The 57,671-nt window shown below is 42.2% G+C and carries 49 protein-coding genes (2 of these 49 cut by a window edge); 37 read left to right on the top strand and 12 right to left on the bottom strand.

From position 1 onward, the window contains the following. Positions 1–1,076, top strand: partial view of a DUF4139 domain-containing protein gene (locus PY092_RS14600; RefSeq protein ID WP_275616541.1) — the 3' portion only. Its footprint begins 964 nt before the window's first position; only the last 1,076 of its 2,040 coding nucleotides appear in the window; its start codon lies off the left edge, out of view; the stop codon is at positions 1,074–1,076. Between the two features lie 54 nt (positions 1,077–1,130). Here PY092_RS14600 and PY092_RS14595 read toward each other — a convergent pair whose 3' ends face one another. Next, on the bottom strand, positions 1,131–2,456 hold the full coding sequence (locus tag PY092_RS14595) for a dicarboxylate/amino acid:cation symporter (RefSeq protein ID WP_275616540.1): 1,326 nt from the start codon (positions 2,454–2,456) through the stop codon (positions 1,131–1,133). A gap of 58 nt (positions 2,457–2,514) precedes the next feature. Continuing rightward, positions 2,515–3,579, bottom strand: a complete 1,065-nt coding sequence (gene aroC / locus PY092_RS14590; RefSeq protein ID WP_275616539.1) for a chorismate synthase — start codon at positions 3,577–3,579, stop codon at positions 2,515–2,517. 194 nt (positions 3,580–3,773) lie between these two features. Here aroC and PY092_RS14585 point away from each other — a divergent pair, with 194 nt between their 5' ends. Beyond that, on the top strand, positions 3,774–4,694 hold the full coding sequence (locus tag PY092_RS14585; RefSeq protein ID WP_275616538.1) for a UDP-2,3-diacylglucosamine diphosphatase: 921 nt from the start codon (positions 3,774–3,776) through the stop codon (positions 4,692–4,694). Here the strand turns inward: PY092_RS14585 and PY092_RS14580 are convergent. Beyond that, a complete protein-coding gene (locus tag PY092_RS14580) occupies positions 4,665–7,580 on the bottom strand; it encodes an FAD-binding and (Fe-S)-binding domain-containing protein (RefSeq protein WP_275616537.1) in 2,916 nt (971 codons plus the stop codon). The two genes, PY092_RS14585 and PY092_RS14580, sit on opposite strands and share 30 nt — an antisense overlap. Before the next feature lie 88 nt (positions 7,581–7,668). Between PY092_RS14580 and PY092_RS14575 the strand changes: the two genes are divergently transcribed. After that, positions 7,669–8,166: a hypothetical protein gene (locus PY092_RS14575; protein WP_275616536.1), complete on the top strand. Its 498-nt coding sequence runs from the start codon at positions 7,669–7,671 to the stop codon at positions 8,164–8,166. A gap of 97 nt (positions 8,167–8,263) precedes the next feature. Continuing rightward, positions 8,264–9,385, top strand: coding sequence for a TlpA disulfide reductase family protein (locus PY092_RS14570; RefSeq protein ID WP_275616535.1), 1,122 nt, complete (start codon positions 8,264–8,266; stop codon positions 9,383–9,385). Between the two features lie 183 nt (positions 9,386–9,568). Here PY092_RS14570 and PY092_RS14565 read toward each other — a convergent pair whose 3' ends face one another. Next, positions 9,569–10,219, bottom strand: coding sequence for a rhomboid family intramembrane serine protease (locus tag PY092_RS14565; RefSeq protein ID WP_275616534.1), 651 nt, complete (start codon positions 10,217–10,219; stop codon positions 9,569–9,571). Between the two features lie 53 nt (positions 10,220–10,272). On the opposite strand from PY092_RS14565, the gene PY092_RS14560 reads away from it, so the two are divergent. After that, on the top strand, positions 10,273–11,166 hold the full coding sequence (locus PY092_RS14560; RefSeq protein WP_275616533.1) for a lysophospholipid acyltransferase family protein: 894 nt from the start codon (positions 10,273–10,275) through the stop codon (positions 11,164–11,166). 26 nt (positions 11,167–11,192) lie between these two features. Beyond that, positions 11,193–11,729 (top strand): YybH family protein, encoded by a 537-nt coding sequence (locus tag PY092_RS14555; RefSeq protein WP_275616532.1) that lies wholly within the window; start codon positions 11,193–11,195, stop codon positions 11,727–11,729. Positions 11,730–11,731: 2 nt separating this feature from the next. Here PY092_RS14555 and glmM read toward each other — a convergent pair whose 3' ends face one another. Then, entirely contained in the window at positions 11,732–13,123 is a 1,392-nt protein-coding gene (gene glmM / locus PY092_RS14550; protein WP_275616531.1) for a phosphoglucosamine mutase, read from the bottom strand. A gap of 91 nt (positions 13,124–13,214) precedes the next feature. Here glmM and PY092_RS14545 point away from each other — a divergent pair, with 91 nt between their 5' ends. Genes PY092_RS14545 through PY092_RS14530 form a run of 4 tightly spaced genes read left to right on the top strand, consistent with a single transcriptional unit; the run spans position 13,215 to position 17,448 of the window. Beyond that, positions 13,215–13,808: an acyl carrier protein phosphodiesterase gene (locus PY092_RS14545; RefSeq protein ID WP_275616530.1), complete on the top strand. Its 594-nt coding sequence runs from the start codon at positions 13,215–13,217 to the stop codon at positions 13,806–13,808. Further along, positions 13,796–15,478 (top strand): gamma-glutamyltransferase, encoded by a 1,683-nt coding sequence (gene ggt / locus PY092_RS14540; protein WP_275616529.1) that lies wholly within the window; start codon positions 13,796–13,798, stop codon positions 15,476–15,478. Before PY092_RS14545 ends, ggt begins: the two co-directional genes overlap by 13 nt. Positions 15,479–15,488: 10 nt before the next feature. Further along, positions 15,489–16,409 (top strand): ATP-grasp domain-containing protein, encoded by a 921-nt coding sequence (locus tag PY092_RS14535; protein ID WP_275616528.1) that lies wholly within the window; start codon positions 15,489–15,491, stop codon positions 16,407–16,409. 43 nt (positions 16,410–16,452) lie between these two features. Continuing rightward, positions 16,453–17,448: an SMP-30/gluconolactonase/LRE family protein gene (locus tag PY092_RS14530; protein WP_275616527.1), complete on the top strand. Its 996-nt coding sequence runs from the start codon at positions 16,453–16,455 to the stop codon at positions 17,446–17,448. A gap of 4 nt (positions 17,449–17,452) precedes the next feature. Here the strand turns inward: PY092_RS14530 and PY092_RS14525 are convergent, their stop codons facing one another. Next, on the bottom strand, positions 17,453–18,205 hold the full coding sequence (locus PY092_RS14525) for an XRE family transcriptional regulator (protein WP_275616558.1): 753 nt from the start codon (positions 18,203–18,205) through the stop codon (positions 17,453–17,455). Between the two features lie 183 nt (positions 18,206–18,388). Between PY092_RS14525 and PY092_RS14520 the strand changes: the two genes are divergently transcribed. Both PY092_RS14520 and PY092_RS14515 read left to right on the top strand, forming a co-directional pair. Beyond that, on the top strand, positions 18,389–19,651 hold the full coding sequence (locus PY092_RS14520; protein WP_275616526.1) for a putative DNA modification/repair radical SAM protein: 1,263 nt from the start codon (positions 18,389–18,391) through the stop codon (positions 19,649–19,651). A 92-nt stretch (positions 19,652–19,743) separates the two neighbouring features. Continuing rightward, positions 19,744–20,520: a TIGR03915 family putative DNA repair protein gene (locus tag PY092_RS14515; RefSeq protein ID WP_275616525.1), complete on the top strand. Its 777-nt coding sequence runs from the start codon at positions 19,744–19,746 to the stop codon at positions 20,518–20,520. On the opposite strand, the gene PY092_RS14510 is transcribed toward PY092_RS14515, so the two are convergent. After that, positions 20,521–21,048 carry a hypothetical protein gene (locus tag PY092_RS14510; RefSeq protein WP_275616524.1) on the bottom strand — a complete coding sequence of 176 codons (528 nt, stop codon included), beginning with the start codon at positions 21,046–21,048 and terminating at the stop codon, positions 20,521–20,523. 179 nt (positions 21,049–21,227) lie between these two features. Between PY092_RS14510 and uvrA the strand changes: the two genes are divergently transcribed. The 5 genes from uvrA (at position 21,228) to PY092_RS14485 (ending at position 30,693) form a co-directional block, all read left to right on the top strand. Continuing rightward, positions 21,228–24,089, top strand: coding sequence for an excinuclease ABC subunit UvrA (uvrA, locus tag PY092_RS14505; protein WP_275616523.1), 2,862 nt, complete (start codon positions 21,228–21,230; stop codon positions 24,087–24,089). A 23-nt stretch (positions 24,090–24,112) separates the two neighbouring features. Beyond that, positions 24,113–24,799 carry an LOG family protein gene (locus tag PY092_RS14500; protein ID WP_275616522.1) on the top strand — a complete coding sequence of 229 codons (687 nt, stop codon included), beginning with the start codon at positions 24,113–24,115 and terminating at the stop codon, positions 24,797–24,799. Positions 24,800–24,854: 55 nt separating this feature from the next. After that, positions 24,855–27,644, top strand: coding sequence for a gluzincin family metallopeptidase (locus PY092_RS14495; RefSeq protein WP_275616521.1), 2,790 nt, complete (start codon positions 24,855–24,857; stop codon positions 27,642–27,644). A gap of 157 nt (positions 27,645–27,801) precedes the next feature. After that, a complete protein-coding gene (locus PY092_RS14490) occupies positions 27,802–30,213 on the top strand; it encodes an alpha-ketoacid dehydrogenase subunit alpha/beta (protein WP_275616520.1) in 2,412 nt (803 codons plus the stop codon). 99 nt (positions 30,214–30,312) lie between these two features. Beyond that, positions 30,313–30,693 (top strand): DoxX family protein, encoded by a 381-nt coding sequence (locus tag PY092_RS14485; protein WP_275616519.1) that lies wholly within the window; start codon positions 30,313–30,315, stop codon positions 30,691–30,693. 2 nt (positions 30,694–30,695) lie between these two features. Here PY092_RS14485 and holA read toward each other — a convergent pair whose 3' ends face one another. Then, the gene (gene holA / locus PY092_RS14480; protein WP_275616518.1) at positions 30,696–31,697 is read right to left on the bottom strand and encodes a DNA polymerase III subunit delta; all 1,002 of its coding nucleotides are present in this window, start codon (positions 31,695–31,697) and stop codon (positions 30,696–30,698) included. A 26-nt stretch (positions 31,698–31,723) separates the two neighbouring features. Here holA and PY092_RS14475 point away from each other — a divergent pair, with 26 nt between their 5' ends. The 3 genes from PY092_RS14475 to PY092_RS14465 all read left to right on the top strand — a co-directional run bounded on the left by PY092_RS14475 (position 31,724) and on the right by PY092_RS14465 (position 34,154). Next, the gene (locus PY092_RS14475) at positions 31,724–32,170 is read left to right on the top strand and encodes a type I restriction enzyme HsdR N-terminal domain-containing protein (protein WP_275616517.1); all 447 of its coding nucleotides are present in this window, start codon (positions 31,724–31,726) and stop codon (positions 32,168–32,170) included. A gap of 12 nt (positions 32,171–32,182) precedes the next feature. Beyond that, positions 32,183–33,184, top strand: a complete 1,002-nt coding sequence (locus PY092_RS14470; RefSeq protein WP_275616516.1) for a glycosyltransferase family 2 protein — start codon at positions 32,183–32,185, stop codon at positions 33,182–33,184. Positions 33,185–33,281: 97 nt separating this feature from the next. After that, the gene (locus tag PY092_RS14465; protein WP_275616515.1) at positions 33,282–34,154 is read left to right on the top strand and encodes an OmpA family protein; all 873 of its coding nucleotides are present in this window, start codon (positions 33,282–33,284) and stop codon (positions 34,152–34,154) included. A 55-nt stretch (positions 34,155–34,209) separates the two neighbouring features. Here the strand turns inward: PY092_RS14465 and PY092_RS14460 are convergent, their stop codons facing one another. Further along, positions 34,210–34,830, bottom strand: coding sequence for an L-threonylcarbamoyladenylate synthase (locus tag PY092_RS14460; protein ID WP_275616557.1), 621 nt, complete (start codon positions 34,828–34,830; stop codon positions 34,210–34,212). A gap of 230 nt (positions 34,831–35,060) precedes the next feature. Here PY092_RS14460 and PY092_RS14455 point away from each other — a divergent pair, with 230 nt between their 5' ends. Together PY092_RS14455 and PY092_RS14450 are read left to right on the top strand one after the other, a co-directional pair. After that, on the top strand, positions 35,061–35,684 hold the full coding sequence (locus tag PY092_RS14455; protein ID WP_275616514.1) for a hypothetical protein: 624 nt from the start codon (positions 35,061–35,063) through the stop codon (positions 35,682–35,684). 119 nt (positions 35,685–35,803) lie between these two features. Next, on the top strand, positions 35,804–37,006 hold the full coding sequence (locus PY092_RS14450; protein ID WP_275616513.1) for a hypothetical protein: 1,203 nt from the start codon (positions 35,804–35,806) through the stop codon (positions 37,004–37,006). Between the two features lie 40 nt (positions 37,007–37,046). Here the strand turns inward: PY092_RS14450 and PY092_RS14445 are convergent, their stop codons facing one another. Further along, positions 37,047–39,416: an ATP-dependent helicase gene (locus PY092_RS14445; protein ID WP_275616512.1), complete on the bottom strand. Its 2,370-nt coding sequence runs from the start codon at positions 39,414–39,416 to the stop codon at positions 37,047–37,049. A gap of 103 nt (positions 39,417–39,519) precedes the next feature. Here PY092_RS14445 and PY092_RS14440 point away from each other — a divergent pair, with 103 nt between their 5' ends. The 5 genes from PY092_RS14440 to PY092_RS14420 all read left to right on the top strand — a co-directional run bounded on the left by PY092_RS14440 (position 39,520) and on the right by PY092_RS14420 (position 43,654). Beyond that, positions 39,520–40,059: a DsrE family protein gene (locus PY092_RS14440; RefSeq protein WP_275616511.1), complete on the top strand. Its 540-nt coding sequence runs from the start codon at positions 39,520–39,522 to the stop codon at positions 40,057–40,059. Between the two features lie 205 nt (positions 40,060–40,264). After that, complete coding sequence (locus PY092_RS14435; RefSeq protein ID WP_275616510.1) at positions 40,265–40,420, top strand: hypothetical protein; 156 nt, start codon at positions 40,265–40,267, stop codon at positions 40,418–40,420. Between the two features lie 248 nt (positions 40,421–40,668). Next, complete coding sequence (locus PY092_RS14430; RefSeq protein WP_275616509.1) at positions 40,669–42,243, top strand: FMN-binding glutamate synthase family protein; 1,575 nt, start codon at positions 40,669–40,671, stop codon at positions 42,241–42,243. Positions 42,244–42,281: 38 nt separating this feature from the next. Continuing rightward, a complete protein-coding gene (locus tag PY092_RS14425) occupies positions 42,282–43,055 on the top strand; it encodes a hypothetical protein (protein ID WP_275616508.1) in 774 nt (257 codons plus the stop codon). A gap of 77 nt (positions 43,056–43,132) precedes the next feature. Then, positions 43,133–43,654: a DUF7935 family protein gene (locus PY092_RS14420; protein ID WP_275616507.1), complete on the top strand. Its 522-nt coding sequence runs from the start codon at positions 43,133–43,135 to the stop codon at positions 43,652–43,654. Positions 43,655–43,814: 160 nt separating this feature from the next. Here the strand turns inward: PY092_RS14420 and PY092_RS14415 are convergent, their stop codons facing one another. After that, entirely contained in the window at positions 43,815–44,729 is a 915-nt protein-coding gene (locus tag PY092_RS14415; RefSeq protein WP_275616506.1) for a patatin-like phospholipase family protein, read from the bottom strand. Then, on the bottom strand, positions 44,726–46,816 hold the full coding sequence (locus PY092_RS14410) for a M1 family metallopeptidase (protein WP_275616505.1): 2,091 nt from the start codon (positions 46,814–46,816) through the stop codon (positions 44,726–44,728). The genes PY092_RS14415 and PY092_RS14410 overlap by 4 nt, the downstream gene beginning before the upstream one ends. Before the next feature lie 46 nt (positions 46,817–46,862). Here PY092_RS14410 and recG point away from each other — a divergent pair, with 46 nt between their 5' ends. From recG to PY092_RS14360, 10 genes are all read left to right on the top strand, one after another. After that, positions 46,863–48,968 (top strand): ATP-dependent DNA helicase RecG, encoded by a 2,106-nt coding sequence (gene recG, locus PY092_RS14405; RefSeq protein WP_275616504.1) that lies wholly within the window; start codon positions 46,863–46,865, stop codon positions 48,966–48,968. A 203-nt stretch (positions 48,969–49,171) separates the two neighbouring features. After that, the gene (locus tag PY092_RS14400; protein ID WP_275616503.1) at positions 49,172–52,366 is read left to right on the top strand and encodes a fibronectin type III domain-containing protein; all 3,195 of its coding nucleotides are present in this window, start codon (positions 49,172–49,174) and stop codon (positions 52,364–52,366) included. Continuing rightward, positions 52,366–52,815, top strand: a complete 450-nt coding sequence (locus tag PY092_RS14395) for a hypothetical protein (RefSeq protein ID WP_275616502.1) — start codon at positions 52,366–52,368, stop codon at positions 52,813–52,815. The genes PY092_RS14400 and PY092_RS14395 overlap by 1 nt, the downstream gene beginning before the upstream one ends. Before the next feature lie 224 nt (positions 52,816–53,039). Beyond that, positions 53,040–53,282, top strand: coding sequence for a hypothetical protein (locus tag PY092_RS14390; protein WP_275616501.1), 243 nt, complete (start codon positions 53,040–53,042; stop codon positions 53,280–53,282). A 47-nt stretch (positions 53,283–53,329) separates the two neighbouring features. After that, complete coding sequence (locus tag PY092_RS14385) at positions 53,330–53,575, top strand: hypothetical protein (RefSeq protein ID WP_275616500.1); 246 nt, start codon at positions 53,330–53,332, stop codon at positions 53,573–53,575. Positions 53,576–53,586: 11 nt separating this feature from the next. Further along, positions 53,587–53,832 carry a hypothetical protein gene (locus PY092_RS14380; RefSeq protein ID WP_275616499.1) on the top strand — a complete coding sequence of 82 codons (246 nt, stop codon included), beginning with the start codon at positions 53,587–53,589 and terminating at the stop codon, positions 53,830–53,832. Between the two features lie 25 nt (positions 53,833–53,857). Continuing rightward, positions 53,858–54,115, top strand: coding sequence for a barstar family protein (locus PY092_RS14375; protein ID WP_275616498.1), 258 nt, complete (start codon positions 53,858–53,860; stop codon positions 54,113–54,115). Positions 54,116–54,731: 616 nt separating this feature from the next. Next, a complete protein-coding gene (gene leuC / locus PY092_RS14370; protein ID WP_275616497.1) occupies positions 54,732–56,144 on the top strand; it encodes a 3-isopropylmalate dehydratase large subunit in 1,413 nt (470 codons plus the stop codon). Between the two features lie 72 nt (positions 56,145–56,216). Then, complete coding sequence (leuD, locus tag PY092_RS14365) at positions 56,217–56,813, top strand: 3-isopropylmalate dehydratase small subunit (RefSeq protein ID WP_275616496.1); 597 nt, start codon at positions 56,217–56,219, stop codon at positions 56,811–56,813. 31 nt (positions 56,814–56,844) lie between these two features. Then, positions 56,845–57,671 carry the 5' portion of an alpha-isopropylmalate synthase regulatory domain-containing protein gene (locus PY092_RS14360; RefSeq protein ID WP_275616495.1) on the top strand. The gene runs 691 nt beyond the window's last position, so the window shows 827 of its 1,518 coding nt (coding positions 1–827); it begins with the start codon at positions 56,845–56,847; its stop codon lies off the right edge, out of view.

Raw genomic sequence — 57,671 nt, 5'->3', positions numbered from 1 at the left:
GGGTAAGTATTCTGGTCAAGGGCACTAGTATTGGCACCACCTCGGATTTTGATGGTAATTATAGTTTGGATGTGCCTTCCGGAAAAGAATTAGTCTACTCCTATATTGGGATGCACATGCAAGAATTGCCCATTTACTCTTCCATCATGAATGTTCGTATGGAGGAAGATGCACAACATTTGGATGAAGTAGTTGTGACCGGATATAGCACTGCGTCTGTGGAACGAACACTAAGCGGCCGTGTAGCCGGCGTTTCCATCAGAGGTGCTTCAAATGTGAGCAACAATCCCCAACCTCTGTACATTATTGATGGTATTCCCGTGGATGGTTTTGTCGATGGAGATTTGGATGAGAACGAAATTCAAGACATTGAGGTACTGAAAGGTTCCAATGCATCCGCCATATACGGAACCCGAGGTGCCAATGGCGTAGTAGTGATAACCACCAAGAAAAGCCAGATGCACGAAGGAGCCACCAAAACAGAGTTTGCCATCAAAAAACCATATACCATCATGGCCAATGGGGATATTACCGCCATTGAGGTGAATACGTTCAAAATTCCAGCCGCTTATGAATATTTTGCAGCTCCGGTTTTAAATGAGAATGTCTATCTCACAGCAAGTTTCAAGGATTGGGAAAAGCATCAATTATTACCTGGGGAAGCCAATATCTATTTTGAAGGCGCCTATGCCGGTAAGACCGTGATAGACCCATATACCACTAAAAAGGAAATGATATTATCCCTTGGCATTGAACCCAATATCACGGTAACAAGGCAACAAGAACGTAATTTTAAAAGCAGACCTTTTGTGGGCAGTAACCGAATATTGGACCGCAGTTATGTTTTGGAGGTCAAAAACAATAAGAATACATCGATTAATCTAAAGCTCATGGACAGGATTCCAAAATCACAAAACAAGGAAATCAAAGTGGATGACATCATTACCCATAATGCCACTTATGATGAAAGCAAAGGTTTGTTGACCTGGAACATGGCAATGGAACCTAAGTCCGTTCAAAAGACAAACTTCTCCTTTCAAGTAAAGTTCCCAAAAGAAAGACATATCTCCCTCTAAAACTAAAAAGACCTCCAAAATGGAGGTCTTTTTTATGTTCAATGTTTCTTTCTTTTATTTTACCTCATCATAATGGTCATCCCATTCTTCCACATGTGGATCACCCAGTTTGTCCACAGATTTTGCAACGAGCATGGAAACCGTGGCATCACCGGTAACGTTCACTACGGTCCTGCACATATCCAATGGTCTATCTACGGCAAAAATCAATGCAAGGCCAATCGCTAATTTATCCGGTGGAAATCCAATGGACTCCAAAACTATGACCAACATCACCATTCCCGCTCCGGGAACAGCCGCTGAACCAATAGAGGCGAGTAAAGCTGTCAATACGATGGTCAACTGATTGCCAAAAGTCAAATCAAACCCAAGAGCTTGAGAAATAAACACAGCGGCAACCCCTTGGTACAAACTGGTTCCGTCCATATTTATGGTAGCTCCTACGGGCAGCACAAAACTGGATACTTCCTGGTCCACACCGATATGCTCCTCTACCCTTTCCATGGTCACAGGTAAGGTCGCTGCACTGGAACTGGTGGAAAAGGCCAACAGTTGTGCCGGACTTATCTCTTTTAAAAACCAAAACGGGTTCTTTTTGGCAATAAGGCCTACAATAGTGGCATAGAATACAATCATTAAGGCAAGACCCAAAACCACAACACCTGCATATTTCAACAGGGCCAACAATAAGTCTGGGTCACTTGATGATACCACAACACCTGCCAATAGGGCAAATACGGCGTAGGGAGCCGTCAACATGATCAAATCGACCATTTTTAAGACGACAAAGTTGAGGGCATCAAAAAAATCTTTTAGTGGCTTTGCCTTTTTCTCCCCGATCAACAACATGGAAATACCCAAAAAGATGGTAAAGAATATGACCTGAAGCATTAAAGAGTTGTCCGTCATGGCAGCCAATGCGTTGTCTGGCACCATATCTATCAAGAATTGCAAAGGCCCACTGTCTTTTTGTCGCGAAGCCTCTTCAATTTTGGAAGTGACACCAGCATCGCCCGCATAGGTATCAGTGAGCTTGGTAACAGTTTCTTCTGAAATACCACTTCCTGGATTCATCACATTGACCAAAAGCAGCCCAATGGTAATGGCAACTACCGTAGTGACAATGTACGTTGCAATGGTACGGAGACCGATATTCCTGAATTTTGATATATCCTTGAGGTCGGAAATCCCTTTGACCAAGGATGCCACAATCAAGGGTATGGCAATAAGTTTAAGAAGTTTTACAAAAATGGTTCCGAGGGGCTGGATCCAATCATTCACAAATTCCTTGCCCCAGCTAATCTGGGTCATCGCAAATCCAAAAAGAATACCAAGTAGCATCCCGATCAGGATTTGCCAGTGCAATTCCAGTTTCTTCATAAAAAGTCAAGTTAGTGTCGGAAAGATACTTTTTTGAACGGAAACGTCCTAACGTGGGCTAGATTTTGTTGGTGCGGGCCAATAACGTGTAGTCCGCTAAGACCAATGCAGCCATGGCCTCCACGATGGGTACCGCTCTTGGAACAACACAGGGATCATGGCGCCCCTTGCCTTGGGTGGTCACTTTTTCGCCTTCCTTATTGATGGTCTCGTAAGATTGTAACACAGTGGCAACAGGTTTAAAAGCCACACTGAAGTAAATATCCATACCGTTACTGATACCTCCTTGCACACCTCCACTACGATTCGTTTTTGTGGTGCCATCCGTATTGAAAGCATCATTGTGCTCACTTCCCCTCATGGCAACACCCGCGAAACCGCTCCCGTATTCGAATCCTTTTACGGCATTTATGGACAACATAGCTTCTCCCAAACGGGCATGAAGTTTATCAAAAACAGGCTCTCCCAGACCAATTGGTACATTTTGAATGACACAAGTGATTACACCTCCAATGGTATCGCCTTCTTTTTTTATGGATTTGATGTAATCTTCCATTTTTTGGGCCATTTCGGTATCGGGACAACGAACGGCATTGGACTCAATCATGGAAAAGTCCAATTCCTGATAGGGCTTGTTCAATTTCATCTCTCCAACTTGAGAGACAAAGGCGTTTATTTTGATATCACTTAAAAATTGCTTTGCAATGGCACCTGCCACTACCCTACTGGCAGTTTCACGAGCTGAGCTTCTTCCACCACCACGATAATCACGGAAACCGTATTTTTTATCATATACATAATCCGCATGCGATGGTCGGTACGAATCTTTGATATGTGAATAATCCTTGGACTTTTGATTCGTATTATGAATAGCAAAGCCAATGGGCGTACCTGTGGTTTGTCCTTCGAACACTCCCGAATAAATCTCGACCGTATCAGGTTCCTTTCGCTGGGTCACAATAGCGGATTGCCCTGGTTTTCTTCTGTTCAACTCCTCTTGGATCTTTTCCAAGTCCAATGTCATCCCTGCTGGACAACCGTCAATGATACCTCCCAATGCTTTTCCGTGAGATTCACCAAAGGTGGTGAGCCTAAAAAGTTGTCCAAAAGAATTTCCTGCCATTCGGTATAAAAATTATGATGTCCCCAAAGGTAGACGATACAAATCTAATTCAAAAACGATGTCATGCCTTAATATTATTGTAACATATTTAATTTCAGCATGATGATTTTTTAACATTATCCTCATGAATTAATGACTTCGATTTCATTTTTAATTTATTCCAACCATTTTATTTTGCATTAAACCTTATACGATTGAAAAAAAGGAAGATAGAATTGGCGGTTATCTCGGATGTACATTTGGGAACTTATGGCTGCCATGCAGATGAACTCATCACGTATCTCAATAGTATACAGCCCAAAAAGCTGATTTTGAATGGAGACATTATTGATATTTGGCAGTTCAGCAAACGGTATTTCCCCCCCTCCCATCTCAAAGTGTTGAGAAAAATCATCGGGATGGCTTCAAAAGGCACTGAAGTTTACTATATCACTGGAAATCATGATGAAATGCTTCGTAAATTCAGTGATACTTCAATGGGGAACTTTAAGATAATGAACAAACTTGTGCTGAATCTGGATGGCAAAAAGGCATGGATTTTCCATGGTGATGTGTTCGATGTTTCCATACAAAATGCCAAATGGTTGGCAAAGTTGGGCGGCTACGGCTATGACCTCCTTATTTTGATCAACAGCTTCCTCAACTGGTGCCTTTCCAAAATGGGCCGGGAGAAATATTCTTTGTCCAAGAAAATCAAGAACAGCGTAAAGGGTGCTGTCAAGTATATCAACAATTTTGAAAAGACCGCTGCAGAGCTGGCCATAGAAAACGAATACGACTATGTGGTCTGCGGACATATCCATCAACCCAAAAAGGAGATATACGAAAACAAATATGGCAGTTGCACCTATTTGAATTCAGGGGATTGGGTGGAAAACCTGACCGCTTTGGAATATTCCTTCAAGCGCTGGAGAATCTACCATTACAATCACGATAGACTTTCCCCTTTCTTTGTGGACGAGGATTTAAAGGAAATGGACATGAACGATCTCATCGCTTCCATAACCGACAAAGAAGTCAACATTGAAGATGTGACCGAAGAACACCTCAGTGAAAAGGAAGAAGAAAATATCGATAAAGACTTCTTAGATGACAAGGGCCTGTCTCAAGATTGAAACGGGGTGCTGCGCCTCCCTTTTCGTCCCATCCTTAATTTGATGCCGACAACTAGTACCATTGGCCGCAATCAATGTTTCCGAAGGGCTTTTCTCCACAGCAGGGAACAACTTTAGCCCACCGACCTGCATACTTACCCCGTAATGCTCTTTTTCGTAACCAAAAGAACCTGCCATACCACAACACCCTGATGGTATAATCGTCACTTTGTAATTTTTGGGCAAATTCAGCACATCGAAGGTCACTTTTTGATTGCTCAATGCTTTTTGATGGCAATGCCCGTGAATTTTGATGGTCTTTTCCTCATCGGTAAAACTATCGGATGTAATATGGCCTGCTGCAATTTCGGCAGCCAAAAACTCTTCTATCAAAAATGATTGGGAGGCTAACTTGCTTAATTGTTCCTTATCATCATGCAACCGCTGGTATTCGTCCCTGAATGATAGAATAGCAGAAGGTTCCAACCCCACAATTGGGGTTCCGGCTTTTAAAATCTCTTTGAGATTATCCATATTCTGGGCCACTAACTTTTTGGCCTGCTTCAAAAAACCTTTGGATAGATAGGTTCTTCCACTTTCACCATAAAACAGCTCCACATCGTAACCCAATTTGCACAATAGCTCAATGGCATCCTTCCCAATTTGGATATCCAAATATTTGACAAATTCATCAATATAAAGGACCACCTGCTTTTTGGAAAGGTCCGTTCGCTTTACCCGATGCTTTTTCAAATGATTTTTAAAATTGAATCGCCCCACTTTGGGCAAATGACGCTCTGGGGCCACCCCCAACGCTTTTTTGAGCATTCCCCCAATCGCTTTGGACTCGTACATCCAATTGGTAATGCCGGAAACCTTACTTCCCATGGCATTCAATTGGGTGTTGTGGGCAAACAACTTGCTTCGCAACGAATACCCGTTAGCTTCTTGATAGTTGTACAGGAATTCGGCCTTTAGGGCAGCAACATCCACATTACTGGGACATTCGCTGGCACATGCTTTGCAGCTCAAGCAAAGGTCAAAGGCTCTTTTAAGTTCTTCATGGTCGAACCGATTGGTTTTTTCCGAATTGGTCAAAAACTCCCGTAAAGCATTGGCCCTGGCGCGTGTCGTATCCTTTTCATTCTTCGTAGCTTGGTAACTGGGACACATTCCTCCGCTCATGTGATGGCTTTTTCTACAGTCTCCGCTTCCGTTGCACTTTTCAGCGGCTTTAAGGATGCCTTCACTATCCGAAAAGTCCAGCACTGTATCCACTTCGGGCTCCTTGCGATCAACCACGTAACGCAAAGATTCATCCATTGGATAGGCATCCACTATTTTGCCAGGATTGAGTACCAAATTGGGGTCAAAAAGTGCTTTTACCCTTTTCAAAAGTTCATAATTGGTATCACCTATCATCAACGGGATGAACTCGGCACGTACAATACCATCACCATGCTCACCACTAAAACTTCCGTTGTATTTTTTGGTCAACTTGGCCACATCAGTGGTAATGCTTCGGAACAACACTACATCCTCGGACTTTTTTAAATTGAGAATAGGTCTCAAATGCAATTCCCCTGCACCGGCATGGGCATAATACACTGCATCTTGGCCATACCCTTTCATAATCTGGGAAAACTCGCCAATAAAATCTTTCAGGTCCTCCAAAGCCACAGCCGTATCCTCGATACAGGCCACCGCTTTCCTATCCCCAACCATATTACCCAACAAGCCAAGTCCAGCTTTACGCAGTTCAATGGCCTTATTGATATCCTCCCCGTATAAAATTGGGTTGGCGTAGCTCAAACCAGACTTTTCAATGGTTTTCAACAATCCATTGAGCTGTTTATCCAAATCCTCTTTGGAATCCGCTTTGACTTCCAACATTAAAATGCCCGCTGGGTCACCATCCACAAAAAAACGATTGGCCAATTGGGCACGGTTATTTTTTGTGCAGTCCAGAATTACTTTGTCCATCATTTCGCATAGATGGAGGTTATGTTGCATCACAGGTGCCACATCGCTCAAACAATCTTCCAATGTGGTATAATGCGTGGCCACCATGGCCGCATACTGCGGAGGCAAATCATCGAGTTGAAGCGTGACTTCGGCGGTAAAGGCAAGGGTACCTTCACTTCCTGACAACAATTTACAGAGGTTGAATTCAGTATCCACTTCTCCAAAAATGTTGTTTTTCAATAGCTCATCCACTGCGTATCCCGTATTTCTCCTATGAATACTGGGTTTTGGAAACTCGGATTTTATGTTGTTCTGATTTTCTGGATTGGAAAGCTCCTCGTAAAGTTTACTGTAGATTTCGGCTTCCAACGAATCGCCTTGCTTCTTCTTTTCAAACTCTTCTTTGGAAATATTCGAGAAATGAGCATCACTTCCGTCGGATAAAACACATTGCATAGCAATTACCTTATCTCGAGTAACCCCATATTGGATGGAAGTGGTCCCAGAAGAATTGTTCCCGACCATTCCCCCTATCATACATCGATTGGACGTAGAAGTGTTGGGGCCAAAGAAAAGACCGAATGGTTTTAAATATTGGTTGAGCTCGTCGCGAACAACACCCGGCTGCACAGTAACTTCTTTTTTATCCCTATCCAGACTTATGATTTTGGTAAAATGGCGACTTACATCGACCACAATACCTTCTCCCACGCATTGTCCAGCCAAGGATGTCCCCGCTGTTCTGGGAATCAGCCCCACTTTATTTTTGTTGGCAAATGCGAGCAAAATTTTTAAATCCTCGACATTTTTGGGGTAGGCCACCGCTGTGGGCAGCTTTCTATACACGGAAGCATCTGTGGCGTAGATGGCCTTGCTCAAATCATCGAACAACAACTCCCCTTTCAATGCCACTGAAAGGTCTTTTAACAATTTTTTATCCAATTCGGAATACTTTTTGGGAACTAAAATTAGTTTTAGAACGTAAATCTAACACAAAACTATCTCTAATTTTTAACTTAACGAGAACCTCATGAAGATTACCACATTATTTTCCGTTTTATTTTTGTTTGCAACAGTTGGCCTCAGTGCCCAGAGCATTTCCGAGCATGCCTTGGGATTACGTTTGGGTGACAGTGATGGCTTCGGAGCCGAAATATCCTATCAAAAATCAATAGGCCAATATAACCGTGCCGAATTCGACCTCGGCTGGAGGGACAGCAGGGATTTTGATGCCTTTAAATTAACAGGTGTTTACCAATGGGTGCACCAGTTGGACGGCAATTTTAATTGGTACTATGGTGTTGGTGGTGGATTAGGTAACGTGGATTTTGAACCTAACCCCAATTTTGATGACGACAACGATGGCTTGTTCGTTTTTGCCGCCGGTAACATTGGTGTCGAATATGATTTTGACATCCCTCTACTACTCTCATTGGATTTTAGGCCTGAAATTGGCTTGATCGGTTACGATGGCTTTGACAATGATTTTGATTTTGATATCGCACTTGGTATCCGATACCAGTTCTAAATTAAGAAAACTTTATAGTCAACCCTTGGTCCTATTAAAGCCAAGGGTTTTTTTATACCATAAACATTGAATACCTTCGCAATCCAAACATATAGAAATGAAAAGACTATTTGCATTATCCTTGGGAGTTCTTTTTTTAACTTCCTGTAATTCTGACCCTAAAGGATACACCTTAAGCGGAACCATTACCGGAGAATCCGAAAATGGCACCCAGATATTCTTAAAAACCACGGATTCCATCAATCAATTGGTGGATATTGACACTACTACCGTCGAGAATGGTTTGTTCAGCTTTAGTGGAGATCAGGCCGGACCAAAAATGCACTATATCTTTGTGGATAAAGTTCGTGGAAACGTGCCTGTGATTGTGGAAAACGCTACCATTGAGATAGAATTCCAAAAAGACAGTATTGGTTTTGCGAAGGTCAAAGGAACTGAACAAAATGATTTGTTCATGGACTTTTTGACCGAATCCCGCAAACTATCCGACCGTGCCAGAACCATGCAAAACGATATGCGTACCGCAGCCCAACAAAGGGATACCGCCACAGTAGCGGCATTGCGTGAAGAATTTATCGAATTCCAAGAGGACGCAAAAAACTTCAACATTGATTTTGCCAAGAACAATCCCAATGCGTTTGTATCCGTATTGGTGGTCGCAAACTTTTTGGCTACAAAAGCTCTTCCTGTGGAAGAGATAAGTGAATTGTACGATGGTCTTTCCCCTGACATGAAAGCAACCGAACCCGGGAAAAAAATTGGCGAACAGCTGGAAAATTTGAAATCCACTGAAATTGGCGCCGTTGCACCAGACTTTTCAGCTCCCACCCCAACCGGCGATGTACTGGCACTCAACGATGTGACCAGCAAGGCCAAACTTACTTTGGTGGACTTTTGGGCAGCTTGGTGCAGACCATGTCGTGCTGAAAACCCGAACATTGTGTCAGTTTACAAAAAATATCACGAAAAAGGATTTGATGTATTGGGCGTCTCTTTGGACAACAAAGCCGAACATTGGACCAATGCGATAGAATCAGACGGATTGGAGTGGAACCACATTTCCAATCTACAGCGTTTTCAAGATCCCATTGCTCGCTTGTACAACATCAATGCAATACCAGCGGCATTTTTACTGGATGAAAATGGCGTTATCGTGGCAAGAGACCTCAGAGGTCCTGCATTGGAACAAAAAGTAGCTGAAATTCTCGGCAAGAGCTAAGCAATAAAATATATCTTTGATGAAAGAAGGTCTTGATAATTTCAAGGCCTTTTTTATTGGATAATCGCAACTGGTACGAGTGTCATTGCGTGTTTGACACGGAATCCATCTCCATTCTGATGTCTTTCATATTAAAGTCTATTGTCGGGAATCAAGCCTTAAAGCTCCGTAGGCACTACTTCGCTAAATCTTCCCCATTTTATCCAAAACAAATAGGATGATGATCGGAATAGCCAGCAATACCACAATCAAGGTGTCCGTGACAAAAAGTTCTGGCCTAAAAAGCAAGGTAGTTGCATAGCCCCCAATAGCACCACCAAAGTGAGCGGTATGACCTATGTTGCCCATCCTACTCTTCATACCCCAGATGGAATACAATAGATAAGCGATACCCAACACATAGGCAGGTAGCGGAATCGGGATGAACATAATGCCCAATTGCATATCGGGATTCAACAATATGGCTGCATAGAGTACTCCCATTACGGCTCCACTGGCACCAACAGCACTGTAAAATGGCTCATCTTTATGAAAAACGAGTGCCAGAAGACTTCCTGCCACCAAACTAACAAAGTAGATGATCAAAAATTTTATCGAACCAAACCATCCGATCACTACTGGAGCAAAAAAGTAGAGGGTGAACATGTTCAGGAACAAATGCGAAATGTCCACGTGCAAAAAGCCCGATGTCACCATTCGTTCTCGCTGACCCGCCTGTATGGCATTGATACTGAACTTATATCTATCAAAAAAAGCCATGTTACTGAACCCACGTAGAGAAACCAAAACATTGGCAGCCATAATGGCAATGGTGGCGATATGTAAATTGAGCATGTAAATAAAGGTTTGGGTTCAAATATAGCTATATTTGCACACAAGAATAGTCTATGCAGCTGGTAGTTTATATCCTTGTTTATCCATTGCTCTGGTTGATTTCCAGACTCCCCCTTAAAGTCATTTATTTTATTTCTGATGGAGTGCACGCACTGCTCTATCATATAATCGGTTACCGCAAAAAAGTAGTCCGCAACAATTTAGCGTTGGTTTTCCCCGAAAAGTCTGAAAAAGAACGGTTGTTGATAGAAAAAAAGTTCTTCAAGCACATGTGCGATATGTTCTTGGAAATGATCAAAACCTTGGGGATAAGTAAAAAAGAGATTCAAAAGCGATTTACCCTTACAAACATAGAACTTATCAATGATCTTGAGAGCAAGGGCATAAACACTATGCTGATGCTCCCCCATTATGCTAGCTGGGAATGGGTCTTATCATTGAATTTACAAATCAAATCCAAAGGATATGGTATCTATCAAAAAATACAGAATAAGTATTTTGATCAAATGATTCGTCGAATCCGAGGTAAATTCAATACCACATTGATATCCACAAGAGAATCTAGAAAAATTCTCAAGGCCGCAAAAGAAAGCAAAGAACTTTTAATGGTAGGTATAATCAGTGACCAATCCCCAATGGTCAGCAGGGCAAAATACTGGACCGACTTTATGGGTATAGTGGTTCCAGCTCACGTTGGTGGTGAAGAAATCTGTAAAGCCAACAACTTTACCCCTGTCTACCTCAAGGTTCGCAAAAAGAAAAGAGGGTATTACGAAGGCACCTTTAAAATTCTATCTGAAAATCCTTCCGAAGTGCCCGATTATGAACTTACCGATGCCTTTCTACGAGAAACGGAAAAATCCATACGAGAAGCACCCGAGTATTATTTCTGGACGCATAAGCGCTGGAAGCACAAAGATAGAGCACCTAAATCGCTAAAAAAGTGATATCTTGACAAGACAAGGAACTGTCGATGAAAAAATCAATCATTATCTTTTTTTGCCTCGGAATTGGTCTATGCTTTGGGCAAACGGCTCCCAAACAAGTACCATCGGAAATCATGGAAGCCATCAAAAATGATGTTTGGGTACCTTTTATGGAGGCTTACGACCAATTGGATTCCCAGAAAATCAAATCCATCCATACCCAGGATATTGTCCGGGTAACCATCAGTCAAAACAATATTGAATCCGGAAGTAACTATCTGGAAGGGTTTGGCGGATTTTTGGATGCAGTAAAAGCTCAAGGAAACCACCTGAGCATAGCTTTTGCAATTCTTACCACAGCCCTTAATTCCATGGAAGATGTTGCCTATCAAACCGGTTATTATCGTTTAACTCGATATGATACAAAAAATGCCGAACCTCAATATGTAGGTTATGGTTTTTTCAATGTTGGACTCCGCAAGGAAAACGGAACATGGAAAATCTGGCTGGATTCCGATAGCCGCACCGATATTTCAGACGATGAATTTGAGAGTTCAAAAATCATCTATGAGTTGGAAAAATAGATTTATTCCAATCCTGCCACCTCCTTGATCTCACCAATGATCCTATCGGCCAAAACATCCGCTTCATCCTGTGATTTTGCCTCAGTATAAATTCGGATGATAGGTTCCGTGTTGGATTTTCTAAGGTGTACCCAATTTTCCGGGAAATCAATCTTAACCCCATCAATGGTGGATACTTCCTCATCTTTGTATTTGTTGTGCATGGCTTCCAAAAGTGCATCCACATCCAAGTCCGACGTCAATTGAATTTTCTTTTTGCTCATAAAGTAACTCGGATAGCTAGCACGCAGTTCGGCAACCGTTCCTCCTCGCTCAGCCATCAGCATCAAGAACAAAGCAGTTCCCACCAAGGCGTCACGTCCATAATGGCTTTCTGGGTAAATGATTCCGCCATTCCCTTCACCACCAATAATGGCATTGTTGGCTTTCATTTTGGCAACCACGTTCACTTCTCCTACTGCAGCAGCTTCGTAGGCACCACCATGTTTTTCGGTAACATCGCGCAAAGCTCTCGAAGAGGATAAGTTGGAAACCGTATTCCCTTTGGTTTTGGACAATACATAATCGGCACAAGCCACCAAGGTATATTCCTCACCAAACATTTCCCCATCATTGCTGATGAATGCCAAACGATCCACATCGGGGTCGACCACAATACCAAAATCAGCCTGTTCCTCAACTACCTTTTTACAGATATCACCCAAATGTTCTTTTAAAGGTTCTGGATTGTGCGGAAATTGTCCCGTTGGGTCGCAATAAAGCTTTACCACTTCTACCCCGAGTTCTTCAAGCAACTTGGGAATGGCAATACCTCCCGTGGAGTTCACACCATCCACCACAACTTTAAATCCTGCCTTTTTGATGGTTTCGGCATCTACCAAGGGTAACTCCAGCACTTCATCAATATGGATATCGATATAGGAATCATTTTTAATGATTTCCCCCAAATCATCGACCTCCGCAAACTCAAAATCCTCTTTCTCGGCCAGGGCCAGAATCTTTGCTCCCTGCTCGGCATCCAAAAACTCGCCTTTTTCATTCAATAATTTCAAGGCGTTCCATTGCTTGGGATTGTGACTGGCCGTTAAAATGATGCCGCCATCCACTTTTTCCAAAGGAACCGCTATTTCCACCGTTGGTGTGGTGGACAACCCTAGGTCGATGACATCGATTCCAAGACCCACCAAGGTGGAAACCACCAAATTCTGGATCATCTCCCCCGATAAACGTGCATCCCTTCCAATCACAACCTTTAATTTATCCTTCTCGGAATACGATTTTAACCATGAACCGTACGCAGCTGCAAATTTAACCGCATCCACGGGCGTTAAATTGTCGTTTGTTTGGCCCCCAATGGTGCCCCGTATACCAGAAATGGATTTGATTAGTGTCATAATTGTTAAAAAAGTTTTTGCAAATATAGTTGGGCTTACCCGATTACATGTTTTGAATTTGTAAATTTCGACAGAAAAGGAATTTGCCCCGATGAACTTCTTAGCGCATATCTATCTCTCTTTTGATGATGAGGAAATCACTCTGGGTAATTTCTTTGCCGACCATATCCGAGGAAACAAGTACAAACATTTGCCCGATAAAATCCAAAAAGGCATCCTCCTCCACCGCGAAATCGACACCTTTACCGATTCACATCCCACAGTAAGGCAGAGCAGCAAACGCCTGCACAAAAATTACAGCCATTACAGCCGAGTGATCGTAGATATCTATTACGATCATTTTTTGGCCAAAAACTGGAGCGATTATTCAGATGTGCCTTTAGATGAATATGTCGAAAACTTCTATGACTTACTAGAGGACAATTACGACATCCTGCCCATGGCCACCAAACGGATGATGCCCTATATGATTACGGACAATTGGCTTCTCAACTATGCCAACTTAGCAGGAATCGACCGTGTACTCAACGGAATGAACCGAAGAACCAAAAACAAATCCAGAATGAATTTTGCCATTTTGGACCTTGAAGAACACTATACAGAATTCGAAAATGAGTTTACCTCCTTTTTCGAAGAATTAATTACCTTTTCCAACCAAAAATTTATTTCCCTATGCGAAGACTAACACTCCTCCTCCCCCTTATCTTATTCATCAATTGCAAGCAACAACCAGCAACACCTACAGGACTGGTCGCTGAAAAAGCCATGGTCGTATCCGCACGCGAAGAAGCATCACAACTGGCAGTCGACATTATGAAAAAAGGAGGAAATGCCTTTGATGCCATGGTGGCTACGGAACTTACTCTAGTAATCGCTTATCCGTTTGCCGGAAGTGTAGGCGGTGGAGGGTTTATGGTCTACCGCAAAAATGATGGCGAAATTGGAGGAATCGATTATCGCGAAAAAGCCCCATTAGCTGCTCACAAGGACATGTATTTGGATTCCTTGGGCAATGTGATTCCCGATATGAGCACTTCCGGAGGAACCGCAGTAGGTGTGCCTGGCACTGTGGCTGGCGTTATCGAAGTGCACAAAAAATTCGGAAAACTTCCTTTAAAGCAAATCATACAACCTATCATCGAACTCGCCAACAAAGGTCTGGTGGTGACTGAAAAGCAAGCTAACCGATTGGAAGGATATAGGGAACGATTCATTGAGGCTAATGGCGATAGCACCAAATTTGCAGGTCCCTTTGTAGCAGGAGACACCATAAAGCACCCAGCCTATGCCAAAACATTACAAAGAATCATGGAAGAAGGCCGTGATGGTTTCTACAAAGGCGAAGTGGCACAAAAATTGGCCGCTTTTGTTCAGGAAAACGGAGGTCTGATCACAGAAGAGGATTTGGAAAAGTACGAAGCGGTTTGGAGAGACCCCATAGTTTTCGATTATAAGGACATTAAAGTGATTTCCATGAGTCCACCCAGTAGCGGAGGGGTAACCATCAACCAAATATTTAAAATGATGGAGCCCTACGATGTTTCAAAATTTGGGCATAACTCGGAAAAAACCATTCAGTTGTTTACAGAAGCATCACGCAGGGCTTATGCCGACAGAAATTATTATTTGGGCGACCCTGATTTTGTAGACATTCCCTATGATGTCTTACTAAGTGATGATTATCTTCAAAATCGGATGTCCAATTTCTCTTTTGACAAGGCCACATTGTCATCAGAAGTAAGCCATGGGGAAGTGGAAATCGTTGAGAGCGACCAAACCACACATTTTTCCATCGTGGATAGTGAAGGGAATGCGGTTTCTGTAACTTCGACACTCAACGGAGGCTATGGTTCCAAATTGTACTGTGCCGAGGTTGGCATCTTCTTGAACAACGAAATGGACGATTTTAGCGCCAAGGCCGGAGTGCCCAATATGTTTGGGCTCATTGGCGCCGAGGCCAACAGCATAGCACCGGAAAAGCGCATGTTGAGCAGTATGACCCCCACCATCGTGGAAAAAGACGGTAAACTGTATATGGTCGTGGGTACACCGGGTGGCTCTACCATCATCACGGCAGTCGCCCAAACCATTTTAAATGTGTATGAGTTCAATCTGAGTATGCAAGATGCGGTAAACGCTCCAAGGTTCCACCACCAATGGTTGCCCGATATGGTGGTTTTTGAACCCAAAGGGTTTTCCGACAAACTTAAAGCCGACTTGAAATCCAAGGGATACATTATCAACGAAGACCGTACACCCATCATTGGTAAAGTGGATGCGATTCGTGTACTGCCTGATGGAAAACTGGAAGGCGGAGCCGACAAGCGCGGGGATGACACCGCCGTGGGATATTAATTTTCTTTGAATGGAATACGATGTTGTTGTTTTGACGGACCACCGCTACGTGGCTCCACAGAAGAAGACACCCTATATTGAAAATGTGCTTCAGGAAGACCAATTGGTTTTAAAAGCTTTGGAAAATCAAGGGCTAAAAGCCATACGCAAATCGTGGGACGATCCCGATTTTGATTGGTCGACCACCCAATATGCGCTTTTTAGAACCACTTGGGACTATTTTGACCGCTATGTGGAATTTTCGGAATGGCTGGTAAAGGCTTCTAAACAAACACAGTTCATCAATTCTTTAGAATTGATTTATTGGAATATTGACAAGCATTACCTGCAAGACCTATCAAACTCGGAAATAACCATTCCCAAAACGGTCTTTGTGGAAAAAGGGGCAACACTGACACTAGCTGAAACTGTAGCAAAGGCAAAATCGGAGCATGGTTTTACTGCCGACACATACATCCTAAAGCCTTGTGTATCCGGAGCTGCTCGACACACCTACAAAATAGGACAAGATAGGATTGCCGACTATGAATCCATTTTTCAAAATTTGGTAAAAGAAGAAGCCATGATGCTCCAAGAGTTTCAACAAAACATCGTTTCAGAAGGAGAAATCTCCATGATGGTGTTTAACGGCGAGTTTACCCATGCTGTCTTGAAAATTGCCAAACCCGGCGATTTCAGGGTTCAGGATGATTTTGGAGGAACCGTTCATGATTATGAACCCAATCAAGAGCAAATAACATACGCCAAAAGTGTGGTACATGCCGCACCCGAACTGCCCATCTATGCCAGAGTGGATATTTTTAAGGACAATGAAGGCAATTGGGCCTTGGCCGAATTGGAAATTTTTGAACCAGAACTATGGTTTCGCAACAACCCTAGTGCAGCGGATATATTGGCAAAGGCCATCAAAAAGAATTACCTTGCCCATTGAATCGGTATTTCAGGTTGTTTTATATTTATATAAATACATCAAAATGAAAAACTTACCCTTCCTCCTGTTGAGTATTACCTTAGGATGTTTTGCCCAGCAAAAAACCACAGGTAATCTAGTTGCTTTGGACGATGCTTTTTATGACTATGTGGACAAAGATGCCCAAATAGAGGTGCTTGCCGAAGAATTTATATGGTCGGAAGGCCCCGTATGGGTCAAGGAAGGTGGATTTCTCCTATTTTCCGATGCTCCCCAGAACACCATTTTTAAGTGGCAAGAAGGTAAAGGAATCACTGCGTTTTTAAAACCTTCGGGCTACACAGGTGTTTTACCGTATGGTCGTGAGCCAGGAAGTAATGGATTGATCATCAACAATGATGACGAATTGGTCGCCTGCGAGCACGGCGACCGAAGAATATCCAGAATGCCCTTGTCAAATGGCGGAAAAGTGACAGTGGCAGACACCTGGCAGGGCAAGCGATTCAATAGCCCAAATGATATTGTACAAGCCTCCAACGGCACCTATTATTTTACTGACCCTCCCTATGGCTTACCCGAACAACAAAATTCAGCTTCGCGCGAAATTGACGCTTTTGGAGTGTTTAAAATAGCCCCCAATGGCAATGTGGATATGGTGATCAGCAATCTTACACGTCCGAATGGAATAGCCTTGTCCCCAGATGAAACAATCCTGTATGTAAACCAATCAGATTCCAATACGCCTTACATCATGGCATACAACATTCTCCAGGAAGGATCATTGGATGAAGGTCGCATCTTTTTTGATGCAACTTCTTTAATTGAATCTGGATTTGTGGGTTCTTTGGATGGTTTAAAGGTGGCCCAAGATGGAACCATTTTCTCCACAGGACCCAGCGGTATATTGATAATCACTCCCAAAGGCAAGCTCTTGGGGCGCATAGAAACGGGGCAACGCACAGCAAATTGCACTTGGGGCGATGATGGTTCCGTCCTTTACATGACGGCACACAACTATTTAATGCGAATTCAGACCAAAACCACGGGGGCTGGTTTTTAAGTATTTACTTGGTAATCTGTTTTTTCAACTCCTCCATCGATTCTTGAAGCTGTTTGAGCAAACCTGTTTCGGTGGTGGCATCCACATTAAAGGTCAGCTTACTACTCACTTCCCAAATTTCTTGGATCTGAAACGGCTTGATTTCATACGGTGGATAGGTTTCATTTAAGGAAACCAAAGTAATGTTATTGGAATTTGGTTTACGTTCAATCTTCTTTACCATTACCGAATCCTGAAGTACTACCACGTACATCTTATTCGGACTCACATGATCGATATGCTCGGTGGAACGGGCCAACACCCAATCGCCGGGCCTTAAATTGGGCAACATACTATCCCCTTCCACTTGAAAACCGCGATAGGTTGCATTTCGGAATTCGGGTATCGGCATATCAAAAGCGGGCAACTGCCTGTACCAACTTGTATCCGATATATTCTGTGGGTATCCTGCCGCCGCTTTGGCATTTACCATTACCATATTGTCGTTGTCGGAATTGTCCACGGTAACCACTTTGGGAATAACACTGGTTTTGGAAGTATCCAAATGTTTTTGGTCACTCTCTCCGAACAACCACAACGGATTTATCTTGAATTGGCGTAAGAGTTCCGTTACCACCTTTCCGGATAATTTGGTCCTCCCCCGTTCTATATCGGCCGTGGTGTTCTTCACGCCCAACAATTTGGCGAACTCGGTTTGGGTATAGCCCAATTCCCTACGGATATCGGTAAATCGTTTTAGGGTTATTTCATTTTCCATCATCAAGTCAATAATGTCAGCTTGAGCGCAGTTGAGACGTATAGCAGTGTGCTAATCTCGGATGAGCTCATGCAGACGATCCATGTTCAAATATAGTTATTTTGGAATATTTCCAAAACTTTTTATGGATTATTTCCATTATTTGGATTATATCCATATATTTGAATGGAATATTTCCAAGCTATGAATTTTGATAGGATACGTGAAAAATTGAACATATTGGCAGATGCCGCCAAGTACGATGTCTCCTGTGCCAGTAGCGGAAGTGATAGGGTCAATAAGGGAAAAGGGGTTGGTAATGCTTCCAAAATGGGAATATGTCATAGCTACACCGCAGATGGGCGATGTGTCTCTTTGCTGAAAATTTTGTTGACCAACCATTGTATTTTTGATTGTGCCTATTGTGTTACCCGAAAAAGCAACGATGTACCCAGGGCTGCCTTCAAAGTACAAGAAGTGGTCGACCTTACCATCAATTTTTATCGTAGAAATTATATAGAAGGGCTTTTCTTGAGCTCTGGCATATTCAAAAGTCCTGACCACACCATGGAACGCTTGGTGGCAGTTGCCAAAAAACTGCGCGAAGAAGAAAATTTCAATGGCTATATCCATTTAAAGTCAATTCCAGGTGCAAGTGATGAATTAATGTATGAAGCAGGGCTCTATGCCGACCGACTATCTGTCAATATTGAGGTTCCGACCATCTCGGGACTCAAATTGTTGGCACCAGACAAAAAGCACGAAGACTTTACCAAACCCATGGAAAAGGTTAAAAATGAAATCGTGCGGTATACATCCGAACGTAAAATCATCAAAAGCACCCCAAAATATGCGCCAGCGGGCCAAAGCACACAAATAATCGTAGGTGCTTCGGGAGAATCGGATAAGGATATCATGTATTCCGCGACCCATTACTACAAAACGTTCAATATGAAGCGTGTATACTATTCTGGCTACGTACCCGTGACCCACGATTCCCGTTTGCCCGCCATAGGCTCGCAAGTGCCCATGTTGCGTGAAAACCGATTGTACCAGACGGATTGGCTGTTGCGTTTTTATGGCTTTTCCATTGGGGAAATCCTGAACAACCAACATCCCAATTTGGATATGGATGTGGACCCGAAGCTCTCGTGGGCTTTGCGCAACCTGCACCATTTTCCTGTGGATGTGAATACGGCCGATAAGCGCCTTTTGGCCAGAATTCCAGGTATTGGAATGCGGTCGGTAGACAAAATCATAAAAGCCAGAAAATTTAGAAAACTGAACTGGGACCATCTCAAAAAGATTGGTGTGGCCCTCAACCGTGCCCAATATTTCATGGTTTGCGATTCCCGTCATTGGGAGCGTCGTGACTTGGACGCGGATAAAATAAAAGGTATGATTCTACAACATTCCTCTGGAAAGTTTCGGAATCAGTACAGTACGCAATTGTCTTTGTTCAATTAACAATTAGCATTGACAATTATGTCGTCTCGAGATGTCATCCTGAGCGCAGTCGAAGGAGTCCTCGAGAATTTTAAAACTAAAAAGCAAACATTATGAATGCTTCAACAACCTTAGTCTACGACGGTAGCTTTAACGGATTCTTGACCGCCGTCTTCGTCGCCTTTGATGAAAAAATCAATGTGGCCGACATTCAAAAGAACGATCAATCCCAAAGTGGATTGTTTTCCGAAACCGAAACCGTTTTTACCCATGTGGAAAAAGCCAAACGCGTTTGGAACGGTGTTCGCAACAAAAGCCACAACGCCATCTCCAATGTGTACTTTGCTTTTTTAAGCGAAGCAGAGGGCGTTGAAATGATGCTCTACACCTATATTCAAAAATTAATGCGCACCAAAAACGGTAAGTATTTGGACTATTCCGACAGCACAGTGCTGTACATTGACCAATTGGCCAAAAAGGTGGGCCGCGAAAAACATCGAATGGAAGCTTTTGTTCGGTTTCAGTTGACCAAGGACGAAATTTACTTTGCCAACATTGAACCTGATTTTGATGTTTTGCCCCTAATCTCCAAACATTTTCGTGACCGCTATGCAGACCAAAAATGGTTGATTTATGACGTAAAGCGGAAATATGGTATCTATTATGATTTGAACCATGTGGAAATGGTATCCCTGAACTTGAAGGACATCCACCATAACAAAACAATTAAAAGTGATGCCTTTACCACAGAGGAATACGAATACCAGACCCTTTGGAACAATTATTTTAAGAGCATCAACATTGCCTCACGCATCAACCCTAAATTACATACGCAACATGTGCCTAAACGGTATTGGAAGTATTTGAGTGAGAAGAAAGAGGCGGTTTAATCACCCCTTACTCCTCTCCCCCACAAAATGGTCACTTTTGGTCTTGAACAGTACATTAAAACTGGTCAAACTGCCATAGATGCGGGTAATGTACTGCTGTAGATCCACTTTTTCTTGGTCGTCCAGGTTTTTGCTGCTGTTTATTTTTTGTTCCATCACACGGATGCGGTCACGCACCATCACAATTTTATGAAAAAAGGTCTCAATGGGCATTTCCTTGTTGGCAGTGCCATCATCAGGCTCCAAAATCAGTTTGCCACCTTTCCATTTATCGGCCATGGCCACTTTTTCATGGGTGTCGCTCCACTTTTCCAATATTTTTACCAAGGAGCGTTCCACATCAAAAAAGCTCACACTGTCCACTTCCTCCTCTACTCCTTCGATTACTTCAAATTCAGCATCCAAATCAATGGTTTCCAATCCGTTTTCCAAAAAGGTTACCCAATAATGTTTGGATGATACGTTGGTAACCACACCTTTTCCATATTCTGGGTGGTCTATCCTGGAGCCAATGCCCAATAATTTCATTTCTTATAATTAATGTCGTTTCGATGTAACCTTGCCTTCTTGAGAAATCTAGATTTCTCACATGCGTTCGAAATGACGGTTTCCAAACTCAAAAATAAACCAACAAACAACAATAACGAAACATAAGACCACTTCCTTTTTACATCTCAAATCGCTACTTTTGAGGTTTGCTATGATTTATGGTCAATTACGAAGAACATATTGAGGTTAAGGGCGCAAGGGTCCATAACCTGAAAAATATAGATGTTACCATTCCACGTGAGAAACTGGTGGTCATCACTGGGCTTTCGGGGAGCGGAAAATCCTCTTTGGCCTTTGATACTATCTACGCAGAAGGACAACGCAGGTATATTGAAACCTTTTCGGCCTACGCCAGACAGTTTTTGGGCGGATTGGAACGTCCCGATGTCGATAAAATCGATGGACTCTCCCCGGTAATCGCCATTGAACAGAAAACCACTTCAAAATCCCCACGTTCCACCGTTGGTACCATTACCGAGGTTTATGACTTTTTGCGATTGTTATTTGCTCGTGCTGGCGACGCATACAGTTACAACACAGGCGAAAAAATGGTGAGCTACAGTGATGAGCAAATCAAGGATTTGATCATTGAATCGTATAAGGACAAGAAAATAAATGTGCTTGCTCCTGTCATCAAATCAAGGAAAGGGCATTATCGTGAATTGTTTGAGCAAATTGCAAAGCAAGGCTTTGTAAAAGTTCGGGTCGATGGCGAGATTATGGACATCACAAAGGGGATGAAAGTCGACCGATACAAAACCCACGATATCGAAATTGTAATAGACCGTTTGAAAGTCGGTGATAGCGAAGATTTCCATAAACGGCTGAGCGAAACCATCAATACGGCCATGTACAGTGGGGACAATGTACTCATGGTGCTGGAAGAAGGTGAATCGGTGCCGCGTTATTTCAGTAGGGACTTAATGTGTCCGTCATCTGGCATTTCCTACCCTACTCCCGAGCCAAATACCTTTTCCTTCAACTCCCCTAAAGGAATGTGTCCAGAATGCAGCGGATTGGGTCACGTATTTCAGGTAAATGAGGATAAAATCATCCCCAACAAAAAAATATCCATCAAATCCGGAGGGCTCGCACCCTTGGGGGAATACAAAAAATCCTGGGCCTTCAAACAACTGGAAACCATTGCACAACGCTACAATTTTGACCTAACGGATGCCATTGAAAAGATTCCGGAAGAAGCCATGGACGTTATTTTGAACGGTGGCAAGGAAAGTTTTGAAGTCGATTCCAAAAGTCTGGGTGTAAAAAGACAATATAAAATTGACTACGAAGGCATTTCCAATTTCATCAAAACACAATATGAAGAAGCCAACTCCACATCCATAAAGCGATGGGCAAAGGACTACATGGACAAAGTGGAATGTCCTGCTTGCGAAGGCTCCCGCTTGCGAAAAGAGTCGCTCTATTTTAAAATAGATGGCAAAAACATTGCAGAGTTAGCACAGATGGACATTGCCGAGCTTGCCAATTTCTTCAAACATCTGGAGAATACCTTGGAAGGCAATCAAAAGAAAATTGCCGAGGAAATCATTAAAGAAATCAAAGCCCGTGTCGGATTTTTATTGGATGTGGGCCTTGATTATCTCTCTTTGAACCGAAGCTCAAAATCATTATCCGGTGGTGAGGCGCAACGTATTCGGCTGGCCACCCAAATTGGCTCGCAATTGGTGGGCGTACTCTACATTTTGGACGAACCTAGCATAGGTCTGCACCAACGCGACAACGAACGTTTGATTCATTCCTTGGAAGCACTACGCGACATTGGTAATTCTGTGATCGTGGTGGAGCATGACCGTGATATGATCGAATGTGCGGACCATGTCATCGATATTGGCCCAAGAGCGGGAAAACATGGTGGCGAGATCATTTCGGAAGGAAGTCCAAAAGAATTGATAGACCACCATACCATAACAGCACAGTACATTACAGGAGAAATGGAGATTCCCGTACCCAAAGAACGGCGTAAGGGAACGGGTAAAAAAATTACGCTTTCCGGTTGTACCGGCAATAACCTTAAGAATGTGACCGTCGATTTCCCTTTGGGAAAACTGATCGGGGTCACGGGAGTATCGGGCAGTGGTAAATCCACTTTGGTGAACGAGACCCTCTACCCTATTATGAACGCCCACTACTTCAATGGCGTTAAAAAACCGATGCCCTATAAAAAAATCAGCGGGCTGGAACATATCGACAAGGTCATAGATATCAACCAATCGCCGATTGGACGTACACCAAGATCCAATCCGGCCACCTACACTGGTGTTTTTAGTGAGATACGCTCGCTTTTCTCCAAAACAACCGAGGCTACCATCCGGGGCTATAAACCTGGAAGATTTAGCTTTAATGTGGCCGGGGGAAGATGCGAAACCTGTCAAGGTGGAGGACTCAAGGTCATTGAAATGAACTTTTTGCCCGATGTGTATGTGGAATGTGAGACCTGTAATGGCAAACGGTTCAACCGGGAAACCTTGGAGATACGCTATAAGGGAAAGTCCATTGCGGACGTGTTGGAAATGACCATCAACGAGGCGGTGGATTTCTTTGAGAATATTCCAAAAATTCATCGTAAACTTAAGACAATAAAAGATGTAGGTTTGGGTTATATATCATTAGGGCAGCAATCCACTACCCTCTCCGGTGGAGAGGCCCAACGGGTAAAATTGGCAACGGAACTCTCCAAAAGAGATACCGGAAACACATTTTACATCCTCGACGAACCGACCACAGGCTTACATTTTGAAGATATACGAGTACTTATGGAAGTGCTTGACCGCTTGGTGGACAAGGGCAACACCATTTTGGTAATAGAACACAATATGGACGTCATCAAAATGATGGACCATATCATCGACATTGGATATGAAGGAGGAAGAGGCGGTGGAACAGTTGTTGCGACAGGCACCCCCGAAGAAGTTGCCAAGGACAAGAAAAGCTACACAGCTAAGTTTTTAAAGAAAGAATTGGACAATACAAAACAAAAAATTAAACGCGCAGTTTAAAAAAATACTGAAGAACAATGCATATGCGAAGAGAAAAACATTCCAAAGGATGGAATGAGATCAAGACAAACGATTCATGGGCCATATTCAAAATTATGGGCGAATTTGTCAATGGGTTCGAAAAAATGAGCGTCATAGGCCCTTGTGTCTCCATTTTTGGGTCGGCAAGGGTGCGTGAAGGACATCCCTACTACGATTTAGCAGTAAAAATATCACAAAAGATATCCGAGGCCGGATATGGAGTGATCACAGGCGGAGGACCCGGGATCATGGAAGCGGGAAACAAAGGTGCCAACTTGGCGGGAGGAACTTCCGTTGGACTTAACATCGACCTGCCTTTTGAGCAACACGATAATCCCTTTATCGATGACGACAAGAGTTTGGATTTTGACTACTTTTTTGTTCGAAAAGTAATGTTTGTAAAATACTCCCAAGGCTTTGTGGTTATGCCCGGAGGTTTTGGAACCTTGGATGAGTTCTTTGAAGCACTTACCCTAATCCAAACCCATAAAATACACACCTTCCCTATTATTCTTGTGGGAACGGAGTTCTGGAAAGGTTTGATGGATTGGATCAAGAACACCTTGGTCGAAGCCGGCAATATAAGTCCAAAAGACCTAGATTTAATCAAATTAGTGGATACCGAAGATGAAGTTGTAGAAATCATAGATGCTTTCTACAAAGGCAGAACACTGAGTCCAAATTTTTAAGCCCAATACATTGATCAACCATCGAGTTTTACTTAGCGTTTCGCTACTTATTGTTATGGTGTGCCCCAAACTGTGGTCGCAACACCAAAATGAGATAGTGGCCACACTCGATGGTCCCACCAATCAAATACGGATTCGGCAACATTTCACCTACGTCAACCAATCCCAACAAGGGCTTACCACCCTTTACTTCAATGATTGGAACCATGCCTACGCCAATAAAAACACTGCCTTGGCCAAGCGGTTTGCAGAGGAATTCAACAGAAGTCTTCATTTGGCAAAGGACAGAGAACGCGGCAAGACCACCATTAGAACCATCGTAGATGACAACTATGCAGGATTGGACTGGGAAAGAGAGGGCAATATGGACATTATTTCCGTAACCTTGAATGAAGTTCTTAAGCCTGGGGAATCCATACAGCTTTTTTTTACCTACACCATTAGATTACCTGAAGCAAAATTCACTGGTTACGGACATACCGATAACCGAGGTTATAATTTAAAGGATTGGTACTTGACCCCTGCCGTTTTTGATGGCGATTGGAAGTTGTACAACAACATGAACCTAGATGACCTGTATACTGACGTGACGGAAACAAGGATTAATTTCACTTTTCCCAACCGTTTGTTTTTGGCGACCAACTACAGAAAATCAAGTGTTTCCGATTTTCCGGAAGGACAACATGTACAGCTCATAGGCAATAAAAGAAAAAATTGTGAAATCATCTTGACCATCGATGATGGATTCACCAAACATATTACGGACCAATTAACCATCACAACGGATATTGAGTCCAATAAATATGAGGAAATAGCACAAGGGATATCCATCAGTAAAATTTCCCGGTTTCTTCATGAAAATTTAGGGGAATACCCTCACGATAATTTATTGGTAAGCGAATTTGATTACAACAGGGCACCACTTTATGGGATTAGTCAACTTCCATCTTTCATAAGGCCCTACGAAGAGCAGTTCCAGTTCGAGATGAAGTTTTTGAAAACTGCCACTCGCAGTTATTTAAAGGAATCTTTATATCTGGACCCGCGAAAGGAACGCTGGGTCAACGATGCCATTGGGTACTATTTGATGATCAAGTTTGTGGAAGAGCATTATCCAGATCAAAAATTGGCAGGAAAGCTCTCCCAGATATGGGGAATAAAAAACTTCCATTTCGCACAAATGGATTTCAATGAACAGTACACACTGTTCAGCATGCTATCTGCCCGAAAAAACATCGACCAAGCACTGACCACATCCAATGATTCCTTGATTAAGTTCAACCAAAAAATAGCCAATGGATACAAAGCTGGGCTAGGTATGTCGTATCTGTCCGCTTATCTGGGAAAAAAGGAAATAGACAGCACGGTCTTGGATTTCTTCAAAAATTACAAACAGAAACAACGGACAACTGCTTCCGATTTTAAGAGAACCATTCAAAAATACGCCGATAAAGATGTTGATTGGTTTTTTGATGAATATGTCTCCACTGACCATAAAATCGATTACAAAATCAAAAAAGTCGAAAAAACCGAGGACTCCATAACCTTTACCCTAAAAAACAAAAGAGGCACTAATGTACCCATATCCGTTTTTGGACTAGAAAACGATTCAGTTGTATCACAATATTGGTTCACGGGTATAGACACTACCAAGACCTTTACCATCCCTAGAAAAAGTGAAGATCGTTTGGTGCTCAACTACGATCAGAAAATCCCAGAATTCAATCAGCGTGACAATTGGAAAACCTTGAATGGTTGGCTATCGAGCAATAAAAAAATAAAATTTCAATTCTTCAAGGATACCGAAGACCCGTACTACAATCAAGTTTTTTATGTACCTATCGTAAACTTTAACCTGTATGATGGGGTAACCCCTGGATTAAGGCTTTACAACAAAACCTTTTTGGAGCGGCAGTTCCAGTACGACATTTCGCCCGCCTACTCCTTTTTGGAAAACACCATGGTAGGGAAAGTTGGTTTCAGATACCGTAAGTACCATAAGAAAACTGGGGTTTATGTTACCAACTATTCGTTTTCGGCATCCACCTCGCACTTTCAGGAAAATTCAAGGTTTACCACGATCACCCCTGCTGTGGTCTTTGGATGGCGCCCCAATGATCTATTGTCCAACCGTAGGCAAAGTTTGCTGTTCCGATACAGAAGTGTATTCAGGAACATTGATGAGAGTTTGGTTGGCGAATTGGACACCGATCCCGATTACGGGGTAATGAACGTTCGTTTTACGGATGTGGAGAATAATATTTTGAACTACTCCTCTTGGTCTGTGGATGCACAGCATTCCAGTGAATTTACCAAACTTGCCTTTGAGTTGGAATACCGAAAGCTCTTCCAGAGCAATAGACAGCTCAATCTTCGGTTTTACGCAGGTAAGTTTTTGCGGAACAAAACAGCGTCAAACTTTTTCAGTTTTGCTTTGGACAGACCCACGGATTATATGTTTGACCTAGCCTATTTGGGTAGGTCTGAAGATTCTGGACTTTACAGCCAACAGGTTATCATTGCCGAAGGCGGGTTTAAATCAAAACTTGAAAACCCCTTTGCCAACGATTGGATCGCGACCACCAATGCAAGTACCAATATTTGGCGTTGGGTGGAAGCTTATGGCGATCTCGGATTCATTAAAAACAAAGGACATGACACCCGTTTTGTGTATGATTCAGGGGTTCGTTTGAATCTAGTGACGGATTATTTTGAACTGTACTTCCCTGTTTACTCGAACAGAGGCTGGGAAATTGCTGAAAACAACTATGGTCAACGCATCAGGTTTGTAGTGACCATAAGCCCAAGGACCCTGATCGGCCTGTTTACAAGAAAGTGGTTTTGATTGTTAATTTGACAATCAATAGCTTTTAAAATGTATTTTTATTAAAATATTTTCATTTTTTTAGGTTTAATTTTAAATTTATTTCAATTCATTAACAGGATTCAGTATTGCAATTTTGATGGTTTTTTAGTAATTTCGCAGAAATCTTGAACGATCTATGAAACCTAACCCTAGTACAAGCAACGATATTTCTTTTGATGATTTTAAATCTCAAATCCTACAAGATTATGGGACTGCCGTCACTAGTAGGGAATGCAGCTTGATGGGACGTCGTGAAGTACTTTCCGGAAAAGCCAAATTTGGAATCTTCGGCGATGGAAAGGAACTTCCCCAATTGGCCATGGCAAGAGCTTTTCAAGATGGCGATTTCCGAAGTGGTTATTATCGTGATCAAACCTTTATGATGGCCTTGGGATATTTGAGCCCCAAAGCATTTTTCCACGGGCTATACGCCACAACGGATTTAGAAAAAGAGCCCATGAGTGCCGGTAGGCAAATGGGTGGCCACTTCGTGACACACAGTTTGAACGAAGATGGAACATGGAAGAACCTAACGGAGCAAAAGAACAGTAGCGCGGATATTTCCTGTACAGCAGGTCAAATGCCCCGTTTGCTTGGCTTGGCCCAAGCTTCCAAAATATACAGACATGTTGATGGTATTGATCAAACCAATTTTTCCGAAAACGGAAACGAAGTTGCTTGGGGAACCATCGGTAACGCCAGCACCAGTGAAGGACACTTCTTTGAGACACTTAATGCCGCCGGTGTAATGCAAGTGCCCATGGTCATCAGTGTTTGGGATGATGAATACGGGATTTCCGTACCATCCGAATACCACACGACCAAAGGAAATATTTCAGAAGCACTCAGTGGGTTCCAACGTGATGATGACGGAAAGGGCTTCGAGATTTTAAAAGTCAAGGGATGGGATTACACCGCATTGATCCATGCATTCGAGAACGCTTCGGACATCGCCCGTGAAAACCATGTGCCCGTATTGATCCATGTAACGGAACTTACACAGCCACAAGGCCACTCCACTTCTGGGTCACACGAAAGGTATAAGTCTTCCGAGCGGTTACAGTGGGAAAAGGAAAATGATTGCAACAAACGTTTCAGGGAATGGATTCTAGAAAATGGCATCAGTACCGAAGAAGACCTGAAAAAAATGGAGCGTGACATAAAACACAAAGTCCGGGCAGCCAAAAAAGATGCTTGGTCCGAGTTTTTAAAGCCACAGCTGATAGCAAAAAAGGAATTGGTTCAATTGCTCGAAAAAGTTGCGAGCCAAAGTCCAAATCGAGCTTTTATCACCAAATTGAAAAACGATTTGATCGCCATCGAAGAACCCTTGAAAAAAGATTTGGCCTCCAAATCCAGACAAGCGCTTCGGTATCTTTTGGAAGAATCCACACCAGAGAAAAAACAGCTTCAACAATGGGTGGATGATTTTTTGGCGACCAACGAACCACAATACAGCTCCCATCTCTATAATGAACTGGACAACAAGGCCACAACAGTGGAACAAGTAACACCCTCTTATTCCGATAATGCCGAAGAAGTGGATGGCAGAATCATTTTAAGGGACAACTTTGATAAATTGTTCAGTATGTATCCAGAGGCTTTGGTTTTTGGGGAGGACACCGGAAACATTGGAGATGTAAACCAAGGGCTGGAAGGTCTTCAAAAGAAATATGGTAAACTCAGGGTTGCCGACACAGGAATCCGGGAAACCTCCATAATCGGCCAAGGAATCGGGATGGCACTACGCGGGTTGCGCCCCATTGCCGAAATACAGTATTTGGATTACATTCTTTACGCCATTCAAACCCTGAGTGATGATTTGGCCTCCTTGATGTACCGAACCGTTGGAAAGCAAAAAGCTCCATTGATCGTTCGTACAAGAGGACATCGATTGGAAGGTATCTGGCACTCAGGATCACCTATGGGCGGATTGATTCATTTATTACGGGGTATGTACATCCTGGTCCCTAGAAACATGACTCAGGCCGCGGGCTTCTACAATACGCTCATGAAAAGTGACGAACCTGCCCTGATCATCGAAAGCTTAAACGGATATCGCCTAAAAGAAAGGAAGCCTTCCAACCTAGGAGATTTTTGCACACCCATTGGAAAAGTGGAGACCCTTAAAGAAGGAACAGATATTACACTGCTATCCTATGGTTCTACATTGAGAATCGTTGAAAAAGTGGCCAATGAACTTTTGGAAGTAGGTATAGATGCCGAAGTAATCGATGCACAATCATTGCTTCCATTTGACTTGGGCCACGATGTGGTGAAAAGTCTGCAAAAAACCAATAGATTCTTGGTAATCGATGAAGATGTTCCTGGAGGCTGTTCTGCTTATTTGTTACAAGAAGTGGTTGAAAAACAAGGTGGTTACCGCCACTTGGACAGTGCCCCTCAAACGTTGTCCGCCAAGGCACACCGCCCAGCTTATGCTTCTGATGGGGATTATTTTTCCAAACCCAATGCAGAGGACATATTTGAGAAAGTGTACCAGATCATGCACGAATCCGACCCAAAATCCTATCCTGTACTTAGGTAGATTTTTGGTATAGGTCAATTCAAAACCACTTTTCGTCAATTATTGTTACGTTTTCTAAAACAGAATTTATATTTTCACGTGGATTAAAAAAATCCCCACATGAGAAACAACACTTTAATCAACCTAGGTCTTGCCATATTAAGAATCGTACCTTCTGCTTTTATGCTGACCCATGGTTACCCAAAGCTTATGAACCTGATCAACGGTAACACGGAATTTGCCAACCCTTTTGGTATTGGCCAAGCTCCATCACTGTTTTTGGCCGTTGTAGCTGAATTTGTTTGCCCTCTTTTGATGATCATTGGTTTTAAAACACGTTGGGCCGCTATACCCACCGCTATTACCATGTTTGTCGCTGGTTTCATCATCCACGGTGCTGACTCCTTTGGAGGTAACAAAGAAAAAGCACTTCTTTACTTGGTTGTATTTGTGGTCATTATGCTATTGGGACCCGGCAAATATAGCGTGGACCGAAAATAATCCTATATTATTTCGGTAAGGAGTTCTTTCAGCAAATCGGCTTGGGCCATATTGTTGGCGCCCACCCCTTTGCTCTTTAAATCCAATGTTCTTAGACTGGAAATAACCCCGCTGACCCTTTTCATGGGGTAGTTTTTTGCAGCTACCACATACTCGTTCACAAAGTACGGATTTACACCCAACACTTTGGCCACATTGCCTGGAGAATGGTCATTGAGCCCATGATATTGCAACAGTTGTGTGAAGAAAGTGTTCAATAAAGTAACCGTTACCACAAACGGATTATCCTTTGGATTTTGGGCAAAATAATCGATGATTCGTGAAGCCTTTTTCACATTGCGTTCCCCAATTGCCTTTTTCAACTCAAAATTGTTGAAATCCTTACTGATACCGATGTGCTCTTCGATCAGTTCGGGAGTGATTTCAGTGGTCGAAGGCACAATCAAAGTGAGTTTGTCCAGTTCATTACTGATTTTGCTCAAATCGGTTCCCAAAAATTCAACCAGCATTACACAGGACTTGGGGGAAATCTTATACTTTTTACTGGCCAAGGTTCTTCGTACCCAATCTGCCACCTGATTTTCGTACAGCTTTTTACTCTCAAAAAGCTCTCCGCTCTTTGTAATGGTTTTGTAGAGCTTTTTACGCTTATCCAGTTTTTTGTACTTATAGCAAAGCACCAAAATTGTGGTCGGTTGCGGGTTTTCCGCGTAGGCAACAAGATTTTCTATGGTCCGGGAAAGGTGTTGCGCCTCTTTTACGATCACCACTTGGTACTGGGCCATCATGGGGAACCGCTTTGCGTTGGCAACCACTTCATCCACAGAGGTCTCCTTACCGTACAATACCATCTGGTTGAACCCCTTTTCATCCTCCGTAAGAACGTTTTCTGCAATATATTGGGAAATACGGTCAATGTAATAAGGCTCCTCCCCCATCAAAAAATAGATAGGTTTTGGATTTCCCTTATTGATTTCCGCTACGATCTCTTTTACTTTGTCCATTCAATTTATATCACCAGATTTGTAGAATGCAAGATTTGAACTTTCCGCCTTATTCGTTTCGAATCAAAAATAGCCAAAATAGGCAGTACATTTTTGATGGGCTACGTAAAAAATTTGTAGTGCTCCAACCCGAAGAATGGGTGCGTCAACACGTACTTCGCTATTTAGTGTTCACGAAAAATTATCCAAAGAGCTTAATCAACGTTGAAAAACAGCTCACGGTCAACAACCTAAAGAAACGATACGATGTGGTTGTATTCAATCCTGATGGCTCCATCTTTCTATTGATCGAGTGCAAGGCTCCAGAAGTAAAGATCACACAAGATACCTTTGATCAGATCGCAAGGTACAACTATGAGCTAAAGGCCGAGTATTTAATGGTGACCAATGGCTTGGAACATTACTACTGTGAAATGGATCACAAAAATGAAAAATATACCTTTTTGAAGGATATTCCTGATTTTAGCCGTTAATTTGCCTCCGTTTTGAAAATCGCCGTAGTCATACTCAATTGGAATGGGGAAGCCTTGCTCGAAAGGTTCCTGCCTTCGGTCATGGACTATTCCAAAGACGCCGATATTTATGTGGTGGACAACGCCAGCACCGATGGGTCGGTTGATTTTTTAAAACAGCACTATCCAAAGGTCGGAATTGTCCAAAACAGTACCAACGGTGGTTTTGCCAAAGGCTACAATGATGGCCTTGAACATATTGAGGCCGATATCTTCTGTCTCCTTAATTCAGATGTAGAGGTTACACCAAATTGGTTGGACCCCATAAGAAATGCCTTTCAATCCCTTCCTGATGCATCCATTATCCAGCCCAAAATATTGGACTTGAACAAAAAAGACCATTTTGAGTATGCTGGGGCCGCAGGAGGTTTTTTGGATATGTTCGGGTATCCATTTTGCCGAGGGCGTATTTTTCAGACCATCGAAAAGGATGAAGGGCAATACAACGACACAAGGGAAGTGTTCTGGGCCACAGGTGCCTGTATGTTCATCAAAAGTGACGTTTTTAAGGAAGTGGAAGGTTTTGATGAAGATTATTTTGCCCATCAAGAAGAGATTGACCTTTGTTGGCGTGCCAAAAATGCTGGTCATAAAGTGTACTATGTAGGCACAAGTGAGGTTTATCACTTAGGAGGAAGTACGTTATCCAATATGAATCCGAAGAAGACCTTTCTCAATTTCAGGAACTCCCTCTACTCCATCACAAAAAATCTTCCCAGAAGAAAAGCGTTTCCCATCATAATTGCACGTTTGCTCTTGGATGGCATTGCAGCCTTACGTTTCGTGTTCCAATTAAAATTCGATCACTGTTTTGCCATACTCAAGGCCCATTTGAGTTTTTATGCTAACTTTATAAAAATGTATAGAAAGCGTGAAAAAGCTAATTTTATATTAAAGTACCATATTGCGACATCCATTGTATGGTCTTATTTCGTACATCAAGTAGAGAATTTTAACATTTTAGTAAAAGATTAACGATACCAAAATATGGAGGCTTTGCTTTTTCTCTAATTTTGGTGTAGTTTCTTTAACTTTTGAAATATCTAACAATCCTTAAATTATACTCTGAACTATGAAAAAAATTTTTCTAGGAACATTGGCGATGACAGTGCTTTTATCTTCTTGCGTATCGCAAAAGAAATATGCCGATTTGGAAGCCAAGCACAAAGAAGCACAAGACCTTTTGAACTCAGCAACCGTTAAATTGAACGACTGTTTGGAAGAAAAAGCAACTGCAAGCTCTAGATTGAAAACCCTTGAAGATCAAAACGCATTCCTAAAAGCAAACAACCAAGAGCTCATCAACAACATGGGCAACTTGACAACGCTTACCACAAAAGGTGCGGAAAACCTTGAGAAATCCCTTGAGAGTCTTCAAGAAAAAGACCTTACCATTAGAAAACTCCAAAATGCCGTAACACGTAGGGATTCTGTAAACCTTGCTTTGGTACAGAGCCTAAAAGGGGTGTTGGGCAACTTGGATGACGATGACATCGAAATCAGTGTTGAAAAAGGTGTTGTATTCGTATCCATTTCTGATAAATTGTTGTTTAGAAGCGGAAGCTACAACGTAACCAGTGCTGCAAAAGAAGTACTTGGTAAAGTAGCCAAAGTAGTGAACAACAAACCTGATTTTGAATTTATGGTCGAAGGCCACACGGATAATGTGCCAATCAAAACTTCAGAACTTGCAGACAACTGGGACTTGAGTGTGAAGAGAGCAACTTCCGTTGTTCGAATCCTTCAGAACGATTTTGGCGTAGACCCTGCTAGAATGACTGCTGCTGGTCGTAGCTACTACATACCACTTGTGGACAATGATACTTCAGCAAACAGAGCCAAGAACAGAAGAACAAGAATCGTTGTACTTCCAAAAATCGATCAGTTCTACAACATGATTGAAGAAGGAATGAAAGATCCTGCCATCGGAGGTACAGGCAAATAAGAAATGAGCTTTAGCTTAGAAATAGAAAAGCGGCCAAATTGGCCGCTTTTTTTATTCAATAAATTTCAAGACTTCCCTTGCCCTCACGTATAAGCTCAGGTTCATCTCCCGACAAGTCTATGACCGTCGAAGCAACATTATCGCCATAACCGCCATCAATCACAATATCCACCAAGTTCTGCCATTTCTCATAAATGAGTTCCGGATCGGTGGTATATTCCAAAATATCGTCTTCATCCCGAATGGACGTGGAAACTATGGGATGTCCCAACCCTGCCACCAAGGCCCGGGCAATCCCATTATCGGGCACACGGATACCCACGGTCTTCTTTTTCTTGAAATCTTTGGGAAGATTATTGTTCCCTGGGAGTATGAACGTATAAGGTCCGGGAAGCGTACGCTTTAATATTTTAAATGTTGTACTGTCTATCTGCCGGACATAATCCGACAGGTTGCTCAAATCAGCACAAATAAAGGACCAATTGGCCTTGTCCAACTTTACCCCTTTAATTCTTGCAATGCGCTGCAAAGCCTTGGAATTGGTAATATCACAACCAAGCCCATAAACCGTATCCGTAGGGTATATCACAAGACCTCCTTTCCTAAGCACGTTCACGACTTTTTCCACCTGCTTTGGATTGGGGTTTTCTTCATAAAGTTTAATCAGCTCTGCCATCATCTATTTGAATAATTCCCAACGGATTGATTACAAAGATACTACTTATTGTAGCGTGTCGAGCATCCAAAAACACCCTGTTAAATATATGATAAAGCACCCAACCCATCCATTTTTTGGAATCTCTATAAAAGGAAAACAGGCATTCGTCAATCCATATGGGGCATTGGTTAATTGTCACCATCAATATTGAAATAAATGCCTCAACTTTAAATAAAAATAACGTTCCCATGAAATCAAAAATATTTTCCATATCACTGATGGGCTTTAGCTTCCTGATACTTTGTTTGGGTTGTGGCACTCCCAATAAATCCAAAAACGATCACTTTAATGGCAAGGACACTTTAGCTGAATTGGATAGGCTATTGATGCAACTTGACCAAATGGATGCTTCTGACTGCGGAAATTTGGACGAAATAGTGACCATCAATGAAAAAATGCGGAGAATGGTTGAAAATATCAGGTCTTCCAAAGCATTTGATAGCATAGCCAAGGCATTTGATGCCAATACAAACCAGATTGACTTTGTAGTCTCAAAAGATGAACAATTTGGTGTTTTTTCATGGTATACCAAAATGGATTGTTTGGGCAATAGCATCAAGAATATTGCGCTTTATAAATCCGACAACAAAGTACTGGCATCATCCCTATACGGTAAATCAATGATTTACCACGAGATAAAATCAAGAAAACAGACTGAAGATAAAACCGTATACCTTCTATTGGGCAGTTCTTCCGAAAACCAAGATGCAACCGATTCAACCGCAAAAGGATATAAAATAACCAACGGGTACTTGGCGGAATCCCAAATCCCGTTACCCGATGAAGCCTACGTAAACAATACCCCACTGTAAAGGGGCTCAATGCCATGTGGAACAAGACCATCCCCTTCATATTTTTATCCCTGCTTTTCCTCCAATGTAAAGAGGCCTCCAAAAAATCCATTTCGGAGATTACAAATGGAAAAGAAATCATGGATTCAGTCTCCGTTCTGATTCACGAATTGGGACAATTGAATAGTAATGAAGCAAATTTTGGGGAACTTGCTTCATCAATCAATCAGCAGATCATGGAAACGATTGACCAAGTAAACCACCCTGATGCTGCCCGTGAATTTGCAAAAGCAAACATGAAGGAGAAATTATCACTGGCCATTTCAAAAGATACGGTAATGATCGTCCTCTCTTGGAATACAAGACTGGGAGGGTCCAGCCCAGAGGTCAACCCCATTCTACTGCATACAAATAATGATAGGGTGGAATCATTTGTTTTAGACGAAAAATCCCTGAGATTTAGCGACATATACAAACTTGACCACAAAGCGGAACAATCCGTTTACCTGCTCAAAGGTTCCGGTCAATCATCCAGTGTTGAATTTTACACCTCAATTTATGCCCTTACCCTGCATGATGGTTTGAAAAAAGCTGACATTTTTCCTGAAAAACAAAATACGATTACGATCAGTTACCCTTTGGACAATACCATTGATTTTGTGGTAAGTGATGATGGCATCCGGATTCTAGTCCCTGAGAAAACCTATTCTATTGAAGATTGGGGATTTTTTTACAGGCCAATGGTTTTGAATGGAGATGGTTATCAACCTGAAGAATCCCAAATAAGCTTTCCTGTCACTGCGGATACTTTTCTTGGCACCAAAAATTTTGACCATGGTTTTTTAAAAGGTGCTGAAATACCCATCGATACCATAAAAGTGGCAAACACAACTTCCCACAGACTTGTTTTTGAGGATAACACTGAAGTTGAACACAGTTACTACCCAAAAGAAGAAACAACGGTAATCAAAATCAGCAGCAACAGTAATGCAAAACCACTAGAGCTCACTTTTGATGGGTATGATGCTCGATTATTGGCTAAAAGAAATCAATTTTTGTTCCTCGAACTGTCCGGCATACCGACCAGCTCGCCTTTATTGATTTACGACATCCATAAACAAAGGTATGTTTCCAGCATTTCCCAAGCTGGTGCAAAACTTACAAAAGGTGTTTTATTGTTTTCCCAACCAATCAGCCAGAATGATGAATTCAAAGAAAAGCCCAAATGTGATTCCTTATATGGAGACCAAACCAGGTATTTTAAAACCCACATCTTGGATTACAAGGCTGATTATCCCACGGTAATGCCTACGGGGCAACTATATTGCGGGTTTTCAGAGTAGGGAAACCTATTAGGAGGATTATCGGAAAGCAAAATACTGCTTATGCATCGTCCAGAACCTCAAGCTTGGCAAAACGGAGCAGCAATTTTTTGATGCCCCCTTGATCAAAATGGATTTCCGCTTTTCTATCGCTACCCACACCTTCAATATTGAGTATTTTCCCTCTTCCAAAGCGAGTGTGGTTTACCCTTGCCCCTGTAACAAGGCCCGGATCCAAATCCATGGATTTGGATGGAGCGGAAATCTCTGGTTTCAGTTTCCTTAGTTTACGCAACTGGTTCTCGTTGGGTTTTTGAACACTTGGCGGCGTGCCATTTGTTGGTTTTACCTGCCGAAGCCTGCTTTTGTCCACTTCCCCAAAAATATTCTTATCGATCATGGACTTATACCGATAGCCATCGTTCACAGGGGTCAGATTCTCCACATATTGCTCCTCTATCTCCTCCAAGAATCGACTAGGTTCGGCATCGATAAGCTTACCCCAACGATACCTGTTTTGGGTGTAGGTAAGAAATGCTTGTTTTTCCGCACGGGTAAGGGCAACGTAGAACAGTCTCCGCTCCTCCTCCAACTCACTTCGTGTGTTCATGCTCATGGCAGACGGAAACAAATCCTCTTCCATTCCCACAATGTACACATAAGGGAACTCCAGTCCTTTGGCCAAGTGAATGGTCATAAGGGCCACTCTGTCATCATCCTCCACCTCTTTGTCCATGTCAGTGGCAAGGGCCACATCTTCCAGAAACTCGGTCAGGCTTCCCGTAGCATCAACAACTTCTTTTTGCCCCTCCACAAAATCCTTGATACCGTTCAATAGCTCCTCGATGTTCTCCATCTTGGCAATCCCTTCAGGAGTACCATCTTTTTTGAACTCCAACAAAAGCCCTGTCTTTTTGGCCACGTGCTCTGCCAATGTAAAAGCATCGGAACCTTCGTTCATGATCTGGAAACTCTTGATCATGGTAACGAAATCCTTCAACTTGCGTTTGGTCCCCGCATTGATGTTCAGATTGAGTTTGTCCAAATGCTCCATGACCTCATAAATGGAACGTCCATAATGATTGGCTGCCACCACAAGTTTATCGATAGTAGTTTGGCCAATCCCCCTTGTCGGGAAGTTGATGACCCGTTTTAGCGCCTCCTCATCTTTTGGATTGATGATCAATCGCAGATAAGCAAGTACATCCTTGATCTCTTTTCTTTGATAGAACGATAATCCCCCATAAATACGATAGGGAATATCACGCTTACGAAGAGCGTCCTCAATGGCACGGGATTGTGAGTTGGTACGGTACAACACGGCAAAATCACCATTTTGCATCTGTTGCTGCATCTTGTTCTCAAAAATGGAACCCGCCACATATCGACCTTCCTCAGCATCGGTAGCGCTTCGGTGTATTTTTATGAGTCCGCCATCGTCATTGGAGGTCCATACATTCTTCTCCAACTGGTTTTTATTGTTCGCGATAATGGAGTTTGCAGCATTTACAATGTTTTTAGTGGAACGGTAGTTCTGCTCCAAACGATAAACCGCCACATTATCATAATCCCGTTGAAAATTGAGGATATTGCTGATGTTCGCCCCACGGAAGGAATAAATACTCTGGGCATCGTCCCCCACTACACAAATATTCTGATATCTATCGGACAACGCTTTCACGATCAAGTATTGTGAATGGTTGGTATCCTGGTACTCATCCACCAAAATGTATCTAAAACGATCCTGATATTTCATCAACACCTCCGGAAAACGGGTCAACAACTCGTTGGTACGTAGCAATAAATCATCAAAATCCATGGCACCTGCCTTAAAGCATCGGTCCACATAGTTCTGATAAATCTCCCCCAACCTTGGGCGTTTTGCCATGGCATCCGCCTCCATCAATTCTGGGTTCTGGAAATAAGCCTTGACAGTGATCAAGCTGTTTTTATAAGAGGAAATCCGGTTCTGGATCTGTTTGTACTTGTACACATCCTTGTCCAGCCCCATTTCTTTGATGATGGCAGCAATCAATCGTTGGGAATCTTGGGTATCGTATATGGTAAAATTGCTCGGGTAGCCTAATTTGTCGCCATCAAAACGGAGCAATTTGGCAAAAACGGAGTGGAAGGTACCCATCCAAAGGTTTTTGGCTTCGGAATTACCCACAATGGTAGCAATACGTTTCTTCATTTCACGTGCCGCCTTATTGGTAAAGGTCAGGGCCAAAATATTAAAGGAGTCCACCCCTTGCTCCATCAAATGGGCTATTCTGTAGGTAAGTACCCGTGTCTTTCCCGAGCCCGCACCGGCAATGACCATCAAAGGACCATCCTTATGCAATACCGGGGCACGCTGCGCATCATTCAATTCATCTATAAAATTACTCAAGGGCCAGAAACTTTTAAAAGTAGGCGTGAAATTAGCCATTATTGACCTTTTGCTAAAATCAAGCTTTCAATATTTATAAACACCGCATACTGTTTTTGGTTTGATTTTTAAATATATTTAAACCCCTTAACTAAAATAACCAATGAATATCTATCGTACTCCCCTATTTTTTTTAATTATCGTTGCATTTTCAGGATTTTCACAAACCACCAAAACAGGCCCCATCATAGAAAACCATGGTGCTGTTTGGGAAATAGACAACCCCGACTTCAAAACGGACAAATCACAAGAATTCAAAGTGGTTTTTGATGTAAAGGACGGACCGGAATCGGATACAGAGATCAATAGAAACCTAAATACCGTAGCACGCTTTTTGAACATGCATGCACAAAGCGGAATCCCCGCTTCCCAACTAACGGTTGCCCTCATTGTGCACGGTACTGCAGCAAGAAACTTATTGACAGACCAAGCCTTTAAAAAAAGATATAAGGTGGGCAACCCGAACCGCGAACTGGTTGAAAGTTTAATGAATGCCGGAGTGGAAGTGATAATGTGCGGGCAATCCTCCAAAACAAGAGACCTCCCAAAAGAAGATTTGATTCCTGGAGTGAAAATTGCCCTCTCGGCAATGACTGCAAATATTCAATTGCAAAACCAAGGATACCGTCCCATCAAATTATAAACCACAACGCCATCATGATAAAACACTGTCCCTTACCCTATGCCTGACCGATTTTATCCTGCATGCCCAAAACCATGATCCAGCATCGGACATTGCCGCAGTGGGATCCAAAGTGATTCAATGACGATACGATATGCGCCAACATCCAGAGCCGAACAATAGGAGGTTTTAAACTGCGGAGAAAATAGCCGCACAGTTAAAATTCTTGGAAATCAAAGTGCAAACCGGGGCCGACCAAACCAGTGTGACGGGACTTTTAAAAAGAGACCATCCGGCCAAAGTGGTGGCACGTAGCGCTGATATTGATGCACTACCGGACCGAATGGAGCGACCTTCACTTCAAATCCGAAGTTACATCTGAATATTTGGACAGAAGCAAATAGGTATTTTCAAACTTGTCAATTCGAGTGTTTTTTAAAAAGATTCGCAGAAAAATTATTATTAAGGATTTAAGGGTGGATATTGGTTGATGCCCGTTTTCGATCCTTTTCCAAAGGAAAAACTCGAACTGATGCTATTTTAATGTGAAACTTGGGGTCAATATCTTCCAATATTTGGATTTTGGATATTGGGGATTGATATTTGTAGCCACTACGTCAAATTAAACAAATGGAAGCATTCCTTGATTTTCTGGGCGATATCCCTTGGTGGGTCTGGATATTGATTTTTCTTTTATTGGTCGCCATACGTGATATTTTTTTCCAAAAAGCCCACACCATTAGCCATAACTACCCCATAGTAGGACACCTAAGGTATTGGTTGGAGAGCATTGGGCCGGAAATGCGGCAATATTTTGTGGCCAACAACAGGGAAGAACTCCCATTTAACCGTATTGAACGTAGCTGGATTTATGCATCAGCCAAAAAAGAGAACAATTATGAAGGTTTTGGAACCGATAGGGATATCTACAAACACCAACATATCTTCATTAAAAATGCAATGATCGGGTTTCAAGTACCCGAAGACCATCCCAATGAAAGCAATCCTTATTTTTTACCTTGCGCGAAGGTAATGGGGGCTTACAACAAACGTAGAAAACCCTTTCGGCCTGCCTCGATCATCAATGTTTCCGCCATGAGCTTTGGGTCTTTGTCGGCTGCTGCCATAGCATCATTGAACAAGGGCGTTGAAAAATGTGGCGCATACCACAACACTGGTGAAGGTGGTCTTTCCCCCTATCACAAACAAGGTGGGGACGTTATTTTTCATTTTGGAACAGGCTATTTTGGGGTAAGGTCCCAAGATGGCGGATTTTCCATGGATAAACTGAAAACCTTGGTAGATGAAAACCCTTGCATCAAAGCTATTGAAATAAAACTATCCCAAGGAGCGAAACCTGGCAAAGGCGGCGTACTTCCTGGCTCAAAAATAACACCTGAACTTGCTGAAATCCGTGGTGTTGAGGTGGGCAAGGATGTTATCTCCCCTCCTACCCACAAGGCTTTTTCCACCATTCCTGAACTCATGGGTTTTATTGAATCCATTGCAGAAAAAACCGGATTGCCCGTTGGCATCAAAGGCGCCATCGGAAAAGTGGACCAGTGGATGGAATTGGCCGATTTAATGAAAAAAACAGGAAAAGGACCTGATTTCATCACTATCGATGGCGGTGAAGGTGGGACCGGTGCAGCTCCTCCAAGTTTTGCCGACCATGTTTCCCTACCTTGGACCTATGGATTTTCCAAAGTATACAGTTTGTTCTTGGAACGCGGGCTTACGGAAAGAATCGTATTTATTGGCAGTGGAAAATTGGGCTTCCCCGGAAAAGCGGCAATGGCATTTGCCATGGGAGCCGATTGCATCAACGTGGCCCGTGAGGCCATGATGAGCATTGGGTGCATTCAGGCCCAGGTTTGCCACACCAATAGATGCCCTGCTGGGGTTGCCACACAAAGCAAATGGCGCCAAAATGGCATCAATGTGCCGTTAAAATCCGATAGATTGGCCCAATACTTCAAAACTTTCAGAAAAGAATTTTTGGAAATCACACATGCAGCAGGTTACGAACATCCCTGTCAATTTAATATGAATGATGTGCAAGTAAATGTGGATGATGATTATCTTAGCAGCAACTTGGAGGCCGTTTATCGATATCAAAAAGAAAAAGTCGAATTTGAGTCCATGCAGAAGCTTTTTGATTGCGAACACCTTGGTGGAAGACCGGTATTAAAAAAAACATTTTAATTTAGACCCAAATATTTAAACAGGCAATTGTACCACTTATGAAAAGAAATTTACTCCTAATCCTACTTCTGGCAATAACCACAAGTGCTTTTTCCCAACGAAAAAGTGAACTTTTTGCTGAAATTGACACCTTAAAGTCCAGAATCTCCGAAGTGGAGCAGGAACTGGCCATAGCACAGCGAGAAATATCGTCCGCTAATGCGGAAGCAGAAACCCTGAAATCGGAAAACGCAACCCTTAGGGATGCCAATGCCACGCTTTTGGGCAACATGAGCAACTTTTCCAAGCTATCCAAGCAAAATTCGGACAACGTAGATCGTGCCATGGAAGCCTTGGCAAGAAAGGAAAAACAACTCAGTGGCATCAACGACATGATTTCTTCCAACGATTCCACTGCCATTGTTTCATTGACAAACATTAAAAAAACAATGGGCGAAAATGCCAAAGTCGGCGTTGAGCAAGGTATCGTCATTATCAGTAACAGCCTGAGCTCCCTTTTTGGTTCGGATACAGATGCAGCATTGACAGAAGAGGGAAAAACATGGTTGGCCGGTGTTGCCAACGTGATTAAAGCCAATCCAAATTTCAAGACTGTCGTCGAGGGACTGAACATCACTGGTGAGTTTGGCCCTACCTACAACCAAGTGGCCACTGTGGCTTCGGAATTGGTAACCGTTTTGGAGGTTCCCGCGGAAAGCATCAGTGTTACCGCCAAGGATGGTAATTTCAAGGAAGGCATCAACATCAAACTACAACCCGATTACAAAGGGTTTTACGCTAAGGCCAAAGAAAGTGCAAAAGGGGCGCAATAACCTTTTGGCCTGAAATACTTTTTGGGATTTTGATGCGTTCTAGGTAGTGTAAAATCAATGAAAAACCAGACTACCTTATGAGTGGAGATCAAATACTTCAGTTATTTGCTTATTTATTACCAGCCGTTGTCACTGGCGCGGTCGCTTTCTATTTTTTTAGATTGCATACACGAAACGAAGATGGACGCAGACGGTTTTTGCTGCACAAAGATTCCCAAAAGGAAACCTTGCCCATTCGTTTGCAAGCCTATGAGCGTATGGCCCTTTTCTTGGAACGGATTGCCCTGAACAGCCTTGTGGTCCGTGTAGCGCCAACCGGGAAAAAGAAGAGTGATTACGAAAACTTGCTGATCAAACAGATTGAAACGGAGTTCGAACACAATCTATCGCAGCAGATCTATATGTCCGATGGGTGTTGGAACATCATCAAAACGGCTAAAAACGCTACCATACAAATCATTCGTTCCGCTGGAATGAGCGAAACCGATTCGCCTGATAAATTGCGGGAGGACATCCTTAACCAGACCATGGAGAAGGAATCTCCCTCTGCTGCGGCCCTTGCGTTTGTCAAAAAAGAGGTAAGCGAACTTTGGGATTAATAAATTAAGTTCAAGTGCCAAGTCCAAACCTAGCACAAAAAGAAGAGAAACACGAGCCAAGACTCAAGTTTAGAGTTAGGAGTTATCGGTTATTGAGTTACTGCAAACTGCCAACTGACTTCCCGAGTTCTCCTACACCAAGCATCTGACATCAAACAGCCTATTCCTGTTTATCGGGTTCAATGGGACTCGTTTCCTCGTTCTTGTTCTTGGCATACAGATAACCACGTTTCCACCACAAGGTCATTCGTTCCTTATTGAAGACCAATGAGTTTGTGGTAAGGACCGTAGGCGTGTAATAAAAATTGATGATGGCATCCTTCTGATTGGCCACCAACTTGCCGATACGGATATTCTGATTCTCTATACGGTCGAGCATAAACCCAAAAATGGTGGTAATCAAATCAAATGGGTTTTTGGACGACATACGGTTCAAATGGTTTACCTCAGTATGGAGCACCACCACATCGACTTCGGTTGCCCCGCGGTTCAGGGCTTCTTCAATGGGAACTAAAGTTCCCAAGCCCCCATCGGCATACTCACATCCATTTTTTTTTGCCAAACTCATAAACGGTGTATAGTTGGACGAAATCCATATCCAATCAATGAATTCATCATAGGTACAATTGTTTATGGATTTATATTCCACTTGATTGAGTGATAGATTGGACACCGTGACCACTACATCCATCTTACCCTGCTTCAATTCATTGAACTCTTCGATAGTGATGGACCTACGGATCAATTTTCGGAGGTTCTCGCTCTCTCCAAAGGTCTTTTTACCCTTTATAAAGTTTTTGATGACATTCCAATGATTGATGGCAATCGTCTCAATGCCATGTTTTTTCTTGATGATGAACGGGCAATTATTGAATATGCTATCTTGGTCGACGTTTGAATAGATGTGCTTGATCTTGTCCAACTTGTTCAAGGCCAAATGGGAAATCAAAAGGCTTCCCGTGGAGGTGCCAACGAATAGATCGTAATCGTGCTTGGCTTCTTCAATCAAAAATTGGGCAACACCACCAGCAAAGGCTCCCTTGCTACCTCCTCCCGAAATGACCAATGCCCTCATTCACCTAAAGTTTTCTCCAAATATTGTTTTTCTTCCTGACTTAACAAAGGGTAAAGTCCCTTAATACGGGCCGTGTTCCCTTCGGATTGCAAAAAGTCGCTCAATATTTCCCTGGCCGATTTTTTAAAGTGCCATACATGATGACTACAGGACTCCACCAAGTTCTTAAGCACTGTATCTGTAAAGCCACCGATACTCTTCAAATACTGAAATGCAATCAAACGGGTCTCAAAATGATGTTCGGAACCTGTATACCCGCTTAATTCATCAAAATAGACTGCCTTTGAATCCTTATTGTACTCAGAAGTGACCAAAGCTAGCGTCAACCATAGTAATCTGATGTTTTTATTTGGAAAACCTGTAATTCCATCTGTTTCATTAAGGTATTTGCTCCTGTTTTGAGGGAAATCTGTCCACAAACGATATAGAGCAGCCTCTATCGTTGTATAACTTTTATCTTTTAAAAGGCTTTCTGCTTCAATTTTAAGTTCCGTAGGGATTTTGTTCTGCGACAGGATTACCGCTTGCCTTGTTTTTAAATCTCCAGATTGAAGGATGGAACCCAGTAACTCGGGAGACAAGTTGACCCCATAATCCAAAACAAGGTTTTCCTTCAATTGACTGGATTTTAATTTTCTCCAATGCCGTTTTAAAATTGCTTCGGTCTTGTTTGGCTGCTTCGTTATCTTATCTTTCAACTCAAAATACGTTTTGATGGACGGATTCTTCTCCTGCAAAAATGAAACTACATGCTCATAAGGGAAATCGGGATTCTGTAACCACAATTGCTCAAAATCTTTAAGATCGGTGTTGGATACCTTTTCCAGTTCCTCCATCAAGTTGGGAATGGTCACATTCTTAAATGCATATTTGTTCAGATAGTTCCGGATCCCTTTTTTAAAGGCCTTCTCTCCCAGTCTATCTTGCAGCATTACCAAGGCCCAGGCTCCTTTCTCGTAAAACGTAAGGCTTCCAGCTCCTGAATTTCGCAATGCTTCGCCTCCGTCATCACCGGAAAAACGTTGTAAGGCATTGGCAGTTTCCAATAAATGCCAATAGTAATGATCATCGCCAAAAATATCCTTTTCCGCCAAGTAAGCGTAAAATGTGGCGAAACCCTCGTGCAGCCAATGGTGCTCACTACTGGTTTCAGTGACCAAATCGCCAAACCATTGGTGGGCCAGTTCGTGCGCATTGACGTTCACGTAGTTTTTATCCACAAAAGCCACGGAATCTATCACATATTGGTTGGAAAATATGGTACAAGTGGTGTTCTCCATCCCAGCGTACAGAAAATCCTGAACTGGAACCTGTTTGTAGTTCTGCCACGGATAGGGAACACCGATTTCTGTCTCCAAAAAGTCAAAAATATGCTTGGTATAGCGGTAAGTGGGCTCTACTGTGGTAAAATCAGTGGGTTCGTAATACAACTCTATGGGCACCCCCGAAGATGATTCAATAGCTTTTTTATTGTAGTCCCCAATGGCAAAACCGACCAGATAGCTGCTCATTGGTTTCTCCATATCAAACTGCCATACATAGCCCTTAGAATCGGGCAAGCTTTTTTTTGTGATGAGTTTCCCGTTGGCAATTACCGTATATTTTTGTTTTAGCATGATATCAAGGTCAAACTCGACCTTTTCGGTCATATCATCAAAACTGGGCAACCAATGGCTAGTATATTTTCCTTGGCCCTGGGTCCAAACCTGTTCATTGTTCCTAACTTTATCGTCCCATCCCAAAAAATATACCGTTTGTTTTGGCTTTGCCACATAATCCATCGAAACGATGTGGTTCTCCCCTCCTTTCATTTCGTTTTTAATGGTGATTCTCTTGCCATTGTAATCGTAATCTACTTTTACACCATCGAAAGAAACATTGGAAAATTCCATATTCACGGCATCCAAGAAAAAGGAATCCGCATCCTCAATCACATTAAATTGATACGCAACACTACCATTAAGACGGTTTTCAGCAGGTGTGGGTTCGATGAAAACATCAGCACGGATAAAGTCCACTTTATCCTGAATTTGAGAGGACAGGACTTGCGCAAATAAGAAAAAAATGACTGCGGGGCTCAGCTTCATACCATCATCTTATCAAAAGTCCTTCCAAATTACATATTTTAGTTCGATGAATCCCAATTTTCTGCAAACTCCTATAGCATATTTAAAAGGTGTTGGCCCTAATCGGGCTGATGCTTTAAAGGCCGAATTGGACATTGAGACCTTTAGGGACCTGCTCCACTTGTTTCCCAACCGCTATCTAGACAGAACGAGCTATTACAAGATAAACCAGCTACAGCCCAGCGGTGCCGATGTACAGGTAGTGGGCAAAATTATCCATATAAAAATGGTGGAACAAAAACGGGGAAAGCGTTTGGTGGCCACATTTGTGGATGAAACGGGACAAATGGACCTCGTTTGGTTCCGAGGGCATAAATGGATCAAGGAAAATTTAAAATTGAACGAACCCTACGTGGTCTTTGGCCGGGTCAACAAATACGGAAGCACCTACTCGATGCCACATCCCGAAATGGAGACCTTACAAAAACATCAACAAGGATTGAAAATGGTGATGCAACCCATTTACCCCTCAACCGAGAAATTGGGAAATTTTGGCATTACCAATAGAGTTCTGGGCAAAATGATCCAACAATTGTTCTTGGAATGCCAAGGCAAGTTTCCAGAATCGTTATCGCCCACTATTTTGGAAGAATTAAAATTGATTTCGAAGAGTTCCGCGCTGTTCAATATTCATTTTCCGAAGAATCAGGAATTGTTGGCCAGAGCACAGTTCCGCTTAAAGTTTGAAGAGCTGTTTTTTGTGCAATTACGATTGATATCCCAAAATTTACAGCGGAAGCAAAAAATCAAAGGGATGCCCTTTGAGGCCGTAGGTGAAAAGTTTACCGAATTCTTTGAAAACCACTTGCCCTTTGAATTGACCAAAGCCCAAAAACGGGTTATTAAGGAAATCCGCAACGATTTGGGCAGCAATGCCCAAATGAATCGCTTGTTGCAAGGTGATGTGGGCTCAGGCAAGACCATTGTAGCATTAATGTGTATGTTGTTGGCGATTGATAATGGTTTTCAAACCTGTTTGATGGCCCCCACCGAAATTTTGGCGACACAACACTACAATGGGCTCAAAGAGCTTTTGGAGAATATGGATGTCAAAATTGCATTACTGACAGGTTCTACGAAGAAATCCGAACGCACCTTACTCCACAATCAACTGGAAAATGGTAATTTGAACATACTTGTGGGCACCCATGCGGTTTTGGAGGATAAAGTCCAGTTCAAAAACCTTGGTTTGGCGATTGTGGACGAACAGCACCGATTCGGTGTGGCGCAACGATCTAAATTGTGGCATAAAAATCAGACACCACCCCATATTTTGGTAATGACGGCCACCCCTATTCCAAGAACCTTGGCGATGAGTCTGTACGGGGATTTGGATATTTCGGTAATTGATGAACTACCACCTGGTCGAAAACCGATTAAAACGGTGCACAGGTTCGACAGCAATCGACTGAAGGTCTTTGGTTTCATCAAAGATGAAATCAAAAAAGGTAGACAAATCTATATTGTGTATCCTCTTATCCAAGAGTCTGAAGCACTTGATTACAAGGACTTAATGGATGGCTATGAAAGTATTGCCCGTGATTTTCCACAGCCCGAGTATCAAATTTCCATTGTGCACGGAAAAATGAAGCCTGCTGACAAAGACTACGAAATGGAGCGCTTTGTTAAAGGGGAAACCCAGATTATGATTGCCACAACCGTCATTGAAGTAGGCGTAAACGTACCCAATGCCTCGGTGATGATCATTGAGAGTGCCGAGCGCTTTGGCCTCTCCCAATTGCACCAGCTTCGTGGGCGTGTGGGCCGAGGCGCAGAACAAAGTTTTTGTATTTTAATGACAGGCCACAAACTTTCCGAAGACTCCAAAACTCGATTACAAACCATGGTACGCACCAACGATGGTTTTGAGATTGCGGAGGTCGACCTTAAACTTCGTGGACCTGGTGATTTAATGGGCACGCAACAAAGCGGTATGCTCAATCTTAAGATTGCTGATATTGTGAAGGACAATCAAATTTTGAAAACCGCTCGCTACCATGCCATTCAACTACTAAAGCACGACCCAAGATTGGAAAAGCCGGAAAATGCCCCCATTCTGAACGCCTATTCCAAAATGATGGCCAATAAAACCATTTGGAATTATATTAGTTGATTAAATCATCTGCCGTACTTCAAGTTTAATTTCTACTACTTCTTCACTCAATTTCCAGTAGACGAATAGCATATTTTCTGAATTTATCAACTCAAACAGGGTATTCGTCAATTGATGTCTTATTACTGACCATTGACTTCTTATATTCAGATTTTATATGTATACGGACTTTCCCTAAGTCTGTTTTTAAAGAAAGCCTACTTATGAGAACCGAGTCCGTTAAAAGTATTTGCAGTAAAATACTTTTTATCTTTTTTATCCTAATTGTTGAAACCTCAACTGCCCAAATCTACCCGGTACAGGCCACGCCACAAATGATTCCGCCTTATAGCTTTAAACTGTCCGAGTACACCACAACGACCCAAGAAAAACTGTTTTTGAACCTTTTGCTCACGGATGCCCAAGAGTCCGGTAGGCAAGTGCGCTTGAAACTCTTTGTGGAAGGTCCCATTAATTTTCGATCCACGGATTTTGTGAATGGCGCCCTGCCCATTGTCCTGGATGGGGGAATCAACCAACGCCTGACCAATCTGGACCTACAGCCCTACTTTAACCTGAACAATCTGGTTGGCATCAGTCCTAAACAATACAGCGAACAGTTGCCCGAAGGGCAGTACCGGTTCTGTTTTGAAGTGTACGACCAGTTTTCGGGCCAGCGTATCTCCAACCGTAGCTGTGCCAATATATATTTGGTGCTGAACGACCCGCCCCTGCTCAACGTTCCTTTCCGAGGTGATCTCGTCACGGCCCAAAACCCGCAGAACATTATTTTCAACTGGACCCCAAGGCACATCAACGCCCCAGCGGTACAGTACGAGTTTACCCTAAAGGAACTCTGGGACACCGGTATGGACCCACAGGCCGCCTTTTTGGCCAGTCCACCGCTGTACCAGACCACCACCTTTGCCAATACCCTGCACTACGGCCCCGCACAAATGCAGTTGTTGGAGGGTAAGACATACGGCTGGCAGGTAAGGGCCTTTGTAAGTGATGGGGTAAACATCACAAACTTGTTCCGAAACAGTGGGATGAGCGAAATCTATCATTTTACCTACCGTGCCAATTGCCCACCGCCCCGTTTTGTGCTCTCCGAAGCCGAGAACTCCCAGACCGTACGAATCAATTGGCAAATGGGCGAACATTTGCGCTATAGGGTACAGTACCGCAAAAAAGGTTTTGGGGAAGAGGACTGGTTCGGATTATGGTCGCAATCCAATGAGGCCATTATCCGCAATTTGGAAGCGGGCACGATGTACGAGTTCCGTGTGGGAGGAGACTGCACCCCCCTTCCAACTTCTCAACAAGGGGGAGATATAGGGTTGGCCTATTCGCCCATACACGAGTTTACCACCCCCACCGAGGACGAGATGGCCTACTACAATTGTGGTATCCCACCCGAAGTAGAGATCAGCAACCAAGACCCGTTGCTGAACCTTGGGGTAAACGAGGTGTTCACGGCTGGGGATTTCCCCATCATCGTAAAGTATGTGGACTATTTGGGAGCTGATGATAGATATACTGGTTGGGGCACTATGACGGTACCCTACTTTGGCGATACCAATATTAGGGTGGAGTTCGACAACATTAAGATCAACACCGATTACCAGTTGGTGGAGGGCATGGTGGAAACCAGCTATGATGCGAATTGGAACTCAACAGTAAATTTCTCCAATGAACTATTGAGCCTTCAAGAACTGGCCCAAGATATTATCAATGCCATAAACGAATCCTTTGAAAATGGTAGCATAGGTACATCTGAGCGGGATGCCCAATTAGAAGAAATTGAAACCTTGATGGGCACCCTTGAACAGGCCAAGGAAGATATCCAAATCGGCGAGGCACTTTTGGAAGAAGAAAGCCCTGAAAAGAAAGAACAAGGGAACGAAAAAATAGCTTCAGCTGATGCGAACACAAAACAGGTAGGCGAACAATTAAGGGAAAAAGCCAGAGCATTGGGTGTTGAAGCCGAACCTGGCAGTCCTTTGGAAGACAGTTATTTTGATGCTTTGTTGCCCATTGCCGTGAACGGAAAGGGAACCTTGCCCATTAATATTTTGGATGGTAATGGCACTTTTGAACTGAACCTGGTCTCTAACGATACCCTGTCCACCATAGAGCCCAGGACATTTACCATAGATGGGAACGCTTACACCTTTTACATAACCAGCAGCAAGAGTAGTAATGCAGATATAGCCAATGCACGGCAGGCGGTGGAGAACCCTACCCATGGTGTTGTTGTTTACCTTCACTATGATTTAGCAGAAGCGGTAATGGGCTACAAGGTGGAATTTGCCCCGGACCACTTTGGCGAATTGAGTGATGAAGAACGGGAAGAAGCACGATTTACCTTTAAGCAAGGCATAGCCAACCTTGTTGAAGCCTACCAAATGGCTCAGGAGGTTGAAGATTGGTCGGTGGTTATATCTGAGTCGGTTCAAAACCTGAACAAACAATTAAAAGAAGCTGTTGCCAGTGTTGATCTTCCAAAGGGAACGTGGTACCCAGAAGATGAAGACTACCCTTTTTACAATGGACACTTAGAACCAGTAATTGCAGGAGTTGTGGACGGTGCCTTGGACGAACTCAAGAGCATTCCCCAATTGATCAATGTGGTTACCGATTTTGCCACGGACCAAGAGGCTCGTGACCAGATGATAGCAGCCTTTGAGGATTTGGACATTGAGCAGGCCTTGGATGATTGGATTGCCAAAAAGGACGAAATCTATTCCGGTACAGACATGGCCCTGCGTGACCATGAGGCTGGGAAGGATGGGGTAGCCACGGCTGTATTTTTAGCTACCGCTGGAGCAAGTGCCGTAAAAACCATTAAAAAGGGAGCAGATTATGTAAAGGATTTAGCGAATAAAATTAAACGGTTAAAAAGAGGAAGTATATTAGGGTCAATAGTTAGGACAGGAAATAAGATAGATTATACCAACCCTTCAGGTAAAATTTTGAAATGGACAGAACAAGGTGTGGGAGATATTGACAATGCAATACTATCCGCTAAAAATTTAGATGCAAGTATTCCAGGGAACGCAGGAAAGATTATTGAAGCTAAAGTTGGAGAATTTGTTAAACAACAAAAACGGTTAGATGGATATGCCTTAAAAATAAAAAGAGCGAATAATTCGGTCGCAGGAGATATTGATGTCAGCACGTTAGACGAATTAATTGAAGTGAAAAAGAGTTTTTCAGCTTGGTCAGGTAAAAAAGCTCAAGTCAATAAATTTGTAAACTCATCAATGGATGACTTTTTAAATCCTTATAATAAAAAAGTTATACTGTATATTGATGAACCACTGACGGTAGCTCAAAAATCAACTATAACTAATTATATACCAAATAATGTAACCCTTGTGAACTCTCTTACCGAGCTTCAATTAATATTAAAATAATGGGATTAGCTATTTTATCAAAAAAAGCAGAAGAATTTAATGAAACTTTGAATAATGTTGTGCTAACAATTATTAATGCTCGCTTAAATTTATGTATTCAAGATAATGCTGTTAATGATGATGGAAGAATTGAGATAGAAATAGCTAAAAAATATATCAATGATGAGTATTTATCAATGGATATTATAACAAAGAGGGAGCAAATTGAACAAAATCATCCAGATTTACTAGAAATATTATTTAAAAATCAAAACTATTTTATGATTGCTGGGACAGCTGATGCTGATTGTGAACATCTAATTTACGATTTTTCATTATCATATTTACGCTTACAACCTGACCATATTATTTGTATTTATGATGAAGCTTTTATTACTGCGGAAGGAATTAAGAAGATTGAATCTAAAAAAGGATTTTATTCAGGATGGATGAAAAAATTTATGGGATAGATTATCCTCCACTAGCGCAAGCCTCTTGGCTTGTACCAAATATGAGTAAGAGATTACGATTACCTTAATAATTATATAAAAGTTCTTTGAAATAACATAGAGATATAGATACGAGCGAGACGCTCGCACCAGTAGGGGATTTATTCAGGATGGATAATTAAAAATGAAAAAATTGATGTGTTATTATTGTCATTACCATTTGTAGATTGGGTAAAATAGAGTTTATGAAAAGATTTGATTTATGTATTGTGATAAATAATATTGATTACAATAATGCATTTGCAATTATTTTAGACATTGATTATGACGATTTTTACCATGTTGAAATTTGGGATTTCGATAAACATGATGGTGCTATAATTGACTATGTTAATGTTAAAAATTTACGATTGGCAACCTCAAAAGAGATTAAAGAATATCAAAAAAGATTTAAAAAATATTCCGAAAAATATGAAAAGAGGAAATAGCTATAATTCTTTCACTCTCATTTAATGGATTTGTCAAGTAAAATAATATGCAATTGTATGATTTATGTATTGTAATTAATCATTCCAAAAAGGAGTGGAATGGAAAATATGCAATAATCATTGAAGATTCTTATCCAGAATATTATTTAGTTGAGTTATGGACATTTGAACCGGATAATGAAGTTCAAATGAAATCTTTTTTACCTAGCAATTTGAGGTTAGCGGCTGAAGATGAGGTAAAAGAGTACCAAGAAAAATTTAAGGCATATTGTGATAGGAATAATAAAGCTTGAATCTATTCATTATGAAATTATACGATATATGTATTTTAAAAACAGGATTCAAGCTTTATTCAGAAGGAACTTATGTCATTCTTATAGATGATGGGTTAAAACCAATTTATATGGCAGAATTTTGGAATTTTGAAGAATTCAACGGTGCTCAGATTGATGCTGTTGATGAGGAATATTTACGATTGGCAATGGATGTGGAAATCAAAGAGTATCAAGTAAGATTTAAAGAATATTGTGATAGAAATAATAATGCTTAAGGATATGTACTAAATTGAAGTGGAATTGAATGGTTCAGAAATCAAGAGTGTAGAAGATTTTCATACTCAAATAAAAGAATTATTAGAGCTTCCTGACTATTATGGAAAAAACTTGGATGCATTGTGGGATTGTATGTCAGGATGGGTAAACATGCCCTTAAAATTGATATGGATTGATTATAAAATTACCAAGAATAATATTGGTGGTTTCGCCGATAGAGCTTTGAAATTATTTGATGATGCTCAAAAAGAGATTAAAGGTTTCAGTTTTGAATGTAAATAGATGGATACGGAGAAAGTGGTTACCCCCAGTAGGACAAGCCTGTTAACTTGTGCCGAATATGAGTAAGAGATTGCCTATTATCACATAAAAGTTCTTTGAGGTACTTTGAGAATAAATAGATACGAGCGGGACGCTCGCACCATCAAGGGTATTCTCCTGTTCGGTTTGTTCATTGGTATCAGGTTCTGATGAATCAGAACTACAAGAAACAATAATACAAAGGCAAAGTAAAGCGAAGAGGTTTTTCATAGATTATGTAAGATTTTTCTAAAGAAATGGATTTTATTTATTTCAACAAAGGTATTTCCATCAATAGCACAAATTCTAGTTTAATCCCATTTCAAATTCAATGAATTATCAAGAAAATTGGTTTATCCTAAACCGATATTTTAAATTTAAATAACTTAGATTAAAAATTGTTTCGCCACTTGCATGACATCTCCAATATTTACCTTGCTCTTTTATTTGTTACAATCTGAATATCAACCCTTAAGATTTGTTAACTTTAAAAACAACCCATTGAAATTGCGGTTGAACATCGTAATTTTACCAGAACCGAAAATCGGTTTTACACACAAATTTTAACTTTGTAGGCTTACAAATTATTGAAGACACAATGAGCAAGACACTTTTTGATAAAGTTTGGGATTCCCACGTGGTAAAGCATATTGAGAACGGTCCGGATGTACTCTTTATTGACAGGCATTTGGTCCACGAAGTAACGAGTCCCGTAGCTTTTTTAGGATTAAAGAACAGAGGCATAAAAGTATTGTACCCAGAGCGCACTTTTGCGACCGCAGACCACAATACGCCGACACGAAACCAACACTTGCCCGTTAAGGACCCCTTGTCCGCTAATCAGCTAAAGGCTTTGGAAGAAAATGCCAACGCCCATAACATACCATATTGGGGACTTGGACATAAGAAAAACGGAATTGTACACGTAATTGGTCCGGAAAACGGAATTACCGTACCTGGGGCCACGATAGTTTGCGGTGATTCACACACTTCTACACACGGAGCCTTTGGTGCCATCGCCTTTGGTATCGGAACCAGTGAAGTGGAAATGGTGCTTTCCACACAATGCATTATGCAGCCTAAACCCAAAAGTTTGCGTATCAATGTGAACGGGGAATTAAGCGAAGCTGTTACACCAAAGGATGTGGCGCTCTTCATCATTTCCAAATTGTCCACTTCCGGTGCAACCGGCTATTTTGCCGAATATGCAGGTGATGTCTTCAAAAATATGTCGATGGAAGGCCGTATGACGGTTTGTAATCTAAGTATTGAAATGGGTGCCCGTGGCGGTATGATCGCTCCCGATGAAACCACTTTTGAATATATTAAAGGAAGGGAATACACCCCAAAAGGCAAGGATTGGGATGCTGCCATGGCATACTGGAGCACGCTCTATTCAGATGAAGATGCTCAATTTGATAAGGAATTGACTTTTGATGCCAGTGAGATAGAACCCATGATCACTTTTGGCACCAATCCTGGAATGGGCATCGGTATCAGTAAGGATATTCCTTTGGCAGAGAGTATTGACGGCTCTCCAGCGACCTACAAAAAATCCTTGGAATATATGGATTACAACGAAGGTGAGGCCATGGTTGGAAAACCCATCGATTTTGTATTCCTTGGAAGCTGTACCAATGGTAGAATTGAAGATTTTAGAGCTTTCGCTTCCATCATTAAAGGAAGGAAAAAAGCGGACAACGTGACCGCTTGGTTGGTTCCAGGATCCCATAAAGTGGAAGAGGCTATCAAGGAAGAGGGTATCTTGGATATTTTGACCGAAGCTGGTTTTGAATTGAGAGAACCTGGCTGTTCCGCGTGTTTGGCCATGAACGATGATAAAATTCCCGCAGGTAAATATGCCGTAAGTACGTCCAATAGAAACTTTGAAGGACGACAAGGACCTGGAGCACGTACGCTATTGGCTAGTCCTTTGGTGGCTGCAGCTGCCGCAGTTACCGGTAAAGTGACCGACCCAAGGGAACTAATACGAGAAGAAGTTTTAGCTTAACAATAAACAATGAACAAAGCAATTAGCAATTCATTGTTAATTGAACATTGATAACTGATAATTGAAAGAAAAATGGCTTACGATAAATTCAACATACTAACAAGTTCAGCGGTACCATTGCCTATCGAAAATGTGGATACCGACCAAATCATCCCGGCACGATTCCTAAAAGCTACCGAGCGTAAAGGATTCGGGGACAATTTGTTCCGTGACTGGAGATATAATTCCGATGGCACGCCCAAAGAGCAATTTGTACTGAACAACCCTATCTACTCTGGAAAAATATTGGTAGGAGGCAAAAACTTCGGTTCAGGCTCCTCTAGAGAGCACGCAGCTTGGGCAGTATATGACTATGGTTTCCGTTGTGTGGTATCCAGTTTTTTTGCAGATATTTTTAGGGGTAACTGCCTGAACATCGGTGTACTTCCGGTTCAGGTAAGTCCAGAATTTTTGGACAAAATCTTCAAAGCAATCGAAGCTGACCCAAAAACGGAGTTGGAAATCAATCTACCGGAACAAAAAATCACCATTTTAGCTTCGGGCGAAAGTGAAAGCTTTGACATAAACGATTATAAAAAACAGAATATGCTCAATGGCTTTGATGATATCGACTACTTGTTGAACATCCAAAAAGATATTGAGAAATACGCCGAAAGCACACCTCTATAATCCATTGCTCGGAACACTACGGCACTAAAAAATGAAAACACGTACCATAGAAATTATGGACACCACCCTACGGGATGGTGAACAAACCTCTGGGGTTTCCTTCTCGGCTTCCGAAAAACTTACCCTGGCCAAACTCCTGTTGGAAGAACTTAAGGTAGATCGTATCGAAGTGGCTTCTGCCCGTGTTTCCGAAGGAGAACTGCAAGCGGTTAAAAACATAACCGATTGGGCAGCAGTTGAGGGCTATATATCCAAAGTGGAGGTTTTGACCTTTGTGGACAAAGGGGTTTCCCTTAAATGGATGCAAGAAGCGGGGGCTAAAGTGCAAAATCTACTTACCAAGGGTTCATTGAATCATTTAACCCATCAACTCAAAAAGACTCCAGAACAGCATTTTGAAGAAATTGAAAATGTAGTTTCAGAAGCTCAAAAGCTGGGGATTGAAACCAATGTTTATTTGGAGGATTGGAGCAATGGAATGCGCAATTCCAAAGACTACGTTTTTCAGTTTTTGGATTTTTTGACCCAACAACCTATTAAACGAATTCTGCTTCCAGATACCTTGGGCGTATTGACCCATACCGAAACAGGGGATTTTTTCAAGGAAATCATTGAACGGTACCCAAACGCACATTTTGATTTTCATGGACACAACGATTACGATTTAAGTGTAGCCAATGTGATGGAGGCATTGAAAGCTGGTGCCCATGGACTGCACCTTACCGTTAATGGCATGGGAGAACGGGCAGGGAATGCACCTTTGGCCAGTGCCGTAGCCGTAATCAACGATTTTTTACCGGAAATCAAGATTGGCGTAAAGGAATCATCGCTTTACAAAGTGAGTAAATTGGTATCTGC

Source organism: Flagellimonas yonaguniensis (genome assembly GCF_029193885.1).
GTDB lineage: Bacteria > Bacteroidota > Bacteroidia > Flavobacteriales > Flavobacteriaceae > Flagellimonas > Flagellimonas yonaguniensis.
The sequence above is the reverse complement of the archived record's forward strand: the minus strand, read 5'-3'. Positions and strand labels throughout refer to the sequence as shown.

Excerpts from the sequence above, each read along its gene's own strand:
- PY092_RS14450 (WP_275616513.1), top strand. The coding sequence starts at position 35,804 with ATGGATTCAGTCTCCGTTCTGATTCACGAATTGGGACAATTGAATAGT.
- PY092_RS14570 (WP_275616535.1), top strand. The coding sequence starts at position 8,264 with ATGAAAAGACTATTTGCATTATCCTTGGGAGTTCTTTTTTTAACTTCC.
- PY092_RS14560 (WP_275616533.1), top strand. The coding sequence starts at position 10,273 with ATGCAGCTGGTAGTTTATATCCTTGTTTATCCATTGCTCTGGTTGATT.
- PY092_RS14390 (WP_275616501.1), top strand. The coding sequence starts at position 53,040 with ATGAAAAGATTTGATTTATGTATTGTGATAAATAATATTGATTACAAT.
- ggt (WP_275616529.1), top strand. The coding sequence starts at position 13,796 with ATGCGAAGACTAACACTCCTCCTCCCCCTTATCTTATTCATCAATTGC.
- uvrA (WP_275616523.1), top strand. The coding sequence starts at position 21,228 with ATGGTCAATTACGAAGAACATATTGAGGTTAAGGGCGCAAGGGTCCAT.
- PY092_RS14475 (WP_275616517.1), top strand. The coding sequence starts at position 31,724 with ATGCAAGATTTGAACTTTCCGCCTTATTCGTTTCGAATCAAAAATAGC.
- PY092_RS14380 (WP_275616499.1), top strand. The coding sequence starts at position 53,587 with ATGAAATTATACGATATATGTATTTTAAAAACAGGATTCAAGCTTTAT.
- PY092_RS14395 (WP_275616502.1), top strand. The coding sequence starts at position 52,366 with ATGGGATTAGCTATTTTATCAAAAAAAGCAGAAGAATTTAATGAAACT.
- PY092_RS14545 (WP_275616530.1), top strand. The coding sequence starts at position 13,215 with ATGAACTTCTTAGCGCATATCTATCTCTCTTTTGATGATGAGGAAATC.
- PY092_RS14440 (WP_275616511.1), top strand. The coding sequence starts at position 39,520 with ATGAATATCTATCGTACTCCCCTATTTTTTTTAATTATCGTTGCATTT.
- PY092_RS14465 (WP_275616515.1), top strand. The coding sequence starts at position 33,282 with ATGAAAAAAATTTTTCTAGGAACATTGGCGATGACAGTGCTTTTATCT.
- PY092_RS14400 (WP_275616503.1), top strand. The coding sequence starts at position 49,172 with ATGAGAACCGAGTCCGTTAAAAGTATTTGCAGTAAAATACTTTTTATC.
- PY092_RS14385 (WP_275616500.1), top strand. The coding sequence starts at position 53,330 with ATGCAATTGTATGATTTATGTATTGTAATTAATCATTCCAAAAAGGAG.
- PY092_RS14445 (WP_275616512.1), bottom strand. The coding sequence starts at position 39,416 with ATGGCTAATTTCACGCCTACTTTTAAAAGTTTCTGGCCCTTGAGTAAT.
- holA (WP_275616518.1), bottom strand. The coding sequence starts at position 31,697 with ATGGACAAAGTAAAAGAGATCGTAGCGGAAATCAATAAGGGAAATCCA.
- PY092_RS14430 (WP_275616509.1), top strand. The coding sequence starts at position 40,669 with ATGGAAGCATTCCTTGATTTTCTGGGCGATATCCCTTGGTGGGTCTGG.
- PY092_RS14575 (WP_275616536.1), top strand. The coding sequence starts at position 7,669 with ATGAAGATTACCACATTATTTTCCGTTTTATTTTTGTTTGCAACAGTT.
- PY092_RS14495 (WP_275616521.1), top strand. The coding sequence starts at position 24,855 with ATGGTGTGCCCCAAACTGTGGTCGCAACACCAAAATGAGATAGTGGCC.
- PY092_RS14510 (WP_275616524.1), bottom strand. The coding sequence starts at position 21,048 with ATGAAATTATTGGGCATTGGCTCCAGGATAGACCACCCAGAATATGGA.
- PY092_RS14595 (WP_275616540.1), bottom strand. The coding sequence starts at position 2,456 with ATGAAGAAACTGGAATTGCACTGGCAAATCCTGATCGGGATGCTACTT.
- PY092_RS14515 (WP_275616525.1), top strand. The coding sequence starts at position 19,744 with ATGAATGCTTCAACAACCTTAGTCTACGACGGTAGCTTTAACGGATTC.
- PY092_RS14565 (WP_275616534.1), bottom strand. The coding sequence starts at position 10,219 with ATGCTCAATTTACATATCGCCACCATTGCCATTATGGCTGCCAATGTT.
- aroC (WP_275616539.1), bottom strand. The coding sequence starts at position 3,579 with ATGGCAGGAAATTCTTTTGGACAACTTTTTAGGCTCACCACCTTTGGT.
- PY092_RS14460 (WP_275616557.1), bottom strand. The coding sequence starts at position 34,830 with ATGGCAGAGCTGATTAAACTTTATGAAGAAAACCCCAATCCAAAGCAG.
- PY092_RS14530 (WP_275616527.1), top strand. The coding sequence starts at position 16,453 with ATGAAAAACTTACCCTTCCTCCTGTTGAGTATTACCTTAGGATGTTTT.
- PY092_RS14485 (WP_275616519.1), top strand. The coding sequence starts at position 30,313 with ATGAGAAACAACACTTTAATCAACCTAGGTCTTGCCATATTAAGAATC.
- leuD (WP_275616496.1), top strand. The coding sequence starts at position 56,217 with ATGGCTTACGATAAATTCAACATACTAACAAGTTCAGCGGTACCATTG.
- glmM (WP_275616531.1), bottom strand. The coding sequence starts at position 13,123 with ATGACACTAATCAAATCCATTTCTGGTATACGGGGCACCATTGGGGGC.
- PY092_RS14420 (WP_275616507.1), top strand. The coding sequence starts at position 43,133 with ATGAGTGGAGATCAAATACTTCAGTTATTTGCTTATTTATTACCAGCC.
- PY092_RS14555 (WP_275616532.1), top strand. The coding sequence starts at position 11,193 with ATGAAAAAATCAATCATTATCTTTTTTTGCCTCGGAATTGGTCTATGC.
- PY092_RS14520 (WP_275616526.1), top strand. The coding sequence starts at position 18,389 with ATGAATTTTGATAGGATACGTGAAAAATTGAACATATTGGCAGATGCC.
- leuC (WP_275616497.1), top strand. The coding sequence starts at position 54,732 with ATGAGCAAGACACTTTTTGATAAAGTTTGGGATTCCCACGTGGTAAAG.
- PY092_RS14425 (WP_275616508.1), top strand. The coding sequence starts at position 42,282 with ATGAAAAGAAATTTACTCCTAATCCTACTTCTGGCAATAACCACAAGT.
- PY092_RS14525 (WP_275616558.1), bottom strand. The coding sequence starts at position 18,205 with ATGGAAAATGAAATAACCCTAAAACGATTTACCGATATCCGTAGGGAA.
- PY092_RS14415 (WP_275616506.1), bottom strand. The coding sequence starts at position 44,729 with ATGAGGGCATTGGTCATTTCGGGAGGAGGTAGCAAGGGAGCCTTTGCT.
- PY092_RS14410 (WP_275616505.1), bottom strand. The coding sequence starts at position 46,816 with ATGAAGCTGAGCCCCGCAGTCATTTTTTTCTTATTTGCGCAAGTCCTG.
- recG (WP_275616504.1), top strand. The coding sequence starts at position 46,863 with ATGAATCCCAATTTTCTGCAAACTCCTATAGCATATTTAAAAGGTGTT.
- PY092_RS14455 (WP_275616514.1), top strand. The coding sequence starts at position 35,061 with ATGAAATCAAAAATATTTTCCATATCACTGATGGGCTTTAGCTTCCTG.
- PY092_RS14535 (WP_275616528.1), top strand. The coding sequence starts at position 15,489 with ATGGAATACGATGTTGTTGTTTTGACGGACCACCGCTACGTGGCTCCA.
- PY092_RS14490 (WP_275616520.1), top strand. The coding sequence starts at position 27,802 with ATGAAACCTAACCCTAGTACAAGCAACGATATTTCTTTTGATGATTTT.
- PY092_RS14500 (WP_275616522.1), top strand. The coding sequence starts at position 24,113 with ATGCGAAGAGAAAAACATTCCAAAGGATGGAATGAGATCAAGACAAAC.